This is a genomic window from Chromobacterium sp. Panama (assembly GCF_003052555.1).
GTDB lineage: Bacteria > Pseudomonadota > Gammaproteobacteria > Burkholderiales > Chromobacteriaceae > Chromobacterium.
In genome coordinates this window covers 4,693,098-4,748,030 of record NZ_QARX01000001.1, presented here as the reverse complement: position 1 = coordinate 4,748,030, position 54,933 = coordinate 4,693,098, and the positions used below count along the sequence as shown (strand labels likewise).

Here is a 54,933-nt window from a genome sequence, read left to right as displayed (position 1 = left end):
AGCAGGATGCTGTTGCCGCGCAGCCCTTCGGCGAATTTCTCGCCGGACAGTTGCACGATGTCGCGGCGCACGCCCTGGCTGGTGTTGCCCTTGACGCTGTCCGGCGCGGTGGCGAGCGTAAAGCCCAGCGCTTGCAGCAGCTTGCCTTGGGCCGATTCCGGCGTCCAAAGATTGGCCCCGGAGCCGTCCTCGCCGTACACCATGGCGGCGGTGGGCTGCGGCGGCAGTTTCAGCTTGCTTTTCAACTGCGCCACTTCGGCGTCGAAACGGGCGATCACCGCCTGGGCGTCGGCCTCGCGGCCGCTGGCGCGTCCCAGCAGCGTCGCCAGCTCCTGCCAGCTCTTGTCGTCGTAATTGACCACCAGAGTCGGCGCCATCTGGCTTAATTGCTCGTACAGCTTCAGCGCGGAGTCGCCGCCGGTGCCGGCCATCACGATCAGGTCCGGCTGGGCGGCGATGATGGCTTCGGCATTGGGCTCGCCCTGGTAAAGCGGCTGCACGCCCCGTTGCTTGGCCACGGCCCCCCATTGGGTGAAGAAGCCCTGGCCGTCGGTGACTTTGGAATTGGCGGCGCTGCCGCCGCTGGCCACCACGGGGGCGTTGATGGCGAGCAGGGTGCCGGTCAGGGTCACGCTGGTGGACACGATGCGCAGCGGCGGCCGCTCCAGCGTCAACGGACCCTTGGGCGTGCTCAAGGTGCGCGGCCACTGGCCGGCGGCGGCGACGGAGGCGTCGGCGCTTTGCTCAGGCGCGCCGCAGGCGCTCAAGGCCAGAGCCAGGCCGGCGCTCAGCCATAAGCGCAGCGCGGCGCGGCGCGGGCGGGAAAAATCGGAAGCCATGAAAATCCTTAGGATAGACGCGGGTGGTGGCTCCGATTTTATTGCAAACAAGAATTATTATCATGTTGTACATCAGCCGGGCAGGCAACGGATGACGTGGCTAACGTGATCGTCGCTGAGTTGCGGCCCTATCGGCAGGCTCAGTACCTCTGCCGACAACTGGTTGGCGACGGGGAAGGCGTCGGCAGGCCAAGCGCCGCGGTAGGCCTGCTGGCGGTGCGGCGGCAACGGATAGTGAATCAGGGTTTCCACGCCTTGGGTGCGCAGTTGCCGTTGCAAAACGTCGCGTTGGGGATGGCGCAGGACGAATAAATGCCAGACTGGATCCGCGTCCGCCGCCGTATTTGGAAGCCGCCACTCGCCATTGGATAGTTCATCGATATAGCGTTGGGCAATGCGTTGGCGGCGCGCGTTCCATTCCTCCAGATACGTCAGCTTAACGCGGAGCACCGCGGCTTGCAGCGGGTCCAGCCGGCTGTTCATGCCGGGCAGTTCAAACAGGTATTTCTCGCGCGATCCGTAATTTCCCAGCATTCTGACTCGCTCAGCCAGGATTGGATCGTTGGTGGTGACGGCGCCGCCATCGCCCAGCGCGCCCAAATTCTTGCTGGGATAGAAACTCCAGGTAGAGAGGTCGGCTAAGCCGCCGATGGCTTGGCCGCGGTAGCGTGCACCATGCGCTTGGGCGGCGTCGGCGACCACCTTGACTCCATGTCGGCGCGCCAGGTCCATGATGGGCCCCATCTCCGCCGGTTGGCCATACAGATGCACCGGAAGGATGACCTTGGTGCGCGGCGTCAGGGCAGCGGCGATGCCGTCTGCGGTGATCAAGTGGCTGTCTGGATTCGGTTCCACCGGCACCAAGGTTGCGCCGCACTGGCTGACCGCCAGCCAGGTGGCGATGAAGGTGTTGCTGGGAACGATGACCTCATCCCCGGGGCCGGCCTCCAGCGCCAGCAAGCTCAGGCGTAGAGCATCTAGGCCGTTGCCGACGCCTATGCAGTGTGCGCTGCCGGAGTGGGCGGCGAAGGCCCGTTCAAATAATGCGACCTCTTCCCCGCCAATGTAGAAGCCGGATCGCGCCGCGCGCAACAGCGCGTCCTCAAGTTCATCGCGCAGCTCATGATAGGCGGCGCTCAGATCCAGAAATGGAACACGGCTCATGTGAGCGCCTCTTCGAGAAATTGCGGGTAGTCCCGGATGTAGTCGCTTTCCATGTACACCGACGAAGCCAGCACCGCACACACCGCGCCGGAGGAAAAGTTGTCCAGCGCGCGCCAGATCATCGGGCAGACATACAGGCCGTAGTAGGAGCGGGCCAGATGGAAGCGTTTGGCCTGTTTGCCGTCATTGAGCACCACGTCGAAGCTGCCGGACATTGCCACGATGAATTGATGCAGGCCGCGATGGGCGTGCGCGCCGCGTTCGGATCCGCCCGGCACGTCGTACAGGTAGTAAAAACGCTTGATGTCGAAGGGGATGTGGTTGCCTCCTTCGACAAAGGTGAGGTTGCCGCGCGGATCGGAAATTTTGGGTAATTGGATGATTTTGCAGTCGGCTAAGGGCATGGTTAAGGTCCTTAGAAGGTCAGTCGGTTGAACAGGCCGCCGTGTCGCCGGCTGTTGCGGGCGCTGTGGGTGGCGTTGTATTTGGGGGTGTCGAACGCATGGAGCGTGCTCTTCAGTTCACAAGGCAAGCCGACGAACGAGACGCTCGGGCGCAATCTTCATCGCCAGCAGCGACTGGTGAATGAAGGGCGCGCTCTGCACCGCGGCTATCACAACCGGCAAAGACTGGCTTGTCAACCATTCCGGCGGGTAAATCGGCCGTCCCAGAAATTCGGTGCCGGCCAGATGGGGGCGGGGATCGATAAAGCAGGCTACTTCCGTATCTTTAAGAAAACCGGATTTCGCCATCATGATCCGCGCTTGCGCGCCGGTGCCCCAGATTGCGATGCGGGGATAGCGCTCCGCTTCCGCCAGCGCCGGGCCGAGCCGGGCGCGCAGCACTTCGCGTCGTTCAGGCGTCATTGGCGGCAGCCGTTGCCAGATGAGGTCGTCCAAAAAGACGAAGCCGGCGCCCAGGTCTTGCAGGCGGCTGTATAAGGCCGCGATGGCGTAGGTCTCGTCCAGACTCAGCTGTTCAGAGCGAAAATCGCAGCTGAGTTGGAAATTGGCCGGCAACAGGCTCCAGTTCTGAACTTGCCGAACAAAGGCATCCAGTTCGGCGTTCGCCATATTGTTGTCCAGCGCGATGTATTTGACGATGGTGTTGGCCGGCGAGGCCTGCACATAGCGGCGCAGGTGTTCCAATACCCGCTCCATGCCGGAAAATTTGCGGATTTCTTGAAAGGTTTCCTCGGTGCCGGCATCCAGGCTGGTGACGATGAAGGCCTGATCGTCCGCTAGCAGGCGGGCCAGCTCCGGCAGGTATTTGGTGGCGTTGGTGATGATGCGTTGCTTGACCTGCGGCGCGTAGGCGGCCAACTGCCGGGTCAGCGGGGTGAATAGTTTGTCCAGCGTTGGCTCGCCACCGCCCCAGACCAGATATTCGCAGTTGGCCAGTGCTTGATTGTCGCCTAGAGACGTCACCGTGTGGGCGACATCGTAAGCCGCTTTCCGGCCGCCGAAATAAGTTGGGCTGCAATAAGTGCAGCGCATATTGCAGACCGAGTGATATTCCAGCGACAGATATTTGATACCTTGCTGCAAAGGTGCGCCCCAGTCGGCAAAGCTCAGGAAGGGGCAACCCTCGCACTGAGAGGCCCCGTTGCGGTTGATGTCGCGATGTAGCCGGCTTTTCTCCCGCAGGATGTCTTGGTAGGAGAAGCGGAAGTCCTGGCCTTCCTGGCCGTGCAGCAGCACGACGTCACCCTTCATTTGTCCGCGGTGGAAGTAGCGCTTGCAACAGGTGCGGATTTCGTCGGGAGCCAGAAACAGGGCGTGGTGTAGGTCGAAGCAACTCCAGGACTTGCTGGCCAAGTCGGACAGGGACGCCATCAGGGCCGAGGCGTCACCGTTTGCGTTGACCGCCGGCATGTGTTGCAGGAAGGCGGCGAACATTTTGTAGTAGCGTGTTTCCAGCTGCCCCAGGGGGCGGGCTGAGGACGGGGCGACGCCGATGAGGTCAAATAGCGCCAGAGCTCGCCGATGCAGGCGGAGCAGCAAATCGAGGGGCTCGGCGGCCTTGGCCACGTTGTCGCGATGGATGCGCGCCAGGCGGGAGGACAGCACATTGATGGCGAAGTCGACAAAGGCGGGCCGGAGGCCGGGGAGAAGACCATGGCCGGCGAGCAGTGCATGGATGCGCTCGATCGCATCGAAATAACCGTCGATATGCCGGAGGCCCAGGGTATTGACGATGGAGCCAGCCTGATTCCACTTCAGATAGATCACTCGATCCAGCGTGTCTATGCGGCGCGCGCTCAGGCAGGCGTGGAAGGAAAAATCCACGTCTTCGTGGTAGCCGCTGTGGAAGCGGATAGCCGCCGCCTGCAGGAAGTCACGGCGATAGAGATGGTAGATCACCGAGGGATCGATGTGATTGGCCAAATAGGCCCTCAGACGGGCGTCCAGGTCTTCATGGCCCAGCGCGTCGAAATCCTCGCGCCCTTCGCCCGGTTGCGGCGGCTTGCGCAGCGGCTCCGACGCGTAACGCCAGTTGAAGGCGAGCATGTCGCAAGCGCCTTGATTCGGTCGGCGCAAATATTTTGTCAACAGAGGCAGTGCGCCGTCGGCGAATTCATCGTCGGCGTCCAGAAATCCTATCCATTGGCCTTGCGCCGCTGCGATGCCTAGGTTGCGGGCGGTGCCGGGGCCGCTGTTGCCCTCGGTGCGCAACACACGGAGATTGGGGTGGCGGGAAGCCAGCGTTCGCGCCAATGCCAGGGTGTCGTCGTCGGAGCAGTCGTCGACGACGATGAATTCGGTGTCGGCGGCCTGGCGCAGCGCGCGGTCGAGCGCGCGCTCCAGCGTGGTGGCGGCATTATAGGCTGGGATAACAATGGTGAGCAGCACGGGAGTCTCCGCTTCAGTCCAGGCTCAGCGGCAGACGTTGGCCGGAGACAGCCGCATCGGACATGGTTTGCAGGAAACGCAGTCCTTGGCCGGCCAGCACCGAGCCGAAGACCTCGTCGGAGCGCCAGTCGCCTTGTGTCCGATAGTCCAGGATGCATTGCCCAATATCCTGGTACAGATTGGCGAAAGCTTCGATATAGCCTGCCGGGTGTCCGCTTTTGAAACGGGTATAGCGTATTTGAGAGGCGATGTTCATATCACCTCCGCGATCGATGATTTCAATACGACCGTCGTTGTGGCAAAGCTTGAGGATTTCCGGAGCAGCTTGTGCCCATTCCGCGCTGGCCTGCTCGCCGTAAAGGCGGATACGCAGGCCGTTGCGTTGCCCGAGCATGGATTTACCGAAAGTGAAGCTGCCGTGCACGCCGTCGGGGTATTCGACCGAGGCGTTGACGTAGTCCACCACGCCGGGAAAGTGGCCATAGCTGGCGTGGAAGGCGCCAACGCTCAAGGGCTGCAGGCGGGTGAGGTAATGGACGATCTGGTGCAGATGGGTGCCCAGATCCAGATAGACGGTGGGGATGTCTCCGTCGCGCAGCCGCCAGGCTTGAGGCTGCATCGGATTGCCGTGTCGGTCTCTCCGCAGGAAGCCTTCTTGTGGCATGTCCGCGCTCAAATGACGCAAACGCCCCAGCCGGCCGGACTCGATCCATTGCCTCAGCTCCCGCACACAGGGGTAGCCGGTGTAGTTGTAAGTCATGGCCAGGAAGCCGTTGGACTGTTGTTCGGCTTGGCTAACGATGGCGGCGTCTTTGGTGTCGGCAACCATCGCCTTCTCGCAAATTACCGGCAAACCGACTTTCAGCGCGGCAAGCAAGGGTTGTAGATGGTCCGAGGTGGGGGTGAGGATGACCAGCGCGTCTAGCCGCTGCGCTTCGGCGGCGAGCAACTCGTCGGCATGGGTGTAGACGCGGTCTGCGGCCACGCCGTAATACGCTGCGCTGTCCTGATTCGTCTTCGGGTTTCGGCTGAAGCAGCCGGCGGCCAGATCGTAGGTACCGTCCAACTGCGTCGCGCAGAAATGGGCGCGGCCCACCGCGGAGTTGATGCCGCCACCTATGAAGCCGATCTTCAGCTTGCGTGCCGTTTCTGCGGGATTAAGGATCAGGGGTTCATTCATGGTCGCGCTCCAGTGTGTGGGCCGGGAAGAAGCTGGCCAGTCGCGGGGCAATGTCGAACAGCGCCTCCTGATCCGACAGGCGGGCAAAGACAATGGCGGCTTTGCCGTAAGGCGCCGGCCGGACAGCGCTTGCGCTTTCCGCCAGAGGAAAGACGCGAATATCCAGCGCCTGGGGCAGTTTGGGCGAGAGCGAGAAAAACACGGTCTCGGTGGCGAAGCTGACCGTATGCCGCGCCCAGTAGCTTAGCGGGGCGGGCGTGTAGCTGGGCAGGGCTTGGCCGATGAAGGGCGCGACATAGCTGTCCAGATAACGCCCGCCGGTTGAGAATTCCACCAAGTGGTAGAACAGATCGCCGGGGCAACGGCGCATGGATTCTATCAGGTAGGGCCGGTCAGGCCCGTTGATGAATTGGGTGTGGATCAAACCGTCTGCCAGGCATAGCGATGCGGCCAGCCGCAGCACTTCGTCGCGCACCCTGGTTTTCACCGTCTCAGACAAGCGTGACGGTGAATTGGAACAGTCCACTTGATAAGGGTAGGTCTGGCAAAACTCGTCGACAAAGGCGTCGTGAGCGATTTCGCCGCCGGCCAAGAAGGCCGAATGGCTGTGCAGGCTGCCGTTGATGAATTCTTCCACCACCGCCTCGCCGTCGCGCGATTCGAGTTTGGCCTGATCCAGAGCCGCCGCCAGCTCAGCGTATTGTTCAACCCGCTGCATGCCGCGGCCGCTGAAGCTGTCGGTCGGCTTGACCAGCAGCGGTAGCCGCAACTGTCGGACAGCCGCAGGGTCATCGGCCGCGCGCGCCCGTGGCGAACTCAGGCCGATGGCTTCGGCATGGGCGCGGAATCGGGCCTTGTTATGGATGATCGCAGTGGCTGCGGGGGTGTCGTAGCCGGGCAGGCCGAGCCGATGAGCCGCGTAACTGGCGGAAAGGTAAGCATAGTCGTTGCAACTGGGGCAGACGTATCGATAGCCCTGCTGCTGGATAAGGTGCAGCAAGGTCTCGCGGTCTGAGTAGTCCAGCGGATGATAAGCGTCGGCGTAAGCGACGCAAGGGTCCGAGGACTGAGCGCCGCATACGGCGACGCGAAAACCCCTTCGTCGCAGCGCGAACAGCAGAGGGGCGGCGCTGAAGCTGGTGCCGACCAGCAGAACCCAGGGTTTCATCGCAGGATATCCGTCAGAATCTGTTGCACGCGATGATCCCAGGTGTGATGGCGGCTGACGTGTTGATGGGCGGCCAGGCTGATGGCCTGGCGGCGCTCGGGGTCGTCCAGCAAGGCGCGCGCCGCATCATCGAAGTCGGAGAGGTCGTATTCGACGAAGTGGACGCCCGGCTCGAAACCCAACTCCGGTTCAACAGGGGTGCGGTTGGCCATGATGGGGCCGCCCAGCGCCGCCATGCATTCAAAAACGCGCGGATGCGACAGCGTGCCGCCATTGTGCAGGTTGATCGCTGTGGAACGGAACATGGCGTCGTTTTCCTGCGGGGTGGCTAGTAGCCCGTGGAAATGTGGCGCGAACTCGGGCCAGGACTCCCATTCCGGCGTACCGTAGATCCGGCAGCCATGTCCCAGCGCCAGTACTTTGCGCATCAAGCGCGAGCGGTTGAACGCACGGAAATATTCTTCGCGAAACAACTTCAGCGCATTGGGCTGCATTTGCTGCGGCGCTGCGCCCTGAAGGTTGAGGAACACCTCAACCACTTGATCCAGCAGTTCCAGCGAGGTGTCCAGCGAATCCTGTTGGACTTGTTCCAGAAAGTTTAGATAGTCCCAGCCAGTGAACTGATGCTGGGCATTGACCTGGAATACGGCGTTCAACAGCTGTGTCTGTGGGATGTACCCCACCAAGGAGAACACGGCGTCGGCTCGACCTGCCGCTTCGGTATGAGCCAGCGTGGCCGCAAAGCGTAAAGTGCCTGTGAAACGGCGGGATTCCACGGTCAGCGTGTTTTGCAAACGCGTGGTGGCGAGGTAGCAGATATCGCTGACCGCATGTTGGCCTTGCTGACGGAAATCTTCCTGACCGAACTGGTTGTCTTGTATCCAGCGCAGATGGAGGATGTGCTTGAAGCCTTCCATCGCGGGGGGCTTGGCGTGATTGATCGACAGCACCGCTTGCGGTTGGTAGCCGGCCAGCAGCGCTCGCATCGAATCATCGCTCATGCCGTCGACCATCAGCACGCAGTCCACGCCGGCCTTGAGGAAAGCCTGACGCAGGGCCACTCCCTGATTCAAATAAAACAGGTATGACGATGGAATTAGCACCAGAATGCGTTGGATGGATGGTTGATGAAGATAGGCGGGCAGGCTCAAAACGGCTCTCCGGAGACGATTGCATTAAGCATAGTGTAGCGTCATTCCCCCGGAGCAGCCGAGCGAATCCCGCAGGAACACGGGGTTTTGGCAATAGTTGGCGGCGAGCTTAGGGCAAGCCGCGCGCTCATTCCTGTTGTTGCTTGAGCCAGTTGTCTTCCTGATGCCGCATCAGCGCGAACCACTGCTGGCGCATGTGGCGGGCAAAAGCCGGCGGCGCCGCGGCGAAGTCGTTTTCGTCGGTGTAACAGCCGGGCAGATAGGGCGGTTCGAAGTCTTTCTCCCAGCCCTTGGCCTGCAGTGCCCGCTGGCCCTGCGGGCTGCAGTCCTCGGGCAGCGGCAGGCCGGTCAGGTGGCCGCTGTCCGGGTCCAGCCAGCGCACGCCCTGGCGATCCAGGCCGCGCAGGCCGTATTTGGCTTTGCCGGCGTGAAGAATCAGCTTGTAGTCGTTGGGGCTGACGTCGCTGGCGCAAGCGCTGCGATAGCCGACCACCGTTTCCAGCGCGCCGTCGCGGTTGAGGTCCGGAAAAGCAATGGAGGCCAGATCGAAGGTCGCGCTGGCGTCGAACTCGCAGCGCGTCACGCCGTCGCTGAGCATCCACTGCCGTCGCGGCCTATCCTGGCCCAGCGTGTATTGCGCGGCGTAGAGCGTCGCGCTCTGCGCGCCGTCGGCGCCGCGCGCTTCCTGTCGCTCCGCCAGCACCAGCACGTGCTCGCCGGCGCTGTCCGTCCAGCCGTAGGCGGCGGTCAGCTTGCCGCGCAGCTCGACGCCGGCCGGCACGGCGCTCAGGCGTCGCACTTGGCCGGCGACGGACGGCGCGCTGGCGGTGTCGGCCGGCTCGGCGGCGGGCGGAGGCGGCTGGGGTTTGCAGGCGGCGAGCGTCAGCGTCAGGCCGAGCAACAGCGAGACGCGCAGGCCGGCGGTACGGGGCGCGGGGAGCGGGGGCATGCCGTTCTTCTTGTCATTGATGAAACTGGAATAGTACGGAATACCAGCGACGCGGAACAGCTCCGGCGGCCGAGAGAGGGGTTGGGGGCGGGGCGGGAACTGACCGATTTGCCGACGATTCATGACATTGGGGTGATTTTTGCCGGCTGGGGACGCCATAATCCAGGCGGGAGCGCGATCCTCGCGCGATACCGCAGTCTGTTCAAAGTCTCGCGAGCGAAGGCGACGCAGCCGAGCACGCGGAACGCTCGTGGCTCATGGGCGTTTCAAAGCCGCGCTCGCCGTGTCGCGTTTGACGACGCGGGGCGGACAGGGAACGGGTTCTTTAAGGAGGGCTTATGTTGAAACCTGCTTGGTGGTGGGCTGGGGCGCTGGCGTTGACGCTGGCGCAGATGGCGGCGGCGGAGCCGCTGCCGGCGTATCGCGGCGACGCGCGGCAGTCATCGGTGTCCGGTCTGTCGTCCGGCGCCTTCATGGCGGTGCAGTATCAGGTGGCGTTTTCCGCCTCGGTGCGAGGCGTCGGCGTGGTGGCGGGTGGGCCTTACTATTGTTCCAAGGGCATGCTGGCGGGCGCGCCGGCCTGCATGAGCGGTCCGCCGCCGGCGGTGGGCGGCCTGGTGCTGGCGACGCAGCAGTTCGCGCTGGCGGGACAGATCGATCCCTTGTCCAACCTGGCCAAGCGCCGCGTCTATCTGTTCAGCGGCAGCCAGGACAATACCGTCAAGACGGCGGTGGTGGACAGCGCCGAGCGTTATTTCCGCAAGCTGGGGGTGCCGGCGGCGAGCATCGACTACCTGCGCAGCCTGCCGGCCGGCCATGCCCAGATCACGCCGGCTTACGGCAATGACTGCGGCGAGACCAAGTCGCCTTACGTCAACCATTGCGACTGGAAGGGCGAAGGCTACGACCAGGCCGGCGCTATCCTGACGCAAATCTACGGCCCCTTGCAGCCGCGCGCCGGCCAATTGAGCAGCCAGGTGTCCGCTTTCAACCAGAAGCCGTACGCGCCGCCGGGCAGCAGCCTGGCCGACGAGGGCTATGTCTATGTGCCGCGCGCCTGCGCCGAGGGCGAATCCTGCAAGGTGCATGTGGCGCTGCATGGTTGCCGCCAGTACGCGGGCGCGGTCGGCGACGCTTTCTACGGCCATGCCGGCTACAACGAATGGGCGGACAGCAATCGCATCATCGTGTTGTATCCGCAGACCACGGCGATGCCGCCGGGCAACCCGAACGGCTGCTGGGACTGGTTCGGCTATACCGGCGTGAATTTCGCCTGGAAGAACGGGGTGCAGATGCGGGCGATCAAGGCGATGGCGGACCGGCTGGTGTCGGCGCCCTGAGCCAGAGTCCGGCGGGGTTCAGCCGCCGGGGAAGCCGCGTTTGGCGAAGAAGTCGATGAAGGCGCGCAGCCGTGGCGGCGGATAGGGCGAACCGGGCCATAGCAGATAGAGGACGCCGCTGCGCTCGGCCCAGGCTTCCGGCAGCGCCCGCAGCCGTCCGTCCGCCAGTTGGCGGCACACGGTGAAGTCCGGCAGGCAGGCGATGCCGGCGCCTTGCTCCGCCAGCTGGATCAGCGCGTCGCCGGTATTGGCGCAGGCATGGACCGGCAGCGCCGGTGCGTCTTCATCCTGGCCGGCCAGCGGCCACGGCGCCAGTTTGCCGCTGCGCGGATAGCGGTAATGCAGGCAGCGGTGCTTCGTCAGATCCATCGGCGACGCCGGCTCGCCGCAGCGGGCGAAGTAGGCCGGCGCGGCCACCAGCCGCATGCGGTAAGCGCCCAGCCGCCGCGCGCTCAAGCGCGAGTCTCCCGGTTCGCCGCCGCGAATCACCACATCGAAGCCTTCGCCTATCACGTCCACCAGACGGTCGCTGTAGTCCAGATCCAATTCGATCTCTGGATAGTCTTGCATGAAGGCGGCCAGCAGCGGGGCCAGCACGCCGCATTCGTGCGGCAGGCCCACCTTCAGCCGGCCGCGCGGCGCGGCCTGCTCTTGTTGCAACTCGCGCTCCGCCGTTTCCACTTCGTCCAGAATGCGCAGGCAACGTTGCAGGTATTGCTCGCCGGCCGGGGTCAAGGTCAGCCGCCGGGTGCTGCGTTGAACCAGACGCGCGCCCAAGCGCGCCTCCAGCCGCGCCAGGCCTTTGCCGGCGGCGGAGGCGGAAATGCCCAGTTGCCGTCCGGCGGCCACCAGGCTGCCTTGCTGGGCGATATGGGCGAACAGCTCGATGCCGCTCATTTTTTCCATGGTTTGCCTCGAAATTACGGAATACAGTTCCGTTATGTATGGAATTGAAGACTATTTTTCCGTATCGCCAAGGAATCTAGCATAAGCCCTCGTTCATGTGCGATACGGGAGAAGCGGGATGACAGGCAAGAGCGGCGAGTCGGCGATGCCGGCGACGGTGTATCTGTTGGGCTTATGCATTTTTGCGATGGCGACGTCGGAATTCATGGTGGCGGGGATGATGCCGTCGTTGGCGGCGGCTCTGGGCGTCGGCTTGCCGGCGGTGGGCAATCTGGTGTCGGCCTTCGCCGCCAGCGTGGTTCTGGGCGGGCCGGCGCTGACTTGGCTGCTGCGTTCGGCGCGGCGCAAGCACAGCTTGATCGGGCTGTTGCTGTTGTTCCTGGCCGGGCAGGCTTTGGGCGCGCTGGCCGGCGATTACCGGCAGATGTTGTGGTCGCGGCTGATCTGCGGCGTGGCGCAATCGGCTTTCTTCGGCGTGGCCCTGGCCTTGGCGGCGGAACTGGTGGGCGAACACCGGGTGGCGCGCGCCGCCGCGCTGGTGCTCAACGGCCTGATGCTGGCTTCGGTGGCCGGTCTGCCGCTGGCGGCCTGGGTGGATCAGAGCTGGGGCTGGCGTGTGAGCTTTTGGCTGGTGGCGGGCATGGTGGCGTTGGCCGCGGCGGGCATCGCCGCGCTGACGCCGTCCGGCGTCCGTCCGCAGACCTTGAGTCTGGGCGAGGAGGGCCGCCGGCTGGCGCGACCCAGCCTATGGGCGGCTTATCTGAGCAGCGGCCTGATCATAGGCGCGGTGTTCGCCGCCTTCACTTATCTGGTGCCCTTGTTCACCCGGGTCAGCGGCTTCGCCGCTTCGACGCTGCCCTGGTTGTTCGCCGCTTACGGGCTGGCGACGGTGCTCGGCAATCTGTTCAGCGGCCGCCTGGCGGACAGCCACACCCGCACCGTGCTGCGCGGCGGTCTGCTGGTCTTGCTGGCTGCCTTGGTGGCGTTGGCCTTGCTGGCGCAATGGCAGGCGGCGACGGCGGCGTGCGTGCTGCTATTGGGCCTGGCCGGCCTGCCGATGAATCCGGCGATGGTGGCGCGGGTGGTGCGCGCCGGCGGCAGCGGGCCTATGGTGAACAGCCTGCACATGTCGGTGGTCAATCTGGGTCTGATGCTGGGTTCCTGGGGCGGGGGCGCCTTGTTGGACGCCGGCTGGAGCCTGCGCGCGCCGGTATGGCTGGGCGCGGCGTTGGCCGCGCTGGCCTTGCTCAGCCTGTGGCTGGACCGCGCCGGTCACAGCTGGCAGGTCACCGGCAGTTCGGCCGGCTTGCCCAGGTAGAAGCCCTGGTAGAGCTCGACCCCCAGTTCCTGCATCGCCTGGTGTTGCTCGCGGGTTTCTATGCCTTCCACCGCCATGCGGCAGCCTATCTGCCAGCCCAGCTCCAGCAGCACCGGCAGCCGGTGGCGTTCGCCGGACATATAGTCCAGCAGCAGGCTGCGGTCTATCTTGATCAGGTCCGGGCACAGCGACTTGACCTTGCCGTGGCGAGCGGCCACCGCGCCGAAATCGTCCACAGACAGGCCGAAGCCGGCCTCGGCGGTCAGACGCAGGCTGTTGATCAGCGGTTGGCCGTGGTGTTCCACCTCGTATTCCGGCAGTTCGAAAATCACGCCTCCGCTGTCCAGTTCCAGCGAGTCCAGCAGGCCTTGCAGCAGGGGAAGGTGATTGCGGCCGTGGTTGTCCACCACCGCGGTCTGGGCCAGCAGGTTCAGGCACAGGCAGCCGGATTGGCCGCTTTGCGCGAAATTGCGGATGTGGATCAGCCGCGCCAGCTGATCGGCCTCCAGCGCCAGCTCCGGCGGCAGGCCGGACAAAAAAGAGTCGGGGGACGGCGTCTGGCCGTCCTGCGTCCGTACGCGCAGCAGCGCCTCGTAGCCGAACACGCCGCCGCTGCGGTAGAACAAGGGCTGGAACACGCTGCTGAGCTGACAGCCGCCCAGACGCGCGCAATATCGGCCGTCCGCGTCGCGGTACAGCTGTCGCTCGGGATGAGGGCCTAGGGGTGGAGCCATGGTGGTTTAGTCGCGCGGGATGGACTTTCAGCATAGCAAGCATTGCGCCGGGCTACCGGCCGGCTGCTGCCTCTGCTGGAGCGCTATCCCTTGCCGCTGCACGCGGTGTACGCGGTGTTTCCCGAGCGCAAGCACGTGCCGGCCTAGGTGCGCGCCTTCCTGGAGTTCATCGACCGGAAGCTGGGCGGCGAGCCGCCGCCGACAGATTTCCCGGCCGCCGCCGACTAAGAGTCTGTTCAAAGTTTCGCGAGCGAGAGCGAGACAGGGCGAACGCCGCTGAGAAAGCGGAATGCGTCAGTAGCGCATTGGCGCTTCAGCGGGCTTTGAACAGCTTCTAAGCTTTGGTAGTACGGGCCCGATGAGGAGAGGCGCGATGAAGGCGTGGGCAGGCGGGATATGGGCGGCGTGGGCGCTGGCGTCCCTGGCCGCGGACGTGGCGGGCTGGGCCAGCTATCAGCGCGGCGATTTCGCCGCCGCGCGCCGGCAGTTCGAGCAAGCGGCCCAGGCGGGCGACCGGGTGGCGGCTTTCGACCTGGCGATGATGCATTGGCGCGGCGAAGGCGGCGCGCCGGACCGGGCGCAGGGCGAGCGCTGGCTGCGCCGCGCTGCCGACGCGGGTCTGCCGCAGGCGCAGCACGCCTTGGGCGCGCTGTATGAAAGCGGCCAGCAAGTGGCCAAATCGCAGACCGAGGCGACGCGCTGGTTCCAGTTGGCCGCGCGGCAGGATTATCTGCCGGCGGAGCTGGATCTGGGCACCCAGTACTTCTTGGGCCGCGGCGCGGCCAAGGACTACCGGCTGGCCGCGTACTGGTACGAAAAAGCCGCGCAGCAGGGCGATATGGGCGCGCAATATCTGATCGCCAGCATGTACGAGCACGGCGACGGCGTGGAGCGGGATCTGCCGGCGGCGATACGCTGGTATGCCAAGGCGGCGGCTCAGGGCGACGTCGGCGCCAGGCTCAAGGCGCTGGATCTGGCCAAGAGGGCCAAATAGGCCTCGAAACCCTAGCCGGGCTTTCAGGCGCGGGCCGGCCCGCGGCGCATCGCCGCCAGGCACTGGCAGGCGGCCTGCCAGTCCTGAACCCCGCGCAGGCCGCGCACGATGATGCCGGCCAGGGTGTCGTTGCAGGCGTCCGGGCCAAACTGCATCAGCATCTCATGCAGGGCGAAATGCAGGGAGGCGTTGTGTTGCAGCAACAAACCCACTTGCTCGTGGACGAAGCCGTCCACCGTGGCCTGGCCGTCGCGGTCCACATGCACATGGTGACGGGGGCAGAAGCCGGAACGGATCAGCGCCTGATCGGCGCGCACGTCGTCGAGAAAGGCCTGCGCGCTGTGGTGCAGAAAGCCGCAAGCCATGATCAGGCTGGCGACGGAGTAAGGCTTGGTGGTGGTGGCGTCGGCGACGAGGGCGTTGTCCGGCAGGGTGGCAAGCATTAATGTTCTCCTGTTATCTTTGTAAACCGCGCTCAATGGCATAAATCGTCGGTTTTATTATTTTTTCCGCGTTTTTGTATCATTCATGCGAATGTATTGGCAAGCCCGTCGAAAGGACGGTTGCCAGCCGCGGCTGCCAGGGTTTTTCTTGGGACGATGGCCATTTAGAATGAACTCTTTCTTTTCCATTTGTTCCCATCCGCATGCATATTGTTTACCTGCACGGCTTCAACTCCGGTCCGCAATCGCTGAAGGCGAACGAAACCGCCGCTTATCTGCAACAGAACGCTTTCGATGCGACCCTGCATTGTCCGCAGCTGTCGCCGCATCCGGCCGAGGCGATTGAGCAGGCGTCCGCCCTGGTGGCCTCCTTGCCGGCCGACACCTTGTTGATCGGCAGCTCCCTCGGCGGGTATTACGCCACGTTTCTGGCCGAGCGTCATCAACGCCCGGCGGTGCTGATCAACCCGGCGGTGCGGCCTTACGACGACCTGGCGCGCTTCATCGGCGAACAAACCAATCCCTATACCGGCGTGGTCTATACCCTGAGCGACGCCGATATGCGGGCCTTGCTGGCGCAGCGCGTGGCGCAGCCGTCCGCGCGCCGTTACTGGCTGCTGTTGGGCAGCCGCGACGAGGTGCTGGACTGGCGCGAAGCGGCCGCGCTGTATCTGGACTGCCGTCAGACGGTGTTCAACGGCGACGACCACAGGCTTGAAGCCTGGCCGCGCATCTTGCCGGAGGCGCTGGCCTGGGGGCGCGGGCAATTATTGGCCTGAGCATCGAAACAGTCTGTTCTGCGACAGTGTCTTGTCCGGGGGAGGGCGCTGCCGCACACTGGATTTTTTGCGCCGAGGAGGCCGCCATGACTCAAGCCATCGTTTTCTCCCATACCGGCGGGCCGGAAGTGCTGGGCCTGCAGAGCCAGACGCTGGCCGCGCCGGGACCGGGCCAGGTACGGGTGCGTCACACCGCCATCGGCGTCAACTTCATCGACACCTATCAGCGCAGCGGCCTGTATCCGCTGCCGCTGCCGTCCGGCCTGGGCCAGGAAGCGGCGGGGGTGGTGGAGGCGCTGGGGCCGGAGGTGTCTGGCCTGGCGGTGGGCGACCGCGTCGCATACGCCGGCGGCCCGCTGGGCGCTTACAGCAGCGAGCGGCTGTTGCCGGCGGCGGTGCTGGTGAAGATTCCCGACGGCATCAGCGACGAATCCGCCGCCTGCATGATGTTGCAGGGCATGACCGTGGAGTATCTGGTGCAGCGCAGCTACCCGGTGCGGCCGGGGCAGACCGTGCTGTGGCACGCCGCCGCCGGCGGCGTCGGCCAGATCGCGGTGCAGTGGCTGACGGCGCTGGGCGCGACGGTGATCGGGACCGTCGGCTCCGACGCCAAGGCCGACATCGTGCGCGGTCTGGGCTGCCAGCATGTGATCAATTACAGCCGCGAAGACGTAGTGGCCAGGGTGAGCGAGATCACCGGCGGCCAGGGCGTGCCGGTGGTTTACGATTCGGTGGGCAAGGACACTTTCCAGATCTCGCTGGCCAGCCTGAGCCCGCGCGGCATGCTGGTCAGCTTCGGCAACGCCTCCGGCGCGGTGCCGCCGTTCGCGCCGCTGGAGTTGACCAGCCGCGGCTCTCTGTTCTTTACCCGGCCCAAGCTGGCCGATTACATCGCCAGCCGCGCGGAGCTGGAGGCTTCGGCCCAGGCGCTGTTCGAACGGGTGGCGGACGGCAGGATCAAGGTGGCGCCTTCGCATCGCTATCCTCTGGCCGAGGCGGCGCAGGCGCACCGCGATCTGGAAGGACGCAAGACCAGCGGCTCCATCATCCTGCTGCCTTGAGCCGGCGACGCGGCGCTTAGAGCCGCTAACAACACCTCGCAGAGAACCTGAGCCAAGGCGCGCCGACGCAGGCAGTACCCGTAGTACGACAAGGAGGCGCAACGCGGGATCAGGGGTTTTGTTAGCGGGTCTTATTCCTGATGCCAGGGTTGGCGCTGGTGTTGTTCCAGCCAGGCCAGCGCCTGGCCGCCGGCGTCCACATGGCTCAGATAGCCGGCCAGGCTGACGCCGGGCGGACAGCTCAAGTCCGTGGCGCGCCAGCTTTGCAGCCGGTCCACGCGGAAGCTGCGGTAGTCCAGGCGCAGTCCGCACCAGGCGGCCAGCAGCCAGCGGTCGCCCCAGAAGAACAGCGCCAGCGGCATCAAGGCGCGCTGGCTGCCGCGGCCGCTTTCGTCGCGGTAGTCCACCCATAGCGGCTGGCGGGAGACGATGGCGTCGCGCAGCGGCGCCAAGCGCTCGCGCGGGTAATTGCCCGACGTCGGCGCGTACAGCGGTTCCGGCGGCAGGCCGGACGAGCCCAGCACCGCGTGGATGCGGCCCAGCGCCGATTGCGCCGCCGCCGCGGTGTCGCGGTCGGCCCAGGCGGCCAGCATGCGGGCGCCCACTTCCAGCGCCGCCAGTTCGCGCGCGGAAAACGCCACCGCCGGCGGCGTGAAGCCAGCTTCCAGCCAATACCCCTCGCCGGCCTCGCCGTTGACCGGCGCGCCGCTGGCCATCAGGTCCGCCATATCGCGGTAGACGGTGCGCGGCGTCACCTCCAGCCATTCGGCCAATTGCCGGGCGGTGGTGCGGCGGCGGCCGCGCAGCAGCAAGAGGATTTGGACCAGTCGGTCGGCTCGGCGCATTCAATCGGATTCCCGCAGCATGGATGGCGGCAGTGTCGCCCGCATTGCGCGCGCGATCAACAGGAAATCGGCGCGGCCGATTTCCAGGTGGCCGAAGCGGAAAGCGTAGCCCCAGCGCGCCGGATCCGCGATAAAGGCCAATTGACCGAGCAGCGGCCGGATGTCGGCGTCCTCCGCCGGCCAGAAGGCGATGTCGCGCCGGTAGGGTTCGAAATCGGCGCTGACCCGGAAGGGATAGACCCGGGCGTCCGCCGCCAGGCCGACGGCGGTGAAGCGCTGGCAGGGCTCGCGCCCCTCCAGGCTCAGCACCGGCGAGTAATAGATCAGGCCGTCGCCGGCCGCCATCCGCCTGAGCGGCGCGGCTTTGCCGTGGCAGAGCTGGGCGAAGCCGCCGGCCAGACCGCGCCGAACATGATCGCGGCTGGCCACGCCTATCCAGTAGCGCCGGCTCATGCGGCGCTGTGCAGGCCGATCAGATTGCCGTCCGGATCGGAAAACAGCGCGATCTGGCCCCAGTTCTCCGGCAGCGCGGTCTTGGGCTGCACCACGATGCCGCCGGCGCTCTTGATCCGTTCCAGCGTGGCGTCGAGATCGGCGCCGCCGTCCAGATAGACGCGCACGCCGTCGACATGGGGGCGGGCTTGCGGGCAGCTGAGCAGCGCGCCGCCGCAACTGTCGCCGGTTTGGGGAAACAGGGCCATGCGATTATTGTCGAAGCTCTCTTCTTGCAGCTCCACCCGCAGCGCCTGTTGATAGAAGGCGACGGCGCGCTCGAATTGGAGCACGGGAATTTCAAACCAGTGTAGAACGGGGGACATGGCACACTCCTTGAACAGGTTTTATCGAGATCCGGCCGGGGACATCCCGGCGCCGCTTCCGGGCGGGACGGAGGCGGCGTTGCGGCCTGGAGGACAGTGTGCGGCCCCCCTGCTGACAGCGTACTGTCAGCAGGCATCCGCCGTCGTCAATTTTCCTGCTTGGGCCGGCGTCACGTGTGCTTCGCCGCGCAGCAATCGCCTGGTCGGACACGACCCGGTGACGCGGATGTGGCAAACTGCCTGACTGTTTCCCGGCGCGACGGGAGCGCTGTTTTTTCAATCGACCGCAGGAGGAATAAGAAGTGGAAACCTTACTGCAGTTTCTGGGCTTCAACGGGTCTGGTCTGCTGCAAACCTTGCTCAGCCTGTTGACGGCTTTCATCCTGGGCTCGGCCATTGGCTATGAGCGGCAGTTCCGTCAGCGTACCGCCGGCTTGCGAACCAATACCCTGGTGGCGGTGGGCGCGGCGGCCTTCGTCGACATGGCCTTGCAGCTGGACGGCACCGGCGGCGCGGCGCGGGTGGCGTCCTATGTGGTGTCCGGCGTCGGCTTTCTGGGCGCCGGCACCATCATGAAGGAAGGCCTGAACGTGCGCGGTTTGAACACCGCCGCCACCTTGTGGGGCTCGGCCGCGGTCGGCGCCAGCGCCGGCGCCGGTCAGATTCCGCAGGCCTTTCTGATCACGCTGTTCGTCTTGGCCAGCAACACCTTGCTGCGTCCGGTGGTGAACTCCATCAACCGCAAGCCGATCGACGACGAAACCAGCGAAGTCACTTACCAGCTGTGCGTGATTTCCAGCCGTTCCGGCCAGAAGCACGCGATGGCCTTGCTCAGCGATCTGCTGGAGGAGTCCAAATACCCGGTGGGGGATCTGGACGTGGAGCCCTTCGGCGACGACGAGGTGGAGATGACCGCCACCTTGCTGTCCACCTCGGTGGAGTGGGAGGAGCTGGAGGAGATCGCCGCCAAGCTGGTGGCCCAGCCTTTCATCAGCCAGGCTTACTGGAATCCCAGCACCTCGGAGTGAGGACGGCGGGGAAAAGACCGCGCCCTGGGCCGCTAGCCGGTCCAGGGCGTTTTTTATGGGGCGGAAGAGCGGTTCAAAGTCTTGCGAGCCAGCGCGAGACAAGGCGAAAACCGCTGAGGAAGCGAAACGCACGCGTAGCGCGTGGGCGTTCACGAAGCGGTGCTCGCCGCGCCTCGTATCACGAAGCGCAGCGGATGTTGAGCCGCTTCTTAACCTTCCGCCAGCGCCGCCATCACCTTGGCCGACAGCGCCTGCGGCTGCGCGGTGACGCGCAGCAGATGGCGCACCGCCGGATGCGGCGGCCGGTGCACGGCGATGCCGTCGGACAGCAGTTGGCGGTGAATGGCCTCGCTGCTGGCGGCGTCGCGATAGGCGATGCAGACGAAGTTGGTGTGCGAGGGCATCACCACCAGATCGCGCGCGCGCAAGGCGTCGGACAGCTTGTCGCGCAGATGGATGGTGGCGGCGATCAGCTGGCGCGAGTAGTCCGGATCGTCCAACACGATTTGAGCCGCCAGCTGGGCGAAGCTGGACAGCGCGAATTGAGGCCGTATCTGGTCCGCCTTGGCGACGATGTGCTGCGGGCCGACGGCGTAGCCCACTCGCAGGCCGGCCAGCGCATAGGCTTTGGACAAGGTGCGCAGCCGCAGCGTGTTGGGCAGCGCGCCTTGCGGCGGCGCGTCCTGCGCGTCCACGCAGAAATCGACGTAGGCCTCGTCCAGAATCAACAGCGTGGACGAGGGCAGCATTTCGCGCAGCGCCAGGATATCGTCCGCGCCCCAGTAATGGCCGCTGGGATTGTCCGGGTTGGCGAGATAGAGCACGGCGGCGCGCTCGGCGCGCGCCACCTCCGCCAGCCGCGGCAGATCGGCTTGCAGCCGGTCGCCTTGCTGCTGGTAGGGCACTTCCAGGATGCGCGCCCCCACGCCTTCGGCGAAATAGCGGAAAGTGGGATAGGTGCCGGCGGTGCACACCACCGCGTCGCCGACATTACAGGCCAGGCGCAGCGCCAGCAGGATCAGGCTGTCGGCGCCGGTGTCGAACAGCACCTGGCTCGGGTCCACGCGGTTGTGGGCGGCTGCGCGCTGGCGCAGCCCGTGCGCGTAGGGGTCCGGGTAGAGCCGGGCCAGCTCCGTCATCATCTCGCCGAATTCCGCCGTCAGCGGCGAGGCCGGCTTGGCCATGCTTTCATTGGAGCCGATGCGCGCGCCGATGCGGTGACCCAAGGCCGCTTCCAGCTTGGCGATGCCGGGAAAGGGGTTGACGATGGTGTGATGTTCCAGATGACGGGCGAAGTGGGACATCGGCGGCTCCTTTATCTGCAGATACAGCCTTTGAGTGTAAAGGATATGACTGAAGCGCAGGAAACCGCGTGGGAATATCAATATGTCTTCGGCATTTCGCGGCCGCCGCGCCGGGCCCAAAGCGCGGCGGGAACCGTCAGCGGACGGCGGGAGCGGCGGGTTCGGCCGCGGCGCGCGGAGCGGAGGCGTCGGCCTTGGCCGCGGGTTTGACGGCCGGCGCGGCGGCGGCCGGCTTGGCGGCGGGGGCGGGCAGATACAAGGGGCCTTTGAAGCCGCAGGCGGCCAGGAACAGGGTCAGGCTTGCACAAGCCAGCAAGGTGCGCATACGAATGAGTTCCAATGTGGCAAAATCTGGATACTAGCAAAGCTGCGGCGCGTCGTGTGATTCCGATGCGCCCGGCGATCAAGGCCTGAGCCGCGCCAAGACGGCGTCCAGGCCGTCATTCAACGGGAAAGCGCAATGAACGAAACCGAATTTCTGCGGCACACCGACGCCATCTTCGCGCGCATCGAAGCCGCCATCGACGACAATGATCTGGACGCCGACTACCTGGTGTCCGGCAATGTGCTGGACATCGAGTTCAGCGACGGCGCCAAGATCATCGTCAACCGCCACACCGCCAATCAGGAGCTGTGGATCGCGGCCAAGAGCGGCGGCTACCACTTCGCCTTCCGCGACGGCCGCTGGATCGCCGCGCGCGACGGTTCGGAGTTCTTCTCCACGCTCAGCGCCGCCATCGCCGCCGCCTGCGGCGAAACCATCGGGTTTGATGAATGAGTCATTTGGTTTGGCTGGGCCTGGGCGGGCTGGCGGTGTCGGCCTTCACCTCGTCCACCATCCTGCCCGGCAATTCCGAACTGGCGCTGTCCGCCTTTCTGTACAAATGGCCGGAGTGGCTGTGGCCGGCCTTGCTGGTGGCCACGGTGGCCAATACCGCCGGCAGCGTCACCAGTCTGTGGCTGGGGCGGCTGGCGCCGCGCAAGGAGCTGCCGCCGCGGCTGGCCGGCTGGTTTCAGCGTTTCGGCCCGGCGGTGCTGGCCCTGTCCTGGCTGCCGGTGATCGGCGACGCCATCCCCTTGGCCGCCGGCTGGCTGCGCCTGCCCTGGTGGTCCAGCATTCTGTGGCTGACCCTGGGCAAGGCGGCGCGCTATCTGGCCTTGGCCTGGGGGGTGCTGCTGTTGTCGAGTTGAGCCGATAACAATCAGGGCAAATAAAAAAGGACATGCGCGAGCATGTCCTTTTTCGTATGGAGTCCCCGGGATCAGCAGCCCTGTTTCAGCGCCAGCTCCAGGCTCTTGTTGTAATGCTGAGCCGCCAGCTCTTCCTTGCCGGTGGCTTCGAACAGCCGCGCCAGCTCGGCGTGGGCGCACAGCGTCGGCGAGATCGAGGCGCTGGCTTCCAGATAGCTCTGCGCCTTGCCCCACAGCTGCTGGCACAGGGCCAGACGGCCCAAGGCCATCAGCAGCCAGTGGTCGCGCGGCCGCTTCTTCAGCCAGTTTTCCGCGGTTTTCAGCAGTTCCAGGCGCTTGTCCTCGCTCAGGTGCTCGGCCAGCTTGCCCAGTTCGCGAGACAGCTCCGGGGTGTCGTGGTCGTCGTTGGCCAGCGCGCCGGCCAGCAAGGTGGCGGCGTAGTCGTAGTCCTGCAGCACGATCAGCCGCGCCACCACCTGGTCCATCAGCTGCGGGTTGCTGCGTTCGGCTTCCGGAATGCGGCGCAGCCAGTCGCGGATTTCCTGACCGCCCAGCAGCGTCACCAGCTGTTGCTGGTAGGCGGCCAAGCGGTAGCGCCGCGCCTGTTCCGGCTCCAGCGCGTCGGCCTTGAGCAGTTTCTCGGTCAGCGCCAGCACCGCCTCCGGCTGCTTCTGCAACAGGCGCACCTTCAATTCCAGCCGCAAGGCGTTGGTCAGATTGGGCGACAGCGCGCGCGCGCGTTCGATGGCGGCCAAGGCGCCCAGCGGGTCCTTGGCTTCCAGCTTCAGTTCCGCGTCCAGCATATGGCGCGCCAGCTGCAGCCGCGGCGGCATGGCGTCCAGTTGCGCCAGATAGCCGTCCCGCTTGTCCAGATCGCCGGCGGCGCCGGCGGAACGGGCGGCGATCAAGAGCGCCAGCGCCTTGTTTTCCGGCGAGTATTCGTCGTCCAGCGATTTGCTGGCCTCGCGCTCGGCTTTCTGGAAACGGCCTTCAAAGTAGGAAATGCCGGCTTCGCGCAGCGCGTGGCGGGAGGCTTTCAGCTTTTTCTGGCGCTGGAAGCGGCGCACTTCCGCCGGCAGATTGGCGGCCACCGCCACCATGCGCAGCACCAGGTGCACCACGAAGATCAGCGCCACCACCGACACGATCAGCAGGTTGAAGGACACTTCCATCCGGTAAGGCGGCAGGAACAGGATGGCGTAGCCGGTGTTCAGGGTGGCGGCCAGGCCGACCAGCACCGCGAGGGCAAACAGCCCGGTAATCCACAAGGCGAATTTCACGGTTTATTCTCCTGCCGCGCCTTGGGCGTCGCGCACCGATTTGAGGCTGGCGTTCATGTCCGGCAGCGCCACGTCCAGCGGCGCGCCTTCCAGTTCGCCCAGCGTGCCCAGCCATTGGGTGACGGCCGGAGCGTCGCGGTCGAAGTAGCGCTGCACATAGCTGCGCGCGGCCACGATGTCGGCGGCGAAGGTCTTGCCGTCGCGCTGGATCAGCGCCAGGCGCGCGTCCAGCAGGCGCATTTTCAGGTTTTCCCGCAGGAAGAAGGCTTGCTCCGGCGACAGCAGCAGCGCTTCGGGCTTGTCCATGCGGCGGATATGGATCAGCTCGCCCAGGCTCTTGCTGACGTCGGCCACCAAGCGTTCCCACAGCGGCGCGCTGGCCGGCGTCGCGGCCTTGGCCTGCGGTTTCTGGCTGGCCAGGCGGTGGGCGTCCACCGCCAGCGGCAGGCTGTCGGCGGACAGCATCAGCCGGTCCAGCTTGACGGTGAGGCCGACGCTGTCCAGATAGGGCAGGGCCTTGAGTTTTTCCAGGTCGGTGGCCACCGCCTTTTTCACGCCGATCAGCTGCGGGCGGTCGAACTTGGCCAGGCGCGCGTCCACCATTTCCAGCGCGGACACGGCGGCCGGCACATTGCCGGCCAGCTGCAGTTGCTGGCTGGCGATGGCCAGGGTGTGCTCGACTTCGGACAGCAGCCAGTCGGTGCGGTTCTTGGTCAGTTCCTGGTACATGCCGTTCAGCGTCGCGTATTGGCCGGCGGATTCGTTGACGCGGGCCTCCATCAGCGCCAGCCGGCCTTCGGTGGCGCGGTTGGCGCTGATCGCCTGCTCGGTCATCGCGCGCAGCTCCTTGGCGGATCCGCTGCCTTCGGCCAGCCGGCGCGCCAGTTCCTGGCGGGCGGCGGTCAGTTCCTGCTGGGTGCTGAAGTACTGCCAGCCGGACACGCCCAGCGCGGCGATGGCGATCAGCAAGGCCGGACTCAGCGATTTCTTGGACTCGGGTTTGGCGGTTTCGGTGATCTGGGATTCGCTCATGGGTGACGACAGAACCATTTTTTAAGGCCGGCGACCAGCGCGCTGTCTTCGGCCCGGGTTGTCATGATGCGCGTCGCGCCTTGCGCGGCGAGCCGGTCGGCCACGCGCGGATGCGGCACGCAATATAGCAGGCATTGTAACGTCCTGATTCGACTGGGGCCAGCGAGACGGAACAATTGCTCTACGATTTCGCCGGAAGTGACGATTACCGCGTCCGGCGGCGCGAGGTCGAAGGCCGCCCAGTCCGGCGCGCCGTCCAGCCGGCGGTAGATTTCGGCGAACTCCACCGCCGCGCCGCGCGCGGCCAGGCTTTGCGCCAGCAGCGGCCGGCCGCCGACGCCGCGCACGATCAGCACGCGCTGTCCGCGCATATCGGCCAATTCGGGCAGGGCCAGCAAGGCTTCGCTGTCGCTGCCCTCGGCGGGGTGCAGCGCCGTCCGGCCGCTGAGCGCGGCCAGCTTGGCGGCGCTGGCGCGGCCGACGCAGACCAGCCGCTTGGCGGCGAGGTCCAGCGTTCGCAGCGCCGGCCAGGCCTGATCTATGGCGCTGGGGCTGACGAAGACCAGGCAGTCCGCCGCCGCCGCTTGTTGCGGCAGCGCCGCCAGCGCGTCCGGCTGCGGAGCGATCTCCATCAGCGGCAGATGGCCGGCGTCGAAGCCGGCGGCGGCGAGCAGGCGCAGCAGCTCGGCGCTTTGCGCCAGCGGGCGGGCGACCAGGACGCGCGGCATCGCCGTCTCAGCGCGGGTCGGCCAGCACCGCTTCGATCAGCGGGCCGGCGCCGTCGTCCAGCAGCTTCTTGGCCACGGCGCGGCCCAGCGCGTCGGCGTAATCGGCCGGGGCGCTGGCGCTGGCGGTCAGCATCACCGAGCCGTCCGGGCTGGCGACGAAGCCGCCCAGCGTCAGCGTGTCTTCGCTGAGGGTGGCGAAGGCGCCCAGCGGCACCTGGCAGCTGCCGCCCAGCTCGCGCGCCAGCGCGCGCTCGGCGCTGACACAGGCGTGGGTGGCGGCGTGGTTCAGCGGCGCGAGCAGTCGCATCAGGTCGGCGCGGTCGGCGCGGATTTCGATGCCCAGCGCGCCTTGGCCGGCGGCCGGCAGGCTTTCCGACGGCGGCAGCTCCTTGCGGATGCGCTCGGACAGGCCTAGGCGCTTGAGGCCGGCGGCGGCCAGGATGATGGCGTCGTATTCGCCGTCGTCCAGCTTGCGCAGCCGGGTTTGCACATTGCCGCGCAGCGGCTTGACCACCAGCCGCGGATAGCGGGCGCGGATCTGCGATTCGCGGCGCAGGCTGGAGGTGCCCACCACCGCGCCGTCCGGCAGCTCCGACAAGTCCGCGCAGCGGGAGGACACCAGCGCGTCGCGCGGGTCTTCGCGCTCGCAGATGGCGGCCAGCGCGAAGCCTTCCGGCAGCACCATCGGCACGTCCTTGATCGAATGCACGGCCAGGTCGGCGCGGCCTTCGGCCAGCGCCACTTCCAGCTCTTTGACGAACAGGCCTTTGCCGCCGATCTTGGACAGGGTCTTGTCCAGAATCTGGTCGCCCTGGGTGGTCATGCCCAGGATGTCCACGCTGAGGTGGGGGTAGAGCGCTTGCAGCCGGGCCTGGATATGTTCGGCCTGCCACATGGCCAGCCGGCTCTCGCGGCTGGCGATGACGATTTTGTCCATGAAAACCGGTTTCCGATTGGGCTATGTGCTTGGATGGCGGGCATTCTAGCACGCCGGCCCGACGCGCAGCGCCGCGGCATCGTCCAGGCGGGGGCGTAAAGCTTGATGTTGCGCAATGCGCAGTCAGGTCAATATCTAACGGCTTAAATGACAGTAGTGTTGCCACTACAGCGGCAAGCCTGCTTATGATGTTTTGCATGCGAAACGAATCGTCTGAAGTCAGCGACCGCGCTGACTTGAGCCGATTCAAAACTAGGGGCGGCCACGGCCGCGGCCGCCCGTCACCATCAAGGAATACCGAATGAGCGATTTAGACAAGGACTTGCCGCTGCGCGCCGATCTGGCGCGCCTGGACCGCGCGCTGGCCGAAGTGTTGAGCGAACAGGCCGGCCCCGAGGTCTACGCCGAGGTGCGCGCCATCGCCGGCCGCGGCGCGGAGGAACGCAGCCAGCCCTTGGCGGCGGAATTGAGCCCGGCGGCGGCGATGGCGCTGGTGCGCGCCTGCGGCCTGTACGCCCAGCTGTTCAATATCGCCGAGGACCTGCACCATGTGCGCCGCCGCCGCGCTCACCGCCAGGCCGGTTCCGCGCCGCAGCAGGGCAGCCTGTCGCGCGCGCTGGGCAAGCTGAAGGCGGACGGCGTCAGCATCGCCATGCTGGCCGACACCCTGCGCGACGCCTATGTCGGCGCCATCCTCACCGCCCACCCCACCGAGGTGCAGCGCCAGAGCGTGCTGGACGGCCACCGCGCGGTGCGCCGTTTCCTGGGCAAGCTGGCGGCGGCGGACCTGACGCCGGAAGAAGAAGAGGAACTGGAGGCCAAGCTCAAGCGCGTGATCGTCGCGCTGTGGCAGACCTCGGAAATCCGCCACTTCAAGCTGGCGGTCAAGGACGAGATCGAAAACGGCGTTGCCTACCACCCGCTGACCTTCTTTCAGGCCTTGCCGGCGCTGTATCAGCGCCTGGACCGGCAGATCGAGGCCACCTGGGGCCAGACGACGCCGCTGCCGTCCTTCATCCGCGTCGGCAGCTGGATAGGCGGCGACCGCGACGGCAACCCCAATGTCGACGCCGCGGTGTTGCGCCACGCGGTGACGCGCCAGGCGCAAGTGGCCTTCGAACATTATCTGTATGAGCTGGCGGCCTTGTACCGCGAGCTGTCGCTGTCGCAGCGCCTGGTCGGCGTCAGCCCGGCCTTGGTGGGTTTGGCGGCGTTGACGCCGGACCAGGAGGAGAGCCGCCGCGAGGAGCCGTACCGGCGCGCGCTGGCGGCGATGGAGGCGCGGGTGCTGGCCACCGGCCTGCGGCTGGGTGTGAGCCTGAGCGGCCGCTGGCCGGCGGGCCGGCCCTATGCCGACCAGGCTGAATTCCAGGCCGATCTCGCGGTGCTGGACGCCTCGCTGCGCGAACACGGCAGCGCGACGCTGGCCGACGGCCGGCTGGCGGAACTGATCCGCGCGGTGGACGTGTTCGGCTTCTTCCTGATGCCGCTGGACCTGCGCCAGTTCGCCGGCAGCCACGAGGCGGTGGTGGGCGAGCTGTTCGCCCGCGCCGGGCTGGAGGAGTTCGCGGCGCTGGACGAGGCGGCGCGGACCCGGGTGTTGCTGCGCGAGCTGGCCACGCCGCGGCTGCTGTATTCGCCCTATCTGGACTACAGCGCCGAAGCGGAGAAGGAACTTGCCATCTTCCGCGAGGCGGCCTTGATCCAACGCCAGTTCGGCGTGGACGCCATCGGTCAGAGCATTATTTCCAATTGCGCCCAGGTCAGCGACATCCTGGCGCTGGCGCTGCTGCTGAAGGAGGCCGGCATGATCCGGCTGGTGGACGGGCAGCCGCGCGCCAGCGTCAACCTGGTGCCCCTGTTCGAAACCATCGCCGATCTGGACCGCAGCGCTCAGGTGATGACGGCGCTGTTCGCGCTGCCGTGGTACCAGCAACTGCTGGACAGCCGCGGCCGCATGCAGGAAGTGATGCTGGGCTATTCCGACAGTAATAAGGACGGCGGTTATCTGACCAGCCAATGGCAGCTCTACCAGGCGGAAAAGCGGCTGGTGCGCTGTTTCGCCGACGGCCGGGTCAAGCTGCGGCTGTTCCACGGCCGCGGCGGCTCGGTGGGCCGCGGCGGCGGTCCGTCGTTCGAAGCCATCATGGCGCAGCCGGCCGGCAGCGTGGCCGGCCGCATCCGCATCACCGAGCAGGGCGAGGTGATCGCGTCCAAGTATTCGGACCCGGCCATCGGCGGCCGCAACCTGGAAGCCCTGGTGGCGGCGACGCTGGAAGCCAGCCTCAGCGGCTGCGCCAGCTGCGAGACAGACGAGACGGTGTTCGACGAGTTGTCGGACGCCGCCTACCGCGCCTATCGCGAGCTGGTGGAAGCGCCGGGCTTCATGCAGTACTTCCTGGAGGCGACGCCGATCAACGCCATCGCCAAGCTCAATATCGGCAGCCGGCCGGCCTCGCGCAAGAGCCTGGCTTCGATCAAGGACCTGCGCGCCATTCCCTGGGTGTTCTCCTGGTCGCAATCGCGGGTGATGCTGCCCGGCTGGTTCGGCGTCGGTTCGGCGGTGCGCGCCTTCATCGAGCGCCACGGCGAAGCCGGCCGCGCGCGCCTGCAAAGCCTGTATCGCAGTTCGCCGTTCTTCCAGGTGGTGTTGTCCAATATGGAGCAGGTGCTGGCCAAGGCGGATCTGGGCATCGCCCGCCGCTTCGCCGGTCTGGTGGAGGACCGCGCGCTGGCCGAGGCGCTGTTCGGCCGCATCCAGGCCGAGTGGCAGGCCACGCTGGACGCTTTCTACGCCGTCACCGGCCAAAGCGCGCTGTTGGAGAAGAACCCGACGTTGCACCGCAGCCTGGAAACGCGCTTGCCGTATCTGGACGCGCTGGGCCTGCTGCAGGCCGAGTTGCTGAGCCGGCTGCGCCGTCAGCCGGACGACGCCGAGGCTTTGTACGCGATCCATCTGACCATCAACGGCACTTCGGCCGGCCTGCGCAACAGCGGTTGAGGCCAGGCGCGGCGGCGGCACAGGCCCGTCGCCGCGCTATGTAGGCCGGTTTTGCTGCTGGAGCTCGTTTTTGATCATTTCAGATCGGGCTAATGGCCTAAATGATGATTTGGGGCCGGTTCCGCCCTGACCGAGCGAAGCGTCGCGAGGGAATCAAACGGAAAGGGAGACTTGCGCGGCCCAACCGCCCCATAGCTGAGCGAATCAAAGATTCTCAGTGATGGGGCGCTAAGGTCGCGGTGCTCGAACAAGCCGCTGCTTAAAACCCGCGAAGCGAAGTTGCTGCGGAGCTAAAACCGCGGGCCCGCCCCCCGACGGCAGGCTTGAAGGGCGCCGGGGCGCGTCGAATACGAAGTCTCCTACGTATCTACGCAGCATCTCGAGGTACTCATAAAAGATCGTGAACAGGCTCTAGGCCAAGTCAAGGCGCGGGGATGTCCAACACTTGCCAGCCCTCCTTGCGGGCCTGCAGGAAGTTCATCACCGAATCCACGGTCACGGTCTGGATGCGGTCGGCGTAGCGCATCTCGTTGGGGTGGTCGTCGAAGGCGACATTGGCCTTGAACATGCGGCCGCCCAGCCGCGTCAGCGGCCCCAGTTTGAGTTCCGACGGCGCGTAGCCGTTGAGCTTCAGCCACATTTGCGCCTGTTCGCGGTTGGCGATGCGCGCTTCCTGGCTGGCCGAGGCCGCCAGCGTTTCCAGCACCCAGGTGTTGGAGTTTTCGTAGCGGGTGGCGAAGGGATAGGCCAGCAGGCTGTATTGCGGGGTGTGCAGTTCGCGCAGCCGCGGCGGCGCCTGCAACCGTTCGCGCAGGCGGGCGGCCAGCGCCGGCGGCGGCAGCAGCGCCACCGATTCGAAGGAATGCATATCGTCGAGGAAGAAATTGCCCAGGCCCTCGTACCACAGGTCGGAGCTGGCGCTGCCGCAGTCGTTGAGCAGGTGGGCGACGCGCCAGCGGCCTTCCGGCTGGCGGTAGGCGATGCCGACATGGGTGTAGCGCAGCTTGAAGCGCGACAGGTCCTGGCCGACGCGGCCGATCACCGCGACGTCGCCGCCGCTGGCGTCCAGCTTTTGCCGCAGCTGTTCGGCGGCGGCCATCGCCTTGCCGAAGGTGGCCGGGGTGATGGTTTGTTCCTCGCAGCTGCGGCCGGCCTGGGCGGTGTGCGGCAGCAGCAGGCAGAGCGCCAGGCCAAGGCCGGCGAGGCGGGCGGGCAGAGCGTCAGGACGGGACACGGTTGTGCTCCAGCAGGGCCTCGCCCAGCTTGTTGGGGATGAAGGCCAGCACTTTGCCGGAGGTGACCAGCATGGTGCCGCTGGCCACCGCGGTGACTTGCACCGAGGCGCCGACCGCGGCGCCGACCGCGGCGCCGGTGGCTTTCAGCGCCTTGCCGGACAACTCCACCACCAGCTTGGCGCCGCCTTGCACCGCATCCAGCGACATCTTGACGGTGTCGCCGGCGCCCTGGGCCAGGCCGGTGATCACATAGGCGCTGCCGGTCACCGCCAGCACCGGGGCCAGCAGCGATTCGCCCTTGCCCTGGGCGCTGCCGGCCACGCTGATCGCCGGCGCGGCGACGATGGACAGGGTGCCGACGGAGATTTTCTCGGAGGCGGTGTCGGTCTGGGACAGGCCGGCCCAGGCGGGCAGCGCGGACAGCAGCAGGCTGGACAGCAGGATGGCTTTGAGCATGGATAATCCGGAATCAAGGAAATGACGCCAGCTTGCCCATTTTATGACGAAAGGGCAATGCTCAGCTTTGGCGCAATAGTGCCAACAGCGCCGCGCCGTCCAGCCGCGCGCTGAGATCGCCGCCGTCCAGCAGGCTGTCGGCCAGCTCGCGCTTGCTGGCGTGCAGCGCCACGATCTTTTCTTCTATGGTGTGCTGGGCCACCAGCCGGTACACCGTCACCGGCCGCTGCTGGCCCATGCGGTAGGCGCGGTCGCTGGCCTGGTCTTCCACCGCCGGGTTCCACCAGGGGTCGAGGTGGATCACGTAGTCGGCGGCGGTCAGGTTGAGGCCGGTGCCGCCGGCTTTCAGGCTGATCAGGAACACCTCGCCGTCGCCGGCCTGGAAGGCGTCCATGCGCGCCTTGCGTTGCGGGCCGGGCACCGCGCCGTCCAGGTATTGGTAGCGTATGCCTTGCTCGTCCATCCAGCGGCGGACGATGGCGAGGTGATCGACGAACTGGCTGAACACCAGCGCCTTGTGGCCGTTGTCCAGCAGTTCCAGCATCAGTTCGCGGAACAACGCCTGCTTGGCGGAGGGCAAGGCGCTGTCCGGCTGGGTCAGCGTGGGGTGGCAGCAGAAGCGGCGCAGCCGGGTCAGTTCGGCCAGCACTTGCATCGCGCCGCCCTCGGCCTCGCCCGGCTGGCCCAGCTTGTCCAGCGCCTGCTGACGCATCGCCTCGTAGACTTCCATTTCCGCCTCGCTCAGCGGGACGGCGCGGGTGATGTCGGTGCGCGGCGGCAACTCGGTCAGCACCTGTTGCTTGGTGCGGCGCAGCAGATAGGGGCGGATCAGCGCCTTCAGCGCGTCGCGGGCGTCTTCGTCGCCGTCGGCGATGGGCTGGGCGAAGCGCTGCTGGAATTTGTCCTCGTTGCCCAGCAGGCCGGGCGCGACGAAGCGGAACAGGCTCCACAATTCGCCCAAATGGTTTTCCACCGGGGTGCCGCTGGCGGCCAGGCGGAAATCGGCGTAGAGCGCGTGGGCGGCCTGGGCGCGCTGGCTGGCTGCGTTCTTGATCGCCTGCGCCTCGTCCAGCACCACGCTGGCCCAGCGCACCTCGGCGAAGGTGTCGGCGTCGCGTTGCAGCAGGCCGTAGCTGGCCACCACCAGATCGCCGGGGCCGGCGCTGTCCAGCCGTCGTTGTTGCTGGTAGGGCCGCAGCCGCAGGCTGGGCGCGAAGCGGGCGGCCTCGGCCAGCCAGTTCAGCGCCACCGAGGTGGGCGCCACCACCAGCTGCGGGCCGAGCGTGGCGCGGCTGAGCAGGAGCGCCAGCGTCTGCACCGTCTTGCCCAGGCCCATATCGTCGGCCAGGCAGGCGCCGGCGCCCCAGTGGGCCAGCCGCGCCAGCCAGTTGTAGCCTTGCTGCTGGTAAGGCCGCAGCGTGGCGCGCAGGGTGTCCGGTATTTCGGGTTCGAAGCTTTGCAGCGATTGCAGCCGCCGCCATTGTTCATTCCAGCCCGCGTCGCCGTCGAAAGCGCCGGCCTCGGCCGCCAGTTCGCCCAGTCGCGGCGCGGCCAGCGGGCTCAGGCGCAGGCCGCCGGGCGCGGCGTGGTCGGCCAGCAGCGTCAGTTGGCGCAGCCGGGCGGCGAGGGAGTCGGACAGCGCCAGCCAATCGCCGTCGGACAGGCGCAGGTAGCGGCCGGACTGGCCGGCCAGCGCTTCCAGCAGATGGCGCAGCGCCAGGATGTTGCCGTCGTCCAGCCCCAGTTCGCCGTCCACTTCCAGCCAGCCGCCCTTGCGCTTGGCGCTCAGTTTCAGCTGCGGCAGGCCGACGCCGGCGCGGATGCGCTGGCGCTGGCCGGACGGCCATTCGCATTGCAGGGTGTCCGCGTCCAGCGTCTGCAGTTCGGCCAGCAGGTCCAAGGCCGCCTGCTGGCCGTCCAGCACCCATTCGTCGCCGTCGCGGCGCGCGGCGGCCAGCGTCGGGCAGGCGGCGTGGACCTGGCGCTGGCGGGCGCGCTCGGCGGGAAGGTCGCGCTTGAGCTGCAGCGCGACGCCGTCCGTGCTCACCACCAGGCCGGGCGCGCCGTGGCCGGGCGCGTACAGCGCGCTGGCCGGGTGCGGGCGCACTTTCAGCTGCAGGCGCAGGCCGGCCTCGTCCAGCCGCAGCAGCGCGCGCAAGGTGACGTCGGCCGGTTGGCTGGGCAGGCTGTCGTCGAAGCTGGCGCTGACGTCGTGCAAGGGCAGCTCCGGCGCGATGTCGCGGATGGCGTCCAGCACTTTCTTGCGGGCGTGCCAGGGCAGGCTCAGGCTGTGGCCGAGCAGGGCGGCGATCTGGCGCACCTCCTCGTCCAGCCGGTAGACCGCGAGACGGTCCGGCGCCAGCTTGCGCCACAGCACGCCGGCGCAGGCGGCGATGCCGGGCGGGCTCAGCCGCAGGGAGATCTGTTCGCCCTGGCGCTCCAGTTCCAGCGCCACTTGGCCGGCCTCCACCCGCAGCGGCTGTTCCGGCGCGTCGGCCCAGTACAGCGCCGGGTGGCCGACCAGCAGCGGCAGCGCGGCCAGCGCGTCCAGCGCCGCGTGGCCGTCGGCGGCGATGTCGGCCTGCAAGGCGGCCAGCGCGCGCAGGATCAGCCGGTCCTGGCCGCCGAGCCAGTCCAGGCCGTCCTGTTCCGCCAGCAGTCTGGTGAGCGGCAGGCGCCGGCCGCGGCCGTAGCCGTCGGGGCCTCGCGTTTGCTCGCAGGGCTGCAGTTCGACGCCGGAGGCTTCGACGCGCAGCCGCCAGGCCAGGCGGGTGGGGGGAGTGTGCATGCGGGAAGGCGCCGCCGCGCGGAGGCGGCGGCGTTCAGGCTTAGACGCGGCTCAGCGCGCGGGCTGCGGCGGCCAGGGTCTGCTCGATGATGTCGTCGCTGTGGGCGCTGGAGACGAAGCCGGCTTCGTAGGCGGACGGCGCCAGGTAGACGCCTTCGTCCAGCATCGCGTGGAAGAAGCGCTTAAAGCGTTCGATGTCGCAGCGGGTGGCTTCGGCGTAGGACTTGGGCGCGTGCTCGCTGAAGTAGAAGCCGAACATGCCGCCCACGCTGTCGCTGCTCATGGTCACGCCGGCCGCGCGCGCGGCGTCGGCCAGGCCCTGGGCCAGACGCGCGGTGCGGCGGCCCAGCTCTGCGTGGAAGCCCGGCTGCTGGATCAGCTTGAGGGTGGCGAGGCCGGCGGCCACCGACAGCGGATTGCCGGACAGGGTGCCGGCCTGGTAGACGTTGCCCAGCGGCGCGATGCAGGCCATGATGTCGGCGCGGCCGCCAAAGGCCGCCAGCGGCATGCCGCCGCCCACCACCTTGCCCAGCGTGGTCAGGTCCGGCTTGACGCCGTGCAGGCCCTGGGCGCAGTTCAGCGCCACGCGGAAACCGGTCATCACTTCGTCGTAGATCAGCACCGCGCCGTGTTGTTCGGTCAGGCTGCGCAGCGCCTGGACGAACTCGGCCGAGGGCTGGATCAAATTCATATTGCCGGCGATCGGCTCCAGGATCACGCAGGCGATCTGGCCGCCGATCTCGCGGAAGGTCTTGTCCAGCTGTTCGACGTCGTTGTACTGCAGCACCAGGGTGTGCTTGGTGCAGTCGGCCGGCACGCCGCCGGAGGACGGGTTGCCGAAGGTGAGCAGGCCGGAGCCGGCCTTGACCAGCAGGCTGTCGGAGTGGCCGTGGTAGCAGCCTTCGAATTTGACGATGAGGTCGCGGCCGGTGAAGCCGCGCGCCAGGCGGATCGCCGACATGGTGGCCTCGGTGCCGGAGGAGACCAGGCGCACTTGCTCGACCGAGGGCAGCAGCTTGCGGATTTCCTCGGCGATCAGCACTTCGCCCTCGGTGGGTGCGCCGAAGGACAGGCCGCCGACGGCCGCTTCCTGCACCGCGCGCACCACGTCCGGATGGGCGTGGCCGACGATGGCCGGACCCCAGGAGCCTACATAGTCCAGATACTGTTTGTCGTCGGCGTCCCAGAAGTAGGCGCCTTCGGCGCGCTTGACGAAGCGCGGCGTGCCGCCGACCTGGCCGAAGGCGCGCACCGGCGAGTTGACGCCGCCGGGGATGGATTTCTTGCCACGTTCAAACAGTTCCAGATTGCGGGACATGTGCGTTTCCTTGTCGGGCGGCCGCGGCCGCGGGTGTGTTCGGATTGGGCGCGGGCGCTGGACCCGCCATTGGCCGCTATTTTAACCGAGGCTGGCGTGGGTGGGCTATGAGTGATATATGCTTTTGACCATGTCATTTTCGATAGAGAACGCGTCATGAAAAAAGCCGTATTTTTCTTATTGGATGAGTACGCCGAGTGGGAAAGCGCTTTTCTGTCCAGCCGGCTGGCGATGAGCAAACAGTGGTCGGTGGCCACGGCCTCCTTGGAGCGGGGCGTGTGCAAATCCATGGGCGGTTTTACAACGGTTGTTGACTACGCGCTGATGGATATTCCCGGCGATACCGCGCTGTTGGTTTTAGTCGGCGGCAACGCCTGGGGCCTGGATAGCTCTGAGTTGAGGGAGAGGGTTGCCGCTTGCTTGGCAACAGGGGTTGTCGTGGCGGCAATTTGCGGCGCGGTGGATTTTTTGGCGCGGAATGGCTTGTTGAATGATTATCGCCATACGGGCAATGCTCAGCATTTGTGGGCGGAATATCCGGAATATCGCCATCACGCAGGCTTTATCGCAGCGCAAACGGTGCGGGATAGAAACCTGATCACAGCGAATGGAACCGCGGCCATGGAGTTTTCGGAAAGCGTATTAAAATCTTTGCACGCGGGTGATTCGGCGGGAATAGAGATGGAGCATAAGTTATTTAAAATGGGCTACCATGATTACGTTCTGCAATATGGCAACCCATTCGCATAGCCTTGATCCGAACCATCGCTAATCCATGGCGTCAGGCCGGCAAGACTACCAGCGGCTATAGGGGTTCTTGGACAGATAGGCGTTGGTGTAGCGGCCGTCCTCGGTGACTTCCTCGCCTATCCAGGCAGGCTGGTCGAAAGGGGTGCTTTCATCCGGCAGCTCGATTTCGGCCAAGACCAGGCCGGCGTTGTCGCCGAAAAATTCGTCCACTTCCCAGATGAAGCCGCCGTGCTCGATGCGGTGGCGCAGCTTGTCCACCACCATCGGGCACATCGCTCCCATGATGGTTTGCGCGTCGGCCAGCGGCACCGGGTATTCGAACTCGTGGCGGCTGACGTTGCTGATATTGCTTTTCAACGTCAGCCAGGCCTGATCTCCGACCACGCGCACGCGCACGGTGCGTTCCTTTTCCACCGACAGATAACCCTGGCGGTATTGCACGCCTGGGGCCAGGCCGCGCCAGGCGTCGCCTACGACGATGAAGCGGCGTTCGATTTCCACTGCCATTTTATACCTACTCCAGCCAGTTCAACGCTGTATCGCCGCAGCGCAGCGGACATTGAACAGGTTCTAATGGGCGATCTGTTCGCCCTTGGGTTTACCGCAGGCTTCCGCCCGCGGCGAGATCTGCAGATACAGCGACAGGCTGCTTTGCTGAGAGACTACGCCGCTGCTCTGGCCGTAAGGCGTGGCGCGTTGCGGCCAGCTCCCCACCAATTCAGGCTGAGCGCCGATCAGGGTCTGGGCGCTGACCACGCGTTTGCCGTCCTGGTCGCTCCAGCTGGCGTTGGCGTTCAGCAAGGGCTTGTGCTGGGCGCGCGCCACGGAGACGGTGCCGCCGATGCTGAGCAGGGCGTCGCCGACCTCCCGCTGGCCGGAAAAAGCGCCCTTGGCGTCCACGCACATCGGCAGCCGCAGCAGCTCCGCGCCGTCGCGGCGCAGCGTGGCCACCACTTCCGGCGGCAGCGCCGGTTTGGGCGGCAGCGGGGTGGCGGCCCAGGCGGGCAGGCAGCCCAGCCACAATGCAATCCATTTGCGCATGCGATCCATCTCCTCAGAACGGTTTGACCACCACCAGAATCACCACCGCCAGCAATACCAGCACCGGCAGTTCGTTGAACACGCGGAACCAGGTATGGCTGCGGCGGTTGGTTTTGGCGGCGAAGTCGCGGTAGAGCTTGCCGCAACAGCCGTGGTAGCCGACCAAGAGCAGCACCAGGGTCAGCTTGGCGTGCAGCCAGCCGCCGCCGATGCCGAAGCCCAGCCACAGGCCAAGACCGGTGGCCAGCGCCAGCGCGGCCAGCGGGGTCATGAAGCGGTAGAGCTTGCGCGCCATCAGCAGCAGGCGCTGGTATTCGGCGTCCTGTTCCGCCAGCGCCAGATTGACATAGAGGCGCGGCAGGTAGAACAGCCCGGCGAACCAGGACACCACGAAGAAAATGTGGAAGGCTTTCAGGTAAAGGTAGCTCACGGTGTCCTTGTCCTTGTGGCGGGCGTCCATGGGCCGCGCAAACCGATGCAATTGCCCCATGGGTCCCGCAATTGGCAGATGCCCTGTTGCGCTTCTATCGCCAGCGGGCCGCGATACAAGGCGGCGCCCAGGCCGGTCAGCCGATGGATGTCGGCGTCCAGGTCGCCGCTGCGCCAATAGACGACGCTGCCGGCCGCGCCGGAGCCCACCTTGGCGTCGGCCCGCACGATTTCCAGCCGGACGCCCTGCCATTCCAGGCAGGCGAAGTCGAAATCGGGCAGGTCTACGGCTTGCGCCGCTGGAAAAGCCCGTTGATACCAGGCGAGTCCGGCGCGCCAATCGGCGACGTGAATCAGCACCGCGGCGATGGGCCCGGCTGCGCTCATGCGCTGGCCTCGTAGCGTTGTCTGACCGCCTTGGGCAGCTTGGCCAGCACCAGGCGCCGCGCGTCGGCGAGGCCGTCGTGCAACTGCTCCAGGCTCAGCGCCTCCAGAGACGACACTTCTATCCAGCGCGCCCGCGCCAGATACGGCGCCGGCCGCACCCCGGGCAGGCCGCTGAGGACGAGAAAATCGTCGTCGGCCACCTTGTACATCACCGTGTCGTCGTTGAACAGGGCGAACATCTTGCTTTCCAGGCTGAGCACGCGCCGGGTTTCCCACTTGATGTCGAACTGGGCGCCCGGCAAGGCGCGGGCCTGGGCCAGCAGCGCGTCCATATCCTCTTTGCGCAAGGGCATGTTCAGCCTTTCTTCGCGGCCTGGTACAGCGGCATCACTTGCGGGATGCGCTGCTGCAGGTCGTGGATGCGGGTGGGGCCGGACGGGTGGGTGGACAGGAATTCCACGCCGCCGCCATTGCCGGCCGCCTGCATTTTGTTCCAGACGTTGACCGCGGCGTTGGGGTCGTAGCCGGCGCGCGCCATCAGTTCCAGGCCCATGATGTCGGCCTCGGATTCCATGGTGCGGCTGTTGGGCTTGGACAAGGCCACGTCGGCGGCCATCGCCGCCATGTCCAGCTGGTTCTGCCTGAGGCCGGCCACCGCGCCCACCAGCGACAGACCCACTTGCTGCGCGTAGGCCTGGCTCATGCTTTCGCGCGAGTGCTCGCGCAATGCGTGCGAGATTTCATGGCCGATGACGGCCGCCAGTTCGGCGTCGCTCAGCTTGAGCTTGGTGATCAGGCCGGAGTAGACCATGATCTTGCCGCCGGCCATCGCGTAGGCGTTGGGTTCGTCATTGCGCATCACATTGACTTCCCAACGCCATTTGGCTGCGTCGGGGCGGAATACCGGCGCCTGGGCAATCAGGCGCTGGGAGATCTTGCGCACCCGCGCCGTCATCGCCGCGTCGGCGTTGAGCTGGCCGCCGGCGCGCGCCTTGCCCAGCTGCTGGGCATAGGATTTGGCCGACATCTGCTCCACTTCCTGGCTGGACAGCAGCATGGTTTGACCGCGGTTGACGCCGACGGCGCCGCCCTGGGTGGTGTTGACCTGGGCACAGCCGGCGAGGGCGGCGGCGGCCAGCAGGCCGGCCAGGGTTTTGCTCCAGAAACTTTTCATTGCGGTATGGCCTCTTGAGCGCCGGACGCCGCCTGAACGGCGAGCTGCGGCGCGGCGGGAAATCGCGGCGGACGCGGGCGGCGCCGGCTCAGATTTCCACCATTTCGAAATCGTCTTTGCGCGCGTCGCAATCCGGGCAAGTCCAGTTGGGCGGAATGTCTTCCCACTTGGTGCCCGGCGGGATACCATCCTCCGGACGGCCGGCTTCCTCGTCGTAGATAAAGCCGCAGATCAGACACATCCAAGTACGCATCGCATCACCTTGTGATCGAGTAAAACAGTTATTCTAAGAGTGGTCCGCGACACTGACAATGCGCCCGCCGGCCGCTCCGCCCATATACAGAACGAAGAGGTTTCCGTCTTGACCACTCAGCCCACTCCTCCCGTGGTCCTTACCCTGGCGGGCTCGGACCCTTCCGGCGGCGCCGGCATCCAGGCCGACATTCTGACGCTGGCCAGCCTGGGATGCCATCCTTTGTCGGTGATCACCGCGATTACGGTGCAGGATACCGTTGGCATCAATGACTTTATGGTGCTGGACGCGGACTGGGTCAATGACCAGGCGCGTTTTCTGATGGAAGACATTCCGGTCACCGCTTTCAAGATCGGCATGTTGGGCAGCGTGGAGAACGTGGCGGTGGTGGCGCAGCTGATCGCGGACTACCCGGACATCCCGGTGGTGCTGGATCCGGTGCTGGCCAGCGGCGGCGGCCACGAGTTGGCCGACGAGGACCTGATCGCCGCGATGCGCGACATGCTGATTCCGCAGGTGTCCATCCTGACGCCCAACAGCATAGAAGCGCGGCGCATCGCCAGCAACGACGCCGACGAGGACGAGGATCTGACGCTGGAGCAGTGCGCGCAGCGCATCCTGGCGCTGGGCTGCCCGCACCTGCTGATCACCGGCACCCACGAAAACACCAAGGAAGTGGTCAACCAGCTGTACGGTCCCGGCGGCCTGGTGCGCTCCGACGCCTGGGAGCGTCTGCCGGGCAGCTACCACGGCTCCGGCTGCACGCTGGCCTCGGCCATCGCCGGCATGCTGGCCACCGGCCTGCTGTTGCCGGAAGCGGTGCGGGAGGCGCAGGAGTATACCTATCAATCCCTGATCAACGGCTTCCGCCCCGGCATGGGCCAGTTCCTGCCGGATCGGATGTTCTGGGCGCGCGGCGACGACGAGGACGACGATGCCGGACAGGCTTAAGGGGCTGTATGCGATCACGCCGGACACCGAGGACAGCGCGCGGCTGCTGAGCCTGGCGCAGGCGGCGGCGCCGCACATCGACATCCTGCAATACCGCAACAAGAGCGAGGACGCGGTTTTGCGTCTGGAGCAGGCGCAGGCGCTGGCCGAGCTGTGCCGGCGCAAGGGTGTGGTCTTCATCGTCAACGACGATGTGGAGCTGGCGGCGCGCGTCGGGGCCGACGGCGTGCATCTGGGCCGCGACGACGCCGCCCTGAGCGCGGCGCGGCGGCGGCTGGGCGCCGGCGCGCTGATAGGAGCGTCTTGCTACGACAGCCTGGAGCGGGCGCGCCGGGCGGCGGAGGCCGGCGCCAGCTACCTCGCCTTCGGCGCGGTGTTTCCGTCCGGCACCAAGCCGGACGCGGCGCGCGCGGGGCTGGGTCTGTTTTCCGAGGCGCGCAGCTTGGGTGCGCCCCTGGTGGCGATAGGCGGCATTCATGCCGGCAACGCCGGACAGGCGCTGGCGGCCGGCGCGGACGCGATCGCGGTGATAGGCGGCGTGTTCGGCGCGGCGGACCCGGCCGCCGCGGCCGGGGAACTGGCGGCGATATGCCGCCGGGGCGGCCGCTGAAAGCAAAACCGCCGCGCATGGCGCGGCGGTTGGAGGATGCTTGGGTTCGGGTTTGGCGTCTGTTCGCGGTCTTAGACCTGGCTGGGCCGCGAACTGCCGTCGATCAAGGCCTTGCTGACCTCGCCGGGCTTGATGATGCCGTGTTCCACGCTGTAGGCCAGCAGCTCCAACAGGTAGTCGTGACGGAAAATCAACGATCCTTCCCATTCGCTGCCTTGCTCGCCCTGGATGGCGGGCAGGGTGATGATCACGCGTTCGCCGTCTATCGTGTCCAGCGCGAAGGCCTCCACGTTTCTGGCGATTCCCGATAAGGATCTTGCAGAATGCTTGCCATAATTCAAGGCGCGTATGCTCATTGCTGACTCCTGTCGCATCATGGTTTCTCTTTGGCCCGCGTTGATCTTGAAATGGCCGCCGCTTCGCCGTCCTGGCGTCGCCTTGCGATGCCCGCCTGAGGCGGCGCGCAGGCGGGAGGCGCTTGGCGTTGCGCAAGGGCTGGATTTGGCGGCGTTTCAAGTTTTTTTATTGTCGAGCGGCCGGCATCCCGATAGTGCGTCGCGGCGTCGCGCTTGAGGCGCGAACCGGCGAGATGCGTCGGCCGCCCGGCTTCGCCGCGTGATGGGCCGGCGATATCGGCATGGGATGGCAGTCCGGCCGCGCGGTGTACCGCTCCAGGCTCAGAGCATAGCGTTTTTATGCTTATGGGGTAACTCCAGAAAAATGGAGAATACCCAGTTGGATATCACAGCTGTTTGGAACCGATCAGCCGGCTAAAAAGCGAGGTCGGCATTTTGCGGTGCATGCCGGCGGCAATCAGCGCATCGCATAATTCGGCGCGTCGTTGCGAGGGCAGGCCCAGTTTTTCGCAGATATAGTTTTTGCTCTTGATAATAGAATCCGCCACCCGGGTTTTGGGCTTGGGCCGATATTTGTTCATGAAGTCGGCGATTTGCTTGAAGTCCCAATTCAGCAGCATCAGGAAGCAGACTTCCTGTTCGTATTCCGTCAATTCCACGTCAAGCAGTTTCAATTCGCCCTGCACCTGTTCTATGCTGCAGCCGGCGCCGAATTCCAAAATGTAATTGGGCATCAGGTTGATGAAGTTGGCGATCTCGATTTCATGCGCGTAATAGATGGTGCCCAGGATGGAGCGCGTCGCCTCGTGCTTGAGCAGATGCTTGGAGAACACCCGCGCCTTGAGGCCGTCTCCGTATTCATGCACGTTGAGGATGGAGACCTTGCGTGTCGGATCGCAGGTTTGCATCAGCGCCAAGTCTTCCTGCACATAGCAATCGGCGAACTGGGCGGTGCCTTCGCAGGGCATTTCCTTGTCCAGACGGTCCACCACGTCGTCTCCGCGCTTGAGCGCCACGATTCTGGCGTAGGCGTCGCTGGACGCCAGATGACGGGAGTTGGCGTCTTTGGCGCCGACGATCATGTCGGTCTGGCCGGAGATCTGGGTGACGGATTGGCGGAACTGAGCCACGAATTCGCTTTGCTCTTCGGTGAAGCGTTCAGGGGAGACGAGCTGATAGTCCATAATGTGTGCCTGGTGCGGAGGTTGGTCATGTCGGGGTGCGCTGTCTTGGCCTCGCTGTCGCGTCGGCCGCCGTCCAATGGTTGCTGAGCGTTGGCGAGATGCTTGGAATGGCGTTGAAACCGGTTTTGAAACGCGGCGCGCCGTATGCGCGCGCGTTCCTAAGGCCGCAACGCCGTGTCTCGCTCTTGTTCGCTAAGCTTTGAACAGTCTCTAAGCTGGGCACTTATAGATTTTTTGTTCCGATAGTGTCAATGCGAATGGCCGTTTGGCCTTGATTAACTGTACTAAAGGATTAAGGCGCACGGAGAAGGCGCATAAGGCGCGCAGGTTTGAAATAATAGCTCGCTTTTAATGTTTGTTTTGTCCGTTATTACGGTTTGTTAGGAATATCATGAAGGTGATTGATTGGCAGTTGGAACTTGAAAACGGCGTTTACGACAAGAGCGTGGGCATCAAGATTTTGAAATTGGCCGGCGACGCCGGCTTCAGCACGTATTTAACCGAAATCGCCCCCGGGGTGGCCATCAACGGTCATTATCATCGTCATGGCGACGAGCACTACCATATCGTCAGCGGCCGAGGCGAGATGAGGCTGGTGGATGTGGCCACCGGGGCGGCGCGCGCCCATGAGGTGGCGGAGCGGAGCTCCTTCGTGGTGCCGGCCAATACCCAGCATCAACTCAGTAATACCGGCGCCGCGCCGCTGGTGTTGATGTTCAGCTGTCCGGCCAGTCATCTGGCGGAGGATCGCCACTTTCTGTAGCCGCGTCGAAGCGGAACAGCCGGGCGGGCGTATCGTGAGTGATGCGTCGGCGGCGTTCCGCGTCCGGCAGCCACTGTTCCAACAGCTCCAGCGTGCGGGCGTAGCGGATGGAGCCGAATTGAGTATGCGGCCAATCGCTGCCCCATAGCAGCCGCCCCGGCCCCAGCGCGCTGTCCAGCAGCGGCAGCGCGGCGCGGGCGATGTCCTCGCCGCGGCCGGCCAGGCCGTTGCGATAGGCTGCGGAAATCTTGACCCAGACGCGGCCGCTGGCCGCGCCGGCGTCCAGCATGCGGCGGAAGCCGGGATCGTCCACCCCCAAAGCGGGATGCGGCCGGCCGAAGTGGTCGATGACCACCTTGACTCCGGTGTCCAGCAGCGGCGGCAGCAAGACCGGCCAATCCTGCGCCGCGCGGTGCACCTCCACTTGCCAGTCCAGGCTGGCGGCATGCGCCAGACAGCGCCGCCACGCCGGCGAATGCAGATCCGGCAACGGCCGGCCGATCAAATTCAGCCGCAGGCCGACGACGCCGGCGTCGTCCATCGCGCGCATGGCCGGCAGCGGACAGTCCGGGGCGATCACCGCGATGCCGCGCAGCCGCCCCTCGCTCTCGCGCAGCCCCTGCAATAAATAGCGGTTGTCCGTACCCAGAAAGCTGGGCTGCACCAGGACGCCGCCGGCGATGCCGAACTGATCCAGCTGAGCCAAATAGGCTTGCAAGGGGGCGTCCCGGTACGGCTTGTAGCGCAGCGGGGCGGTGCCTATCAGCTGACGCAGAAAGATGTGGGCGTGCCCGTCTATCATCGGCGCTGGGTTCAGCCGCAGGCCTGACAGGCGCCGCCGCGCACGGCACCCAGGTCCAGCGCCGCATCGATGTCGGCGGCGTCCAGCACTTTATGCCGGATGCTGTGGGACAAGAGGGCGAGCAGGTAGTCGCGCCGGAAAATCGGCGAGCCCTCCCATTCGCTGCCGGCCGTGCCCAGGATGATGGGCGAGGTGATGATGACCCGCTCGCCCTGGATGGTGTCCAGGGCGAACTCGTCATCGGTGATCTGGTTGGCGATTTCGTCTAATGCCATGGTGACCTCACAATTTCAATGAAATGGCGCGTCCGCCGTTCAGGCCGAGGCGCGGGCGTCGCGGGCTTCCGGTCCGCGCGGGTCCGGCAGCGTGTCGTTCAGCGGCTTGCCCTTGGTTTCCGGCAGGCAGAACACGGCCAGCGCGACGATGGCGTAAGCCATCGCGGCGCTGACGCCGATGGAGGCGCCCAGGGTCCAGCTGTCGCTCAGATAGCCGACCAGCAAGGGAAAGCCGGCGGACAGGATGCGGCCGAAGTTGTAGCAGAAGCCCACGCCGGCGCCGCGCATGCCGCTGGGGTAGAGCTCGTTGAACAGCGCGCCCAGGCTGGAGGGAATGCCGGCGGCGAAGAAGCCCAGCGGAAAGCCCAGGAACAGCATCAGCGGATTGCTCAGCGGCGCGAACACGTAGATCAGCACCGTGGCCACGCAACAGACGGAGAACAGCAGCAGGTTGAGACGGCGACCGATGCGGTCCAGCAGGTAGGCGCTGGCCATGCAGCCGCACCAGAAGGCGACGATGATCACCGCCAGATAGCCGCTGGTGCCGAGAATGGACAAGTGGCGCTCGGTCTTGAGGAACATCGGCAGCCAGGTCATCAGCGCGGCGTAGCCGCCGTGCGCGCCGACGCCGATCAAGGAGCCGATCAGGGTCATGCGCAGCACGTCGGGTTTGAAGATGTCCAGCAGCGGCACCGCGGGCGCGGCCTGGCGCTCGCGGCGCGGCGGTTCCGGAATGTGGCGGCGGATATAGATGATGAAGAAGGCCGGCAGGATGCCGATGCCGAACATCACGCGCCAGGCGATTTCCGCCGGGAACAGCAGGAAGATCGCCGAGTACAGCAGCACCGACGCGCCCCAGCCCACCGCCCAGGCGCTTTGCACCGAGGCCATCGCCTTGCCGCGGTGTTCCGGCCGGATGATCTCCGCCATCAGGACCGCGCCGGCGGCCCACTCGCCGCCGAAGCCGAAGCCTTGTAGCGCCTTGAACACCAGCAATTGCTCATAGCTTTGGGCGAAGCCGGACAGCAGGGTGAACAGCGAGAACCAGACGATGGTGATTTGCAGCGCCAGCACCCGGCCGACGCGGTCCGACACCGCGCCCATGATCCAGCCGCCCAGCGCCGAGGCCACCAGGGTCACGCTGCCTATCATCCCGGCTTCCGCCTTGCTCAGGCTGAAGGCGGCGATCAGCGCCGGGATGGCCAGGCTGAACATCTGCACGTCCAGCGCGTCCAGCGCCCAGCCGCCGAAACAGCCCCAGAAGGTCTTGCGTTCGCCCGGCGAAACCTGCTTATACCAATGCAACATGATGCTGCCCTTTATGGTTCTTGCTTGTTGTCGATGCGTCGCCGCGCGCCGCTGCCACGGCGCGGGCGGCGCGGAATCAGCGGATGTCCGCCTGATAGCGGAATTTATCGGCGCGGCCGCGCACGCTGCGCCATTCCAGCGGGCTGCCGTCATAGGCCTTGGCCAGCCGCTCCAGCACGATGGCCGGGGTGCCGGGCGCGAGTTGCAGCAGTTCCGCGTGCGGCGAGGCGATGGCTTCCGCGGTCAGGATTTCACGCGCGGAGGCCACCACCTGATGACAGCAATCCTCGTACAGCGGATAGAGCAGGTCGCCGAAACTGGGTAGCGGGATGGCCAGCAGCGCCTGGAAACGCGTCGCCGGCAGCCAGATGGACTCGGCCAGCAAGGGCTCGCGGTCCAGATAGCGCAAGCGGGTCAGGTGGATGGCCTGTGCGCCCGGCGATAGCTGCAGGCTGTCGGCGATGGCCGGCGGCGGCGTCAATTGTTCGCGGTGCAGGATTTTCGCTTCCGGGATGCGGTAATTGCCCGCCGCGTCGTGAAAGCGGAAAAAGCGCAGCAGCGAGGATTGGAAGTTGGCCGGTTTGATGAAGGTGCCCTTGCCTTGGCGGCGTTCCACCATCTCGTCGGCCACCAATTGATCCACCGCCTTGCGGATGGTGCCGATGGAGGTGTGGAAGCGTCCCACCAGCTCCGCCTCGGTGGGAATCGCTTCGCCGGGCTTCCATACCCGGTTGGCGATGTCGCGCGCCAAAGCGTCGCGCACTTGCTGGTACAGAGGCAGGCGGAGGTCCGCCTGACGCATGTCGGTCATATGGTCATATATATGAATTAATTCGATGGCCGCAACGATGACAAATTAATGAACGCCAAACAAGAGCTAAAACGTTTTATCAGGGCTGATCTGTACTAAAGGACGGTGTTTTGCGCGGAGAAGCGCGGGCGGGGACGGCGGGGGCAGCGTACAGGCCCGGCGGAGCCGGGCCTGAGAGCCCGTTTACGATCTGCTGCGCGTCGGCGATACGGCGTTGAAAATGGTTTCGAAATGCTCATGTACCGTCTGTACACTCCGCTTTCTCAACCGTTTTCGCCTTGTTCCGCCTTAGCTCGCGAGATCGTAAACACGTTCTGAGAGCCTGCTTAGGACAGTCCGGCGGCCATGTCTTTACGGCATGGCCGGCCGGCGAGAGGGCGGGCGGAAATCAGATGCGGGCGGCCAGGCGCGAGCCTTGATCGATAGCCCGTTTGGCGTCCAGTTCGGCCGCTACGTCGGCGCCGCCGATCAAATGCACGCTCTTGCCGGCGGCCTGCAGGGGCGCCTGCAGCTCGCGCAGCGGATCCTGGCCGGCGCAGATGATCACATTGTCCACCGGCAGCAGCTGAGCCTCGCCTTTGACCGTGATGTGCAGGCCGGCGTCGTCTATCTTGTCGTAGCTGACGCCGGACAGCATGCGCACCCGCTTCATCTGCAGGCTGGCGCGGTGAATCCAGCCCGTGGTCTTGCCCAGGCTTTCGCCCACCTTGCTGGTTTTGCGCTGCAAGAGGTAGACCTCGCGCGGGCTGGGGTGCGGCTGCGGGCCTTGCGGGCTGAGGCCGCCCGGATGCTCCACCGCCATGTCCACGCCCCATTCGCGCATGAAGGCGGCGGTGTCCAGCGAGCTGGACCGGCCTTCGTGGGTCAGGAATTCCGCGGTGTCGAAGCCGATGCCGCCGGCGCCGATGATGGCGACGCGCTTGCCAACCGCCTTGCCGTGCTTGAGCACGTCCAGGTAGTTGAGCACCTTGGGATGGTCCACGCCGGGAATCTCCGGCGTGCGCGGCGCGATGCCGGTGGCCAGCACCACTTCGTCGAAGCCGGCCAGGTCCGCCGCGGCCACTCGAGTGTTCAGCCGCTGCTCCACCCCGGTTTGTTCCAGCTTGCGCTTGAAGTAGCGCAGGGTTTCGTAGAACTCCTCCTTGCCGGGAATGCGCTTGGCCACGTTGAACTGGCCGCCGATTTCCGCCGCGGCGTCGAACAAGGTCACTTGATGGCCGCGCTCCGCCGCCACCGTGGCGAAGGCCAGGCCGGCCGGGCCGGCGCCGACCACGGCCAGCTTCTTCGCCTGGGCGGTTTTTTCGTAGTTCAGTTCGGTCTCGCGGCAGGCGCGCGGATTGACCAGGCAGCTGGTCAGCTTGCCCTGGAAGATGTGGTCCAGACAGGCTTGGTTGCAGCCGATACAGGTGTTGATCTCGTCGCCGCGGCCGGCGGCGGCCTTGTTGACGAAGTCCGGATCGGCCAGGAAGGGGCGCGCCATGGATACCATGTCGGCGCAGCCGCCGGCCAGGATTTCTTCGGCCACTTCCGGGGTGTTGATGCGGTTGGTGGTGATCAGCGGAATCTTCACCTTGCCCATCAGCTTCTTGGTAACCCAGGCGAAGCCGCCGCGCGGCACCATGGTGGCGATGGTGGGCACCCGCGCCTCGTGCCAGCCTATGCCGGTATTGATCAGCGTGGCGCCGGCCTTCTCGATCTCTCCGGCCAGATGCGCGACCTCGTCCCAGGAACTGCCGTCCTGCACCAGGTCCAGCATGGACAGCCGGTAGATGATGATGAAATCGCTGCCCACCGCGGCGCGCACCGCTTTCACGGTTTCAATGGCGAAGCGGATGCGGTTTTCAAAGCTTCCGCCCCAGTCGTCGCTGCGCTTATTGGTGGCGCGGGCGATGAACTGGTTGATCAGATAGCCTTCCGAGCCCATCACCTCCACGCCGTCGTAGCCGGCCTGCTGCGCCAGCCGCGCGCAGCGGGCGAAGTCGGCGATGGTTTGCCAGACGTCGGCGTCGGACAGCTCGCGCGGCTTGTAGAAGTTGATCGGCGCGATCAGCGGCGAGGCGGACACACATTTTTCCTGGAAGCTGTAGCGGCCGGAGTGCAGGATTTGCAGCGCGATCTTGCCGCCGGCGGCGTGCACCGCGTCGGTGACCAGCTTGTGGTGCGGCACTTCGGCCTCGTCGGCCAGCATGGACGCGCCTTCGGCGACACAGCCCTCCGGATTGGGGCCGACGCCGCCGGTGACGATCAAGCCCACGCCGCCACGGGCGCGCTCGGCGTAAAAGGCCGCCATTTTCTCAAAGCCTTGCGGGGCTTCTTCCAGGCCGGTGTGCATCGAGCCCATCAGCACGCGGTTTTTCAGCGTGGTGAAGCCCAGGTCCAGCGGGGCCAACAGGTGCGGGTATGCCGTCATGTTTTCGTCCTCGTGTAGATTTCTCGCGCAGATCATTGTGGCCGCGGCCGCCGTCCGGCGCCAGCGCGGCGGGCAAGTGTTTGATTGCTTGGGCTTGCCGGTGTTGGCGTTGAAGATACTTACTAGTAAGTAAGGTGTCAATCGGCCTTGAGGCCAAGCTTGCCGCGGGAGAAGGCCAATATGAAAAAAGCCACCGCGAAGGGTGGCTTTCATTTCCAGGCCGATAGGGCTTAGAAGTTGTATTTCAGCGAGTAGATGACGGCGTTTTCGTTGCCGGCCACGCCCAGCTTGTTGACGGCGTAGCGGTACTGCAGACCGGCGGTCATGGATTTGACCGGGGTCCACCACAGGCCGATGGCGCCGTTCTGGCCGGTGCGGCGTTCGCTTACGCCGTTCGGGGTGGCCAGGGTGGTGTATTCCTTGGCGCGGTCGAATTCGGTTTCGTGCCACTGGGTCACCGAGAACGGCTGGCCGAAGGCGGTGAAGTCGAAACCGGCGACATAACCGGCCATATAGCCGTTCATATTGGCGCCAACGCCATATCTCAGTTCCTGGTGGAAGCCGAGGAAAGGCTTGAACCAGACTTTGCCGAAGCTCAGGTCGGTACCCAGGCCCACTACGCGGTTCTGGTCAAAGAAATTGTGGCCGCGGGTATCGTATACGTGGGTGTACAGCTTGACCGGCACGCCGCCGACTTCAGCCAGGTTGAAACGCGCAACTACCTTGGTGGTGTAGCGACGATCGCCTGCCGGCATTTCCTTGTCGTTGCGGTTCCAGTTCTCCAGATCGAAGAAGCCGTAAACATCGCCCCAGGAACGGCCGATGCCGCCTTCGGCTTCCAGGTATTGGAAGTTGCGCTTGGCGCCGAACGGGCCGGCTTGCGTGCGATCCAAGGTGCTCGGCGACCAGTTCAGCTGGTTGAAGCTGACATTGCCGAAGGAGTAATCACCGGCTTGCGCCAGGGTACAGCCGCCCACCAGAGCCAGGGCCAGCAGCAGATTGCGAGTTTTCATTGTTTCACCAGAATATTGTGCGTGTAGCGTGTAGTGCGCGCGGACAGACCTGTCGGCGCGGGCGCAGACTAGCTCAGAAATATTCGTTTGCAAAGTATTTACAATGCGCCTGTCGCATTTTTGTCATTTTATGTAAATGCGATGTATTTTGAGCTATAGATATTTGGCATGAAACATTAAATGTTGTGGAACTACAGTTTTTTGCTACAAAAATGCGCGTCCGGCCAGCCGTAACGCCTTAAATCCACCTTGCCGGCCGTGCTCAATTCCACCCCGTCCTCTTCCAGCAGCAAGCGCTGCCAGTCGGCCTGCTCGCTGCCCGGCCGCGAGATGCGCCCTCCGGCGCCCAGCACCCGAAACCAGGGCACGCTGAGGCCTTCCGGCAAATGGCTGAGCAAACGGCCGACGTGGCGCGAATGGCGCGGATAGCCGGCCTGTTCCGCCAAGGCGCCGTAAGTGGTGACCCGGCCCGGCGGCAGCGCCAGCAGCAGCGCGATCACCTTGCGTTCAAATTCGGGAGGCATCGCGGCTCAGCGGTAGCGAGGGTTGGCCACATAGGGGTTGCTGCGCTTTTCCTCGCCCAAGGTGGTCAAAGGGCCGTGGCCCGGCACCACCGTGGTGTCGTCCGGCAGCAGGAACAGCTTTTGCTGGATGGCGTCGATCAGTTGCTGGTGATTGCCCATTGGAAAGTCGGTGCGGCCGATCGAGCCCTGGAACAGCACGTCGCCGGCGATCAGCAGCCGCGCGCTTGGGCTGTGAAACACCACATGGCCGGGGGTGTGGCCGGGGCAATGGATCACGTTCAGGCTTTCCTCGCCCACGCTGACAGCGTCGCCTTCCTCCAGCCAGCGGTCCGGCGTCAGCGCCTCGCTGCGCGGAAAGCCGAACATATGGCCTTGCTGCGGCAACTGGTCCAGCCAGAAGCTTTCCGCGCGCTGGGGGCCTTCGATCTTGACGCCCAGTTGCTCGGCCAGGCGCGCGGCGCCGCCGGCGTGGTCGATATGGCCGTGGGTCAGCAGCAGTTTTTCCACCGTCAGGTTCTGGCGGGCGGTCCAGTCGGCGATGCGTTCGATATCGCCGCCGGCGTCCACCACCGCGGCGCGGCCGCTGGCGTCGCACCACAGGATGGAACAGTTCTGGGCAAACGGCGTGACCGGAATCACGTGGAAATGCAGGGACATGGCGCGCTCGATTCAATGCAATGCGGCATTGTGGCACGAGTCGGCGGGCAAGAGGAGGGCGGGCCGTCGCGGCCCGGGCCGGTGCAGAGCCTAAGAATGTGTTTACGATCTCGCGAGCTAAGGTGAGACAAGGCAAAAACAGCTGAGAAAGCGGAGTGTACACACGGTACATGAGTATTTCGAAGTTGCACTCACCGAGCCACGTTTCACGACGCGCAGCAGATCGTAAACAGGTTCTAAGCCGCCTCAGAGCCTGTTCAACGCTCCTGCCTCACTCTCCCGCCGACGCGCAGCGCATTTTGAGCCGGCTTTCAGTCCTTGCGGCCGTCCCAGGACAGCTTGCCCGCGCCGTGGGCGAACACCATCAGCAGGCCGCCGGCCATGGCCAGGTTCTTGGTCAGCTGGATCATTTGCTGGCTATTGCCCGGTTCCCAGTGGAAGAGCAGCGCCGAGGCGACCGAGAAACCGGCCAGCAGCAAGGCCACCCAGCGCGCTTGCACGCCCAGTGCTAGGGCCAGACCGCCGCCGATTTCCAAAGCGATCACCAGCGGCAGCAAGAAGCCGGGCACGCCCATCGCGGCCATATAACCCTGGGTGGCGGCGTAGCCGGCGCCGAGTTTGCCTATCCCGGCCAGGATGAAGACCTGAGCCAACAGCACGCGGGCAAGCAATGCGATCCATTTGTCCATCTTGCGTTCTCCTGCCGGCGCGCCGGCCTTGATTGATGACGCCGGCCGCGGAGGGCGGCCGGCCATGAACGGACTATACGGGCCGGGCCGGCGCGAAAAAAGCGCAAAAAACCGCAAGAGTCGATCAAAAAATCCGACCAAGCCGCGGCTACAGCTTGAATTTTCCAATCAGCGAATCCAGCTCCTCGCCCAGGCGCGCCAACAAAGTGGTGGCCTGCTGCGCCTGGCTGATGGATTCGTCGGTTTGCAGCAACATGCCGTGAATGTTTTCGATGTGGCGGGCGATTTCCTGGCTGGCGCTGGACTGTTCGGAGGTGGAGGCGGCGATGTCGCCCACGGATTCCACCACTTGCTGGGCGTGGCCGCTGATCTGCTGGATCGATTGCGCCGATTCCTCGGCCAGCTTCACCCCCTGGTCCACCTGGCGCAGCGCGCCGTCCATGCTGTCGGAGGCCTTGGTGGTGTCCTGCTGCATGGTCTGGATCACGCCGGAGATTTCCAGCGTGGCCTGAGCGGTGCGCTCGGCCAGCTTGCGCACTTCGTCCGCCACCACCGCGAAGCCGCGGCCCATCTCGCCGGCGCGCGCTGCCTCGATCGCCGCGTTCAGCGCCAAGAGATTGGTCTGGTCGGCGATGTCGCGGATCACCGACACGATGCCGCTGATCTGGTCCGAGCGCTGCTGCATGCCGCTCAGCACCTCGGCCAGCTCGCGCACCGTCTGCGAAATGCGGCCGATCTCGCGCACGGTGGCGTCGACATTGGCCGAAGCCTCGCTGGACAGCGTATCGGCCTCGCGCGCGCGCTGCTCCGCCACTCGCGCCGATTCCGCGATGTGGCTGACGCTGACCGACAACTGCTCCACGCTGGCGGCGGTGGCGTTGGCGGCCTCGGACTGGCGCGCCGAGCTGCCGCGGATCTGATCCACGTCGCCGGACAACTGGCGCACCGAACCCAGCACATCGCCGGCGTGGCGGCGCACGTCCAGCATCATCGTGCGCAGCGAGCCGGTGAAGGTATTAAAGGCGCCGGCGGCCAGGCCGATCTCGTCGCGGCTGGCGATGGGCAACGCCCGGGTCAGATCGCCGCTGCCGGAGGCTAGCTCGCTCATCGCCGATTGCAGCCGGCCCAGCGGGCGCAGCAACTGGCTGAGCGTGGCGCCCAGCAGCAACAGGATCAGCGCCAGAATGCCCAGGCTGATCAAGGCCGACTGCCAGCTAGCCGCGCGCACCGGCGCGAATGCCTCGCTCAAAGGGATGGAAATGCGCACCGCCCACGGCATGCCGGCCTCGCCCACGGTGATGGGCATGATGAAGTGGCGGAAGCCGTCGTCGCTGTCGTACTCCGCCGGCTGGCCGCCCTTGATCGCCGTCTTGGCCGCCGCCGGCAGACCGGCGTCCGCCTTGCCGTTGAGCGCCGGATCGCGGCCGGCCAGCTGCACGCCGCTATTGGAATACAAACTCATGAAGCCGCTCTGATAAGGCTTGACCTTGGCGGCCAGCTCCTGCAAATGACCGAGCGCGATATCGCAGCCGGCCACGCCCAAGACCTTGCCGTTGCTCGACAGGGGAAAGGAAATGGTGCCCATCAGGATCTTGATGTCGGGATCGACGTAAGGCTCGGTCAGCATCGGCTTGCCGGTTTTGCGCGGCTCGGTGTAGTAGGCGCTGTCGTCCACGCCCTCGCCGCCCCACACCACGTCGATCTTGCCGCTCTTGCGATACCAGTACACGCCGCTGCGGCCGGTCTTGTCGTTGTGCTCCTTGCCGGCCAGCTCCGCGTCGCGGCCGTCCAGCGCGTTGGGTTCCCAGATCGCCCAATAGCCGACCGCGTCCGGATTATTGGGCAACTGGCCTTTGACGATGTCGGATATCAGCTGGCGGGCGTTGGGCGGCAGATTGTGCTTCACCGCCACCGCGGACTCGGCCACCACCTGGGCCGAATCGTAAGTCTTGCCCAGCAAGCGTTGCACCTGGCCGGCCTCGCTTTCGGCCAACAGCTTGGCGTTGTCCAGCACCGCCTTCTCCGCGCTCTGATAACTGGCGTAGATATTGACGCCGGCCAGCACGCAAAAACCGATCAGGATCAGCAGGCCGGAACTGGCCAGAATCTTGCCCTTGATGGTGGTGATCATGGTTGTCCCCATCGCTTCATATGTGTTCTTCCCCAAAAGCCGTTGCGAGCGGACGCCGGTTCCCGGCCCGGTTATTATGGTGTGGGCCCGCCGGCGGCATCGGTTTCCAACGGCATGCCGCCATTTGTATTAAATAGCTTAAATGGGGTAAAGGGAAATTTTGCAATCGGCGGGACGGTGCGCCATCTTCCGGCGCGCCGCGGCGAGACAGGGAGAATCGAAGCATGTCGATGGAAGCATGCACCCGCCCGGACCATGCCGAGCGCCCGGCGGAGGCCGCGCGGCGGCTGGTGCTGGCGCGCTTGGAACAAGTGGAGGCGAGCCACGGCGTGCGCATCCTTTACGCGGCCGAAGGCGGCAGCCGCTGCTGGGGCTACGCCGCGCCGGACAGCGATTACGATGTGCGCTTCGTCTACCTGCATCCGGAAGCGTGGTACGAGACCGGCGACCGGCGCGACGTGATCGAACTGCCGCTGGCCGACGGGCTGGACATCAGCGGCTGGGAGCTGCGCAAGGCGCTGCGGCTGAGCCTGGGCGGCAACGCCGCGCTGCTGGAGTGGCTGGCCTCGCCGCAGGTCTACCGCCAGCACCCGGCGGCCTGCCGGGTCTTGCGGGATCTGGGGCCGGAGCACTTCGCCGGCGAGGCGGCCTATTGGCATTATCTGTCCGTGGCGCGCAAGAACTACCGCGGCCGCAAGCTCGAACAACAATTGCGACTGAAAAAATACCTGTACGTGCTGCGGCCCTTGCTGGCGGCGCAATGGGTGAAGACGCGGCGCGGCATGCCGCCGCTGGCGCTGGCGGAATTGGTCGCTGGGACTTTGGACGATGTCCGGCTGCGCGATGAGCTGGCCGGCCTGCTGGCCTTGAAAACCGCCGGCGGCGCGCCGGAGTACGGCCCGGCCACGCCGGGCCTGCAAGACTATATCGATGAGGCCATGCGGGATTACGAGGCCGCGGCGCGCCCGAGCCGCTACAGCGACTGGGCGCGGGCGGACGCATTGCTGGAGCAAGTACGCCTGGCCTGCGGCGCTTGAACAGGCGGAGGCCTTGGTTTCAACAGCCCGTTTCTGAAGGCGCCATCCGTCCGACAAACCTCCTGCCCTAGGGTGGGCGGAGCGCGGCGATGCCGACGCGGAAACGCGATGGGACCGATGCTTGGATCTTGGCGGCGGGGTTTGGTGGGTATCGCCTAGCGGCTCCACCCACCCTACAAATACCCCGACAAACCATCCGCCGTAGGGTGGGTGGAGCGCAGCGGTACCCGCCGCAAGGCGCTTAGCGGTTTCGCAGGCGGATGCGGCGGAAGCGCGCTTCCAGGCTGAAGCGCTGTCCCAGCGCCAGGTAGATCTGGTGTTGGCTATCGACATGGCGGTAAACCCGGACCCGGTCGGCCCCGGACCCGGTCGGCCCCCAGCAGCATCATGATTTCCAGATAGTTGAAGAAACCCATCCACTGGCCGCGTCCGTCGCGGTCGTCAAAATCGATGTCGCGCGCCACGCGGCTGAGCAGGCCTTTGCCGACGTATTCCCGGTTGTCCTTCAGCCATTGCAACAGGTGAGCCGCGCATTCGCG

The 54,933-nt window shown here is 65.7% G+C and carries 58 protein-coding genes (1 of these 58 cut by a window edge); 14 read left to right on the top strand and 44 right to left on the bottom strand.

From position 1 onward, the window contains the following. From fepB to DB032_RS21290, 8 genes are all read right to left on the bottom strand, one after another. Positions 1–839: the 5' portion of a Fe2+-enterobactin ABC transporter substrate-binding protein gene (gene fepB, locus DB032_RS21325; RefSeq protein ID WP_107801220.1), read on the bottom strand. Its footprint begins 169 nt before the window's first position; the window shows 839 of its 1,008 coding nt (coding positions 1–839); the start codon lies at positions 837–839; its stop codon lies beyond the left edge, outside the window. A gap of 72 nt (positions 840–911) precedes the next feature. Further along, entirely contained in the window at positions 912–2,003 is a 1,092-nt protein-coding gene (locus tag DB032_RS21320) for a DegT/DnrJ/EryC1/StrS aminotransferase family protein (RefSeq protein WP_107801219.1), read from the bottom strand. Continuing rightward, complete coding sequence (locus tag DB032_RS21315) at positions 2,000–2,407, bottom strand: FdtA/QdtA family cupin domain-containing protein (protein WP_107801218.1); 408 nt, start codon at positions 2,405–2,407, stop codon at positions 2,000–2,002. The genes DB032_RS21320 and DB032_RS21315 overlap by 4 nt, the downstream gene beginning before the upstream one ends. Positions 2,408–2,524: 117 nt before the next feature. Next, the gene (locus DB032_RS21310; RefSeq protein WP_107801217.1) at positions 2,525–4,855 is read right to left on the bottom strand and encodes a glycosyltransferase; all 2,331 of its coding nucleotides are present in this window, start codon (positions 4,853–4,855) and stop codon (positions 2,525–2,527) included. Positions 4,856–4,868: 13 nt separating this feature from the next. Beyond that, on the bottom strand, positions 4,869–6,035 hold the full coding sequence (locus DB032_RS21305) for a Gfo/Idh/MocA family protein (protein ID WP_107801216.1): 1,167 nt from the start codon (positions 6,033–6,035) through the stop codon (positions 4,869–4,871). Beyond that, a complete protein-coding gene (locus tag DB032_RS21300) occupies positions 6,028–7,203 on the bottom strand; it encodes an acetyl-CoA carboxylase biotin carboxylase subunit family protein (protein ID WP_107801215.1) in 1,176 nt (391 codons plus the stop codon). The genes DB032_RS21305 and DB032_RS21300 overlap by 8 nt, the downstream gene beginning before the upstream one ends. Further along, on the bottom strand, positions 7,200–8,354 hold the full coding sequence (locus tag DB032_RS21295; RefSeq protein ID WP_146176758.1) for a glycosyltransferase: 1,155 nt from the start codon (positions 8,352–8,354) through the stop codon (positions 7,200–7,202). Before DB032_RS21295 ends, DB032_RS21300 begins: the two co-directional genes overlap by 4 nt. Before the next feature lie 127 nt (positions 8,355–8,481). Next, entirely contained in the window at positions 8,482–9,303 is an 822-nt protein-coding gene (locus DB032_RS21290; protein ID WP_107801213.1) for a M949_RS01915 family surface polysaccharide biosynthesis protein, read from the bottom strand. Positions 9,304–9,641: 338 nt separating this feature from the next. Here DB032_RS21290 and DB032_RS21285 point away from each other — a divergent pair, with 338 nt between their 5' ends. Next, complete coding sequence (locus tag DB032_RS21285) at positions 9,642–10,643, top strand: PHB depolymerase family esterase (RefSeq protein ID WP_107801212.1); 1,002 nt, start codon at positions 9,642–9,644, stop codon at positions 10,641–10,643. A gap of 18 nt (positions 10,644–10,661) precedes the next feature. Here the strand turns inward: DB032_RS21285 and DB032_RS21280 are convergent, their stop codons facing one another. Next, complete coding sequence (locus tag DB032_RS21280; protein WP_107801211.1) at positions 10,662–11,549, bottom strand: LysR family transcriptional regulator; 888 nt, start codon at positions 11,547–11,549, stop codon at positions 10,662–10,664. 118 nt (positions 11,550–11,667) lie between these two features. On the opposite strand from DB032_RS21280, the gene DB032_RS21275 reads away from it, so the two are divergent. Beyond that, positions 11,668–12,867, top strand: a complete 1,200-nt coding sequence (locus DB032_RS21275; RefSeq protein WP_233246758.1) for an MFS transporter — start codon at positions 11,668–11,670, stop codon at positions 12,865–12,867. Here DB032_RS21275 and DB032_RS21270 read toward each other — a convergent pair. Then, positions 12,822–13,601, bottom strand: coding sequence for an EAL domain-containing protein (locus DB032_RS21270; protein ID WP_107801210.1), 780 nt, complete (start codon positions 13,599–13,601; stop codon positions 12,822–12,824). The genes DB032_RS21275 and DB032_RS21270 overlap by 46 nt on opposite strands. Positions 13,602–13,974: 373 nt before the next feature. Here DB032_RS21270 and DB032_RS21260 point away from each other — a divergent pair, with 373 nt between their 5' ends. Beyond that, positions 13,975–14,595, top strand: a complete 621-nt coding sequence (locus DB032_RS21260; RefSeq protein WP_107801209.1) for a tetratricopeptide repeat protein — start codon at positions 13,975–13,977, stop codon at positions 14,593–14,595. A 23-nt stretch (positions 14,596–14,618) separates the two neighbouring features. Here the strand turns inward: DB032_RS21260 and DB032_RS21255 are convergent, their stop codons facing one another. Beyond that, complete coding sequence (locus DB032_RS21255) at positions 14,619–15,038, bottom strand: hypothetical protein (protein ID WP_043589344.1); 420 nt, start codon at positions 15,036–15,038, stop codon at positions 14,619–14,621. A 203-nt stretch (positions 15,039–15,241) separates the two neighbouring features. Here DB032_RS21255 and DB032_RS21250 point away from each other — a divergent pair, with 203 nt between their 5' ends. Together DB032_RS21250 and DB032_RS21245 are read left to right on the top strand one after the other, a co-directional pair. Beyond that, positions 15,242–15,817: a YqiA/YcfP family alpha/beta fold hydrolase gene (locus DB032_RS21250; RefSeq protein ID WP_107801208.1), complete on the top strand. Its 576-nt coding sequence runs from the start codon at positions 15,242–15,244 to the stop codon at positions 15,815–15,817. Positions 15,818–15,903: 86 nt separating this feature from the next. Next, positions 15,904–16,878, top strand: a complete 975-nt coding sequence (locus DB032_RS21245) for a quinone oxidoreductase (protein ID WP_107801207.1) — start codon at positions 15,904–15,906, stop codon at positions 16,876–16,878. Between the two features lie 131 nt (positions 16,879–17,009). On the opposite strand, the gene DB032_RS21240 is transcribed toward DB032_RS21245, so the two are convergent. From DB032_RS21240 to DB032_RS21230, 3 genes are read right to left on the bottom strand one after another with little or no spacing between them, the layout of a single operon-like run. After that, complete coding sequence (locus tag DB032_RS21240) at positions 17,010–17,723, bottom strand: YafY family protein (protein WP_107801206.1); 714 nt, start codon at positions 17,721–17,723, stop codon at positions 17,010–17,012. After that, complete coding sequence (locus DB032_RS21235; RefSeq protein ID WP_107801205.1) at positions 17,724–18,176, bottom strand: EVE domain-containing protein; 453 nt, start codon at positions 18,174–18,176, stop codon at positions 17,724–17,726. Beyond that, on the bottom strand, positions 18,173–18,541 hold the full coding sequence (locus tag DB032_RS21230; RefSeq protein WP_107801204.1) for a VOC family protein: 369 nt from the start codon (positions 18,539–18,541) through the stop codon (positions 18,173–18,175). Before DB032_RS21230 ends, DB032_RS21235 begins: the two co-directional genes overlap by 4 nt. A gap of 302 nt (positions 18,542–18,843) precedes the next feature. Between DB032_RS21230 and DB032_RS21225 the strand changes: the two genes are divergently transcribed. Beyond that, positions 18,844–19,569 (top strand): MgtC/SapB family protein, encoded by a 726-nt coding sequence (locus tag DB032_RS21225; protein WP_019103569.1) that lies wholly within the window; start codon positions 18,844–18,846, stop codon positions 19,567–19,569. Between the two features lie 209 nt (positions 19,570–19,778). On the opposite strand, the gene DB032_RS21220 is transcribed toward DB032_RS21225, so the two are convergent. Beyond that, positions 19,779–20,873 carry a histidinol-phosphate transaminase gene (locus DB032_RS21220; RefSeq protein ID WP_107801203.1) on the bottom strand — a complete coding sequence of 365 codons (1,095 nt, stop codon included), beginning with the start codon at positions 20,871–20,873 and terminating at the stop codon, positions 19,779–19,781. A 136-nt stretch (positions 20,874–21,009) separates the two neighbouring features. Further along, positions 21,010–21,198 (bottom strand): lipoprotein, encoded by a 189-nt coding sequence (locus DB032_RS21215; protein ID WP_107801202.1) that lies wholly within the window; start codon positions 21,196–21,198, stop codon positions 21,010–21,012. Positions 21,199–21,333: 135 nt separating this feature from the next. On the opposite strand from DB032_RS21215, the gene cyaY reads away from it, so the two are divergent. Beyond that, a complete protein-coding gene (cyaY, locus tag DB032_RS21210) occupies positions 21,334–21,651 on the top strand; it encodes an iron donor protein CyaY (protein WP_107801201.1) in 318 nt (105 codons plus the stop codon). Beyond that, entirely contained in the window at positions 21,648–22,064 is a 417-nt protein-coding gene (locus tag DB032_RS21205; RefSeq protein ID WP_107801200.1) for a YqaA family protein, read from the top strand. The genes cyaY and DB032_RS21205 overlap by 4 nt, the downstream gene beginning before the upstream one ends. 71 nt (positions 22,065–22,135) lie before the next feature. Here the strand turns inward: DB032_RS21205 and DB032_RS21200 are convergent, their stop codons facing one another. Genes DB032_RS21200 through hemC form a run of 4 tightly spaced genes read right to left on the bottom strand, consistent with a single transcriptional unit; the run spans position 22,136 to position 26,041 of the window. Further along, positions 22,136–23,344, bottom strand: coding sequence for a heme biosynthesis protein HemY (locus DB032_RS21200; RefSeq protein WP_048412739.1), 1,209 nt, complete (start codon positions 23,342–23,344; stop codon positions 22,136–22,138). A gap of 3 nt (positions 23,345–23,347) precedes the next feature. Further along, entirely contained in the window at positions 23,348–24,376 is a 1,029-nt protein-coding gene (locus DB032_RS21195) for a uroporphyrinogen-III C-methyltransferase (protein WP_107801199.1), read from the bottom strand. Then, complete coding sequence (locus DB032_RS21190) at positions 24,373–25,104, bottom strand: uroporphyrinogen-III synthase (RefSeq protein ID WP_107801198.1); 732 nt, start codon at positions 25,102–25,104, stop codon at positions 24,373–24,375. The genes DB032_RS21195 and DB032_RS21190 overlap by 4 nt, the downstream gene beginning before the upstream one ends. 7 nt (positions 25,105–25,111) lie before the next feature. After that, positions 25,112–26,041, bottom strand: a complete 930-nt coding sequence (hemC, locus tag DB032_RS21185) for a hydroxymethylbilane synthase (protein WP_107801197.1) — start codon at positions 26,039–26,041, stop codon at positions 25,112–25,114. 301 nt (positions 26,042–26,342) lie between these two features. Between hemC and ppc the strand changes: the two genes are divergently transcribed. Beyond that, a complete protein-coding gene (gene ppc, locus DB032_RS21180; protein ID WP_107801196.1) occupies positions 26,343–29,042 on the top strand; it encodes a phosphoenolpyruvate carboxylase in 2,700 nt (899 codons plus the stop codon). A gap of 421 nt (positions 29,043–29,463) precedes the next feature. On the opposite strand, the gene DB032_RS21175 is transcribed toward ppc, so the two are convergent. The 4 genes from DB032_RS21175 to hemL form a co-directional block, all read right to left on the bottom strand. After that, the gene (locus tag DB032_RS21175) at positions 29,464–30,276 is read right to left on the bottom strand and encodes a DUF2145 domain-containing protein (RefSeq protein WP_233246757.1); all 813 of its coding nucleotides are present in this window, start codon (positions 30,274–30,276) and stop codon (positions 29,464–29,466) included. Continuing rightward, positions 30,263–30,733, bottom strand: coding sequence for a hypothetical protein (locus DB032_RS21170; RefSeq protein ID WP_107801195.1), 471 nt, complete (start codon positions 30,731–30,733; stop codon positions 30,263–30,265). Before DB032_RS21170 ends, DB032_RS21175 begins: the two co-directional genes overlap by 14 nt. 61 nt (positions 30,734–30,794) lie before the next feature. Then, on the bottom strand, positions 30,795–33,521 hold the full coding sequence (locus tag DB032_RS21165; RefSeq protein ID WP_107801194.1) for a DEAD/DEAH box helicase: 2,727 nt from the start codon (positions 33,519–33,521) through the stop codon (positions 30,795–30,797). A gap of 40 nt (positions 33,522–33,561) precedes the next feature. After that, a complete protein-coding gene (gene hemL, locus DB032_RS21160) occupies positions 33,562–34,839 on the bottom strand; it encodes a glutamate-1-semialdehyde 2,1-aminomutase (RefSeq protein WP_107801193.1) in 1,278 nt (425 codons plus the stop codon). Between the two features lie 156 nt (positions 34,840–34,995). Between hemL and DB032_RS21155 the strand changes: the two genes are divergently transcribed. Further along, entirely contained in the window at positions 34,996–35,589 is a 594-nt protein-coding gene (locus tag DB032_RS21155; protein WP_107801192.1) for a DJ-1/PfpI family protein, read from the top strand. Positions 35,590–35,634: 45 nt separating this feature from the next. On the opposite strand, the gene DB032_RS21150 is transcribed toward DB032_RS21155, so the two are convergent. The 7 genes from DB032_RS21150 to DB032_RS21120 form a co-directional block, all read right to left on the bottom strand. Next, a complete protein-coding gene (locus tag DB032_RS21150) occupies positions 35,635–36,096 on the bottom strand; it encodes a CYTH domain-containing protein (RefSeq protein ID WP_107801191.1) in 462 nt (153 codons plus the stop codon). A 63-nt stretch (positions 36,097–36,159) separates the two neighbouring features. Next, positions 36,160–36,630 carry a hypothetical protein gene (locus tag DB032_RS21145; protein WP_107801190.1) on the bottom strand — a complete coding sequence of 157 codons (471 nt, stop codon included), beginning with the start codon at positions 36,628–36,630 and terminating at the stop codon, positions 36,160–36,162. Between the two features lie 13 nt (positions 36,631–36,643). Then, positions 36,644–37,060, bottom strand: a complete 417-nt coding sequence (locus DB032_RS21140) for a CopD family protein (RefSeq protein ID WP_107802058.1) — start codon at positions 37,058–37,060, stop codon at positions 36,644–36,646. After that, the gene (locus DB032_RS21135) at positions 37,057–37,446 is read right to left on the bottom strand and encodes a glyoxalase/bleomycin resistance/dioxygenase family protein (protein ID WP_107801189.1); all 390 of its coding nucleotides are present in this window, start codon (positions 37,444–37,446) and stop codon (positions 37,057–37,059) included. Before DB032_RS21135 ends, DB032_RS21140 begins: the two co-directional genes overlap by 4 nt. After that, entirely contained in the window at positions 37,443–37,799 is a 357-nt protein-coding gene (locus tag DB032_RS21130) for an MmcQ/YjbR family DNA-binding protein (RefSeq protein WP_107801188.1), read from the bottom strand. Before DB032_RS21130 ends, DB032_RS21135 begins: the two co-directional genes overlap by 4 nt. Positions 37,800–37,801: 2 nt before the next feature. Next, the gene (locus DB032_RS21125; protein ID WP_107801187.1) at positions 37,802–38,620 is read right to left on the bottom strand and encodes a M48 family metallopeptidase; all 819 of its coding nucleotides are present in this window, start codon (positions 38,618–38,620) and stop codon (positions 37,802–37,804) included. Positions 38,621–38,708: 88 nt separating this feature from the next. After that, on the bottom strand, positions 38,709–38,873 hold the full coding sequence (locus tag DB032_RS21120; RefSeq protein ID WP_039756174.1) for a rubredoxin: 165 nt from the start codon (positions 38,871–38,873) through the stop codon (positions 38,709–38,711). A gap of 108 nt (positions 38,874–38,981) precedes the next feature. On the opposite strand from DB032_RS21120, the gene DB032_RS21115 reads away from it, so the two are divergent. Further along, positions 38,982–39,824, top strand: coding sequence for a hydroxymethylpyrimidine/phosphomethylpyrimidine kinase (locus DB032_RS21115; RefSeq protein WP_107802057.1), 843 nt, complete (start codon positions 38,982–38,984; stop codon positions 39,822–39,824). Continuing rightward, entirely contained in the window at positions 39,808–40,434 is a 627-nt protein-coding gene (gene thiE, locus DB032_RS21110; protein ID WP_107801186.1) for a thiamine phosphate synthase, read from the top strand. The genes DB032_RS21115 and thiE overlap by 17 nt, the downstream gene beginning before the upstream one ends. 71 nt (positions 40,435–40,505) lie before the next feature. Here thiE and DB032_RS21105 read toward each other — a convergent pair whose 3' ends face one another. Both DB032_RS21105 and DB032_RS21100 read right to left on the bottom strand, forming a co-directional pair. Next, positions 40,506–40,790: a hypothetical protein gene (locus DB032_RS21105; RefSeq protein ID WP_146176757.1), complete on the bottom strand. Its 285-nt coding sequence runs from the start codon at positions 40,788–40,790 to the stop codon at positions 40,506–40,508. 386 nt (positions 40,791–41,176) lie between these two features. Next, positions 41,177–41,974 carry a hypothetical protein gene (locus DB032_RS21100; protein ID WP_107801184.1) on the bottom strand — a complete coding sequence of 266 codons (798 nt, stop codon included), beginning with the start codon at positions 41,972–41,974 and terminating at the stop codon, positions 41,177–41,179. Between the two features lie 391 nt (positions 41,975–42,365). Between DB032_RS21100 and DB032_RS21095 the strand changes: the two genes are divergently transcribed. Beyond that, on the top strand, positions 42,366–42,737 hold the full coding sequence (locus tag DB032_RS21095) for a cupin domain-containing protein (protein ID WP_107801183.1): 372 nt from the start codon (positions 42,366–42,368) through the stop codon (positions 42,735–42,737). On the opposite strand, the gene DB032_RS21090 is transcribed toward DB032_RS21095, so the two are convergent. The 10 genes from DB032_RS21090 to DB032_RS21045 all read right to left on the bottom strand — a co-directional run bounded on the left by DB032_RS21090 (position 42,691) and on the right by DB032_RS21045 (position 53,357). Beyond that, positions 42,691–43,539, bottom strand: coding sequence for an amidohydrolase (locus tag DB032_RS21090; RefSeq protein WP_107801182.1), 849 nt, complete (start codon positions 43,537–43,539; stop codon positions 42,691–42,693). The genes DB032_RS21095 and DB032_RS21090 overlap by 47 nt on opposite strands. A gap of 11 nt (positions 43,540–43,550) precedes the next feature. Then, complete coding sequence (locus DB032_RS21085; protein ID WP_107801181.1) at positions 43,551–43,814, bottom strand: hypothetical protein; 264 nt, start codon at positions 43,812–43,814, stop codon at positions 43,551–43,553. Positions 43,815–43,853: 39 nt separating this feature from the next. Beyond that, on the bottom strand, positions 43,854–45,122 hold the full coding sequence (locus DB032_RS21080; protein WP_107801180.1) for an MFS transporter: 1,269 nt from the start codon (positions 45,120–45,122) through the stop codon (positions 43,854–43,856). 76 nt (positions 45,123–45,198) lie between these two features. Beyond that, positions 45,199–45,933 (bottom strand): GntR family transcriptional regulator, encoded by a 735-nt coding sequence (locus DB032_RS21075; protein ID WP_199225953.1) that lies wholly within the window; start codon positions 45,931–45,933, stop codon positions 45,199–45,201. Between the two features lie 388 nt (positions 45,934–46,321). After that, positions 46,322–48,343, bottom strand: a complete 2,022-nt coding sequence (locus DB032_RS21070) for an NADPH-dependent 2,4-dienoyl-CoA reductase (protein WP_107801179.1) — start codon at positions 48,341–48,343, stop codon at positions 46,322–46,324. 230 nt (positions 48,344–48,573) lie between these two features. Continuing rightward, a complete protein-coding gene (locus DB032_RS21065) occupies positions 48,574–49,356 on the bottom strand; it encodes an outer membrane protein OmpK (RefSeq protein ID WP_107801178.1) in 783 nt (260 codons plus the stop codon). 191 nt (positions 49,357–49,547) lie between these two features. Continuing rightward, positions 49,548–49,880 (bottom strand): MGMT family protein, encoded by a 333-nt coding sequence (locus DB032_RS21060; protein ID WP_107801177.1) that lies wholly within the window; start codon positions 49,878–49,880, stop codon positions 49,548–49,550. Between the two features lie 6 nt (positions 49,881–49,886). Then, entirely contained in the window at positions 49,887–50,537 is a 651-nt protein-coding gene (locus DB032_RS21055; protein ID WP_107801176.1) for an MBL fold metallo-hydrolase, read from the bottom strand. 311 nt (positions 50,538–50,848) lie between these two features. Beyond that, positions 50,849–51,226 (bottom strand): DoxX family protein, encoded by a 378-nt coding sequence (locus tag DB032_RS21050; RefSeq protein WP_107801175.1) that lies wholly within the window; start codon positions 51,224–51,226, stop codon positions 50,849–50,851. 148 nt (positions 51,227–51,374) lie between these two features. Continuing rightward, positions 51,375–53,357, bottom strand: a complete 1,983-nt coding sequence (locus DB032_RS21045; protein ID WP_158274386.1) for a methyl-accepting chemotaxis protein — start codon at positions 53,355–53,357, stop codon at positions 51,375–51,377. Positions 53,358–53,581: 224 nt separating this feature from the next. On the opposite strand from DB032_RS21045, the gene DB032_RS21040 reads away from it, so the two are divergent. After that, on the top strand, positions 53,582–54,394 hold the full coding sequence (locus tag DB032_RS21040) for a nucleotidyltransferase domain-containing protein (protein ID WP_107801173.1): 813 nt from the start codon (positions 53,582–53,584) through the stop codon (positions 54,392–54,394). Positions 54,395–54,717: 323 nt separating this feature from the next. On the opposite strand, the gene DB032_RS21035 is transcribed toward DB032_RS21040, so the two are convergent. Beyond that, positions 54,718–54,933, bottom strand: a 216-nt coding sequence (locus DB032_RS21035) for a hypothetical protein (protein ID WP_158274385.1), incomplete at its 5' end; no start/stop codon positions are given.

Bases quoted from the DNA above. Each gene is read 5' to 3' on its own strand.
- DB032_RS21240 (WP_107801206.1), bottom strand. From the start codon at position 17,723: ATGCGCCGAGCCGACCGACTGGTCCAAATCCTCTTGCTGCTGCGCGGC.
- DB032_RS21270 (WP_107801210.1), bottom strand. From the start codon at position 13,601: ATGGCTCCACCCCTAGGCCCTCATCCCGAGCGACAGCTGTACCGCGAC.
- DB032_RS21275 (WP_233246758.1), top strand. From the start codon at position 11,668: ATGACAGGCAAGAGCGGCGAGTCGGCGATGCCGGCGACGGTGTATCTG.
- cyaY (WP_107801201.1), top strand. From the start codon at position 21,334: ATGAACGAAACCGAATTTCTGCGGCACACCGACGCCATCTTCGCGCGC.
- ppc (WP_107801196.1), top strand. From the start codon at position 26,343: ATGAGCGATTTAGACAAGGACTTGCCGCTGCGCGCCGATCTGGCGCGC.
- DB032_RS21135 (WP_107801189.1), bottom strand. From the start codon at position 37,446: ATGAGCGCAGCCGGGCCCATCGCCGCGGTGCTGATTCACGTCGCCGAT.
- DB032_RS21280 (WP_107801211.1), bottom strand. From the start codon at position 11,549: ATGGAAAAAATGAGCGGCATCGAGCTGTTCGCCCATATCGCCCAGCAA.
- hemC (WP_107801197.1), bottom strand. From the start codon at position 26,041: ATGGACAAAATCGTCATCGCCAGCCGCGAGAGCCGGCTGGCCATGTGG.
- DB032_RS21260 (WP_107801209.1), top strand. From the start codon at position 13,975: ATGAAGGCGTGGGCAGGCGGGATATGGGCGGCGTGGGCGCTGGCGTCC.
- DB032_RS21315 (WP_107801218.1), bottom strand. From the start codon at position 2,407: ATGCCCTTAGCCGACTGCAAAATCATCCAATTACCCAAAATTTCCGAT.
- DB032_RS21100 (WP_107801184.1), bottom strand. From the start codon at position 41,974: ATGGACTATCAGCTCGTCTCCCCTGAACGCTTCACCGAAGAGCAAAGC.
- DB032_RS21055 (WP_107801176.1), bottom strand. From the start codon at position 50,537: ATGTCCCTGCATTTCCACGTGATTCCGGTCACGCCGTTTGCCCAGAAC.
- DB032_RS21305 (WP_107801216.1), bottom strand. From the start codon at position 6,035: ATGAATGAACCCCTGATCCTTAATCCCGCAGAAACGGCACGCAAGCTG.
- DB032_RS21130 (WP_107801188.1), bottom strand. From the start codon at position 37,799: ATGCCCTTGCGCAAAGAGGATATGGACGCGCTGCTGGCCCAGGCCCGC.
- DB032_RS21165 (WP_107801194.1), bottom strand. From the start codon at position 33,521: ATGCACACTCCCCCCACCCGCCTGGCCTGGCGGCTGCGCGTCGAAGCC.
- hemL (WP_107801193.1), bottom strand. From the start codon at position 34,839: ATGTCCCGCAATCTGGAACTGTTTGAACGTGGCAAGAAATCCATCCCC.
- DB032_RS21250 (WP_107801208.1), top strand. From the start codon at position 15,242: ATGCATATTGTTTACCTGCACGGCTTCAACTCCGGTCCGCAATCGCTG.
- DB032_RS21235 (WP_107801205.1), bottom strand. From the start codon at position 18,176: ATGAGCCGGCGCTACTGGATAGGCGTGGCCAGCCGCGATCATGTTCGG.
- DB032_RS21320 (WP_107801219.1), bottom strand. From the start codon at position 2,003: ATGAGCCGTGTTCCATTTCTGGATCTGAGCGCCGCCTATCATGAGCTG.
- DB032_RS21065 (WP_107801178.1), bottom strand. From the start codon at position 49,356: ATGAAAACTCGCAATCTGCTGCTGGCCCTGGCTCTGGTGGGCGGCTGT.
- DB032_RS21075 (WP_199225953.1), bottom strand. From the start codon at position 45,933: ATGACCGACATGCGTCAGGCGGACCTCCGCCTGCCTCTGTACCAGCAA.
- DB032_RS21215 (WP_107801202.1), bottom strand. From the start codon at position 21,198: ATGCGCACCTTGCTGGCTTGTGCAAGCCTGACCCTGTTCCTGGCCGCC.
- DB032_RS21070 (WP_107801179.1), bottom strand. From the start codon at position 48,343: ATGACGGCATACCCGCACCTGTTGGCCCCGCTGGACCTGGGCTTCACC.
- DB032_RS21155 (WP_107801192.1), top strand. From the start codon at position 34,996: ATGAAAAAAGCCGTATTTTTCTTATTGGATGAGTACGCCGAGTGGGAA.
- DB032_RS21195 (WP_107801199.1), bottom strand. From the start codon at position 24,376: ATGAGCGAATCCCAGATCACCGAAACCGCCAAACCCGAGTCCAAGAAA.
- DB032_RS21080 (WP_107801180.1), bottom strand. From the start codon at position 45,122: ATGTTGCATTGGTATAAGCAGGTTTCGCCGGGCGAACGCAAGACCTTC.
- DB032_RS21090 (WP_107801182.1), bottom strand. From the start codon at position 43,539: ATGATAGACGGGCACGCCCACATCTTTCTGCGTCAGCTGATAGGCACC.
- DB032_RS21170 (WP_107801195.1), bottom strand. From the start codon at position 30,733: ATGCTCAAAGCCATCCTGCTGTCCAGCCTGCTGCTGTCCGCGCTGCCC.
- DB032_RS21290 (WP_107801213.1), bottom strand. From the start codon at position 9,303: ATGCCCCCGCTCCCCGCGCCCCGTACCGCCGGCCTGCGCGTCTCGCTG.
- DB032_RS21205 (WP_107801200.1), top strand. From the start codon at position 21,648: ATGAGTCATTTGGTTTGGCTGGGCCTGGGCGGGCTGGCGGTGTCGGCC.
- DB032_RS21255 (WP_043589344.1), bottom strand. From the start codon at position 15,038: ATGCTTGCCACCCTGCCGGACAACGCCCTCGTCGCCGACGCCACCACC.
- DB032_RS21120 (WP_039756174.1), bottom strand. From the start codon at position 38,873: ATGCGTACTTGGATGTGTCTGATCTGCGGCTTTATCTACGACGAGGAA.
- DB032_RS21245 (WP_107801207.1), top strand. From the start codon at position 15,904: ATGACTCAAGCCATCGTTTTCTCCCATACCGGCGGGCCGGAAGTGCTG.
- DB032_RS21190 (WP_107801198.1), bottom strand. From the start codon at position 25,104: ATGCCGCGCGTCCTGGTCGCCCGCCCGCTGGCGCAAAGCGCCGAGCTG.
- DB032_RS21230 (WP_107801204.1), bottom strand. From the start codon at position 18,541: ATGTCCCCCGTTCTACACTGGTTTGAAATTCCCGTGCTCCAATTCGAG.
- DB032_RS21285 (WP_107801212.1), top strand. From the start codon at position 9,642: ATGTTGAAACCTGCTTGGTGGTGGGCTGGGGCGCTGGCGTTGACGCTG.
- DB032_RS21125 (WP_107801187.1), bottom strand. From the start codon at position 38,620: ATGAAAAGTTTCTGGAGCAAAACCCTGGCCGGCCTGCTGGCCGCCGCC.
- DB032_RS21050 (WP_107801175.1), bottom strand. From the start codon at position 51,226: ATGGACAAATGGATCGCATTGCTTGCCCGCGTGCTGTTGGCTCAGGTC.
- DB032_RS21040 (WP_107801173.1), top strand. From the start codon at position 53,582: ATGTCGATGGAAGCATGCACCCGCCCGGACCATGCCGAGCGCCCGGCG.
- DB032_RS21105 (WP_146176757.1), bottom strand. From the start codon at position 40,790: ATGAGCATACGCGCCTTGAATTATGGCAAGCATTCTGCAAGATCCTTA.
- DB032_RS21300 (WP_107801215.1), bottom strand. From the start codon at position 7,203: ATGAAACCCTGGGTTCTGCTGGTCGGCACCAGCTTCAGCGCCGCCCCT.
- thiE (WP_107801186.1), top strand. From the start codon at position 39,808: ATGCCGGACAGGCTTAAGGGGCTGTATGCGATCACGCCGGACACCGAG.
- DB032_RS21060 (WP_107801177.1), bottom strand. From the start codon at position 49,880: ATGCCTCCCGAATTTGAACGCAAGGTGATCGCGCTGCTGCTGGCGCTG.
- DB032_RS21045 (WP_158274386.1), bottom strand. From the start codon at position 53,357: ATGATCACCACCATCAAGGGCAAGATTCTGGCCAGTTCCGGCCTGCTG.
- DB032_RS21085 (WP_107801181.1), bottom strand. From the start codon at position 43,814: ATGGCATTAGACGAAATCGCCAACCAGATCACCGATGACGAGTTCGCC.
- DB032_RS21150 (WP_107801191.1), bottom strand. From the start codon at position 36,096: ATGGCAGTGGAAATCGAACGCCGCTTCATCGTCGTAGGCGACGCCTGG.
- DB032_RS21095 (WP_107801183.1), top strand. From the start codon at position 42,366: ATGAAGGTGATTGATTGGCAGTTGGAACTTGAAAACGGCGTTTACGAC.
- DB032_RS21220 (WP_107801203.1), bottom strand. From the start codon at position 20,873: ATGTCCCACTTCGCCCGTCATCTGGAACATCACACCATCGTCAACCCC.
- DB032_RS21145 (WP_107801190.1), bottom strand. From the start codon at position 36,630: ATGCGCAAATGGATTGCATTGTGGCTGGGCTGCCTGCCCGCCTGGGCC.